The 57,671-nt window shown below is 40.0% G+C and carries 54 protein-coding genes (1 of these 54 running past the window's edge); 30 read left to right on the plus strand and 24 right to left on the minus strand.

Annotated features, from left to right (window positions below; genetic code table 11):
• Positions 1-733: 733 nt before the first annotated feature.
• Positions 734-3,994, plus strand: a complete 3,261-nt coding sequence (locus ACX0HA_RS10150) for a T9SS type B sorting domain-containing protein (RefSeq protein ID WP_458845167.1) — start codon at positions 734-736, stop codon at positions 3,992-3,994.
• A gap of 45 nt (positions 3,995-4,039) precedes the next feature.
• On the opposite strand, the gene ACX0HA_RS10155 is transcribed toward ACX0HA_RS10150, so the two are convergent.
• Complete coding sequence (locus ACX0HA_RS10155; protein ID WP_458845168.1) at positions 4,040-4,486, minus strand: DUF4268 domain-containing protein; 447 nt, start codon at positions 4,484-4,486, stop codon at positions 4,040-4,042.
• Between the two features lie 27 nt (positions 4,487-4,513).
• Here ACX0HA_RS10155 and ACX0HA_RS10160 point away from each other — a divergent pair, with 27 nt between their 5' ends.
• Together ACX0HA_RS10160 and ACX0HA_RS10165 are read left to right on the plus strand one after the other, a co-directional pair.
• On the plus strand, positions 4,514-5,188 hold the full coding sequence (locus ACX0HA_RS10160) for an NUDIX hydrolase (protein WP_458845169.1): 675 nt from the start codon (positions 4,514-4,516) through the stop codon (positions 5,186-5,188).
• Between the two features lie 44 nt (positions 5,189-5,232).
• The gene (locus tag ACX0HA_RS10165; protein WP_458845170.1) at positions 5,233-6,036 is read left to right on the plus strand and encodes a lysophospholipid acyltransferase family protein; all 804 of its coding nucleotides are present in this window, start codon (positions 5,233-5,235) and stop codon (positions 6,034-6,036) included.
• 37 nt (positions 6,037-6,073) lie between these two features.
• Here the strand turns inward: ACX0HA_RS10165 and ACX0HA_RS10170 are convergent, their stop codons facing one another.
• The 5 genes from ACX0HA_RS10170 to ACX0HA_RS10190 all read right to left on the minus strand — a co-directional run bounded on the left by ACX0HA_RS10170 (position 6,074) and on the right by ACX0HA_RS10190 (position 11,367).
• Positions 6,074-8,173 (minus strand): TonB-dependent receptor domain-containing protein, encoded by a 2,100-nt coding sequence (locus ACX0HA_RS10170; protein WP_458845171.1) that lies wholly within the window; start codon positions 8,171-8,173, stop codon positions 6,074-6,076.
• Between the two features lie 102 nt (positions 8,174-8,275).
• The gene (locus ACX0HA_RS10175) at positions 8,276-9,124 is read right to left on the minus strand and encodes a TraB/GumN family protein (protein ID WP_458845172.1); all 849 of its coding nucleotides are present in this window, start codon (positions 9,122-9,124) and stop codon (positions 8,276-8,278) included.
• A 1-nt stretch (position 9,125) separates the two neighbouring features.
• Entirely contained in the window at positions 9,126-9,761 is a 636-nt protein-coding gene (locus ACX0HA_RS10180) for a hypothetical protein (RefSeq protein WP_458845173.1), read from the minus strand.
• Positions 9,762-9,768: 7 nt separating this feature from the next.
• Entirely contained in the window at positions 9,769-10,263 is a 495-nt protein-coding gene (locus ACX0HA_RS10185) for an RNA polymerase sigma factor (protein ID WP_458845174.1), read from the minus strand.
• A 42-nt stretch (positions 10,264-10,305) separates the two neighbouring features.
• Positions 10,306-11,367: a DUF3810 domain-containing protein gene (locus tag ACX0HA_RS10190; protein ID WP_458845175.1), complete on the minus strand. Its 1,062-nt coding sequence runs from the start codon at positions 11,365-11,367 to the stop codon at positions 10,306-10,308.
• 72 nt (positions 11,368-11,439) lie between these two features.
• On the opposite strand from ACX0HA_RS10190, the gene ACX0HA_RS10195 reads away from it, so the two are divergent.
• Genes ACX0HA_RS10195 through ACX0HA_RS10210 form a run of 4 tightly spaced genes read left to right on the plus strand, consistent with a single transcriptional unit; the run spans position 11,440 to position 13,806 of the window.
• A complete protein-coding gene (locus ACX0HA_RS10195) occupies positions 11,440-11,700 on the plus strand; it encodes a (2Fe-2S) ferredoxin domain-containing protein (RefSeq protein WP_458845176.1) in 261 nt (86 codons plus the stop codon).
• A gap of 44 nt (positions 11,701-11,744) precedes the next feature.
• Positions 11,745-11,978 carry a DUF433 domain-containing protein gene (locus ACX0HA_RS10200; RefSeq protein ID WP_458845177.1) on the plus strand — a complete coding sequence of 78 codons (234 nt, stop codon included), beginning with the start codon at positions 11,745-11,747 and terminating at the stop codon, positions 11,976-11,978.
• 1 nt (position 11,979) lies between these two features.
• Entirely contained in the window at positions 11,980-12,321 is a 342-nt protein-coding gene (locus tag ACX0HA_RS10205) for a DUF5615 family PIN-like protein (protein WP_458845178.1), read from the plus strand.
• Between the two features lie 21 nt (positions 12,322-12,342).
• Positions 12,343-13,806, plus strand: coding sequence for an aminoacyl-histidine dipeptidase (locus ACX0HA_RS10210; RefSeq protein ID WP_458845179.1), 1,464 nt, complete (start codon positions 12,343-12,345; stop codon positions 13,804-13,806).
• Between the two features lie 50 nt (positions 13,807-13,856).
• On the opposite strand, the gene ACX0HA_RS10215 is transcribed toward ACX0HA_RS10210, so the two are convergent.
• From ACX0HA_RS10215 to ACX0HA_RS10235, 5 genes are all read right to left on the minus strand, one after another.
• Positions 13,857-14,423: a pentapeptide repeat-containing protein gene (locus tag ACX0HA_RS10215; RefSeq protein WP_458845180.1), complete on the minus strand. Its 567-nt coding sequence runs from the start codon at positions 14,421-14,423 to the stop codon at positions 13,857-13,859.
• A 1-nt stretch (position 14,424) separates the two neighbouring features.
• Positions 14,425-14,964 (minus strand): hypothetical protein, encoded by a 540-nt coding sequence (locus ACX0HA_RS10220; RefSeq protein ID WP_458845181.1) that lies wholly within the window; start codon positions 14,962-14,964, stop codon positions 14,425-14,427.
• Positions 14,965-15,092: 128 nt separating this feature from the next.
• The gene (locus tag ACX0HA_RS10225) at positions 15,093-15,557 is read right to left on the minus strand and encodes a DUF6265 family protein (RefSeq protein WP_458845182.1); all 465 of its coding nucleotides are present in this window, start codon (positions 15,555-15,557) and stop codon (positions 15,093-15,095) included.
• Between the two features lie 109 nt (positions 15,558-15,666).
• A complete protein-coding gene (locus ACX0HA_RS10230) occupies positions 15,667-16,086 on the minus strand; it encodes a lipocalin family protein (RefSeq protein WP_458845183.1) in 420 nt (139 codons plus the stop codon).
• Between the two features lie 94 nt (positions 16,087-16,180).
• On the minus strand, positions 16,181-17,098 hold the full coding sequence (locus ACX0HA_RS10235; RefSeq protein ID WP_458845184.1) for an NAD(P)/FAD-dependent oxidoreductase: 918 nt from the start codon (positions 17,096-17,098) through the stop codon (positions 16,181-16,183).
• Between the two features lie 172 nt (positions 17,099-17,270).
• Here ACX0HA_RS10235 and ACX0HA_RS10240 point away from each other — a divergent pair, with 172 nt between their 5' ends.
• From ACX0HA_RS10240 to ACX0HA_RS10260, 5 genes are all read left to right on the plus strand, one after another.
• Positions 17,271-17,645 carry a Fur family transcriptional regulator gene (locus tag ACX0HA_RS10240; RefSeq protein ID WP_458845185.1) on the plus strand — a complete coding sequence of 125 codons (375 nt, stop codon included), beginning with the start codon at positions 17,271-17,273 and terminating at the stop codon, positions 17,643-17,645.
• 85 nt (positions 17,646-17,730) lie between these two features.
• A complete protein-coding gene (gene prfA, locus ACX0HA_RS10245) occupies positions 17,731-18,801 on the plus strand; it encodes a peptide chain release factor 1 (protein ID WP_458845186.1) in 1,071 nt (356 codons plus the stop codon).
• Between the two features lie 103 nt (positions 18,802-18,904).
• A complete protein-coding gene (gene pyrF / locus ACX0HA_RS10250) occupies positions 18,905-19,729 on the plus strand; it encodes an orotidine-5'-phosphate decarboxylase (protein WP_458845187.1) in 825 nt (274 codons plus the stop codon).
• A 74-nt stretch (positions 19,730-19,803) separates the two neighbouring features.
• A complete protein-coding gene (locus ACX0HA_RS10255) occupies positions 19,804-20,655 on the plus strand; it encodes a helical backbone metal receptor (protein WP_458845188.1) in 852 nt (283 codons plus the stop codon).
• Between the two features lie 58 nt (positions 20,656-20,713).
• A complete protein-coding gene (locus ACX0HA_RS10260) occupies positions 20,714-21,442 on the plus strand; it encodes a hypothetical protein (protein ID WP_458845189.1) in 729 nt (242 codons plus the stop codon).
• Between the two features lie 6 nt (positions 21,443-21,448).
• Here the strand turns inward: ACX0HA_RS10260 and ACX0HA_RS10265 are convergent, their stop codons facing one another.
• From ACX0HA_RS10265 to ACX0HA_RS10285, 5 genes are all read right to left on the minus strand, one after another.
• A complete protein-coding gene (locus tag ACX0HA_RS10265; RefSeq protein WP_458845190.1) occupies positions 21,449-21,889 on the minus strand; it encodes a thioredoxin family protein in 441 nt (146 codons plus the stop codon).
• A gap of 121 nt (positions 21,890-22,010) precedes the next feature.
• Positions 22,011-22,424 (minus strand): hypothetical protein, encoded by a 414-nt coding sequence (locus tag ACX0HA_RS10270; protein WP_458845191.1) that lies wholly within the window; start codon positions 22,422-22,424, stop codon positions 22,011-22,013.
• 263 nt (positions 22,425-22,687) lie between these two features.
• Positions 22,688-23,404 (minus strand): DUF4197 domain-containing protein, encoded by a 717-nt coding sequence (locus ACX0HA_RS10275; protein WP_458845192.1) that lies wholly within the window; start codon positions 23,402-23,404, stop codon positions 22,688-22,690.
• Between the two features lie 13 nt (positions 23,405-23,417).
• Entirely contained in the window at positions 23,418-24,155 is a 738-nt protein-coding gene (locus ACX0HA_RS10280) for a DUF4197 domain-containing protein (protein WP_458845193.1), read from the minus strand.
• Positions 24,156-24,395: 240 nt separating this feature from the next.
• Positions 24,396-25,295 (minus strand): EamA family transporter, encoded by a 900-nt coding sequence (locus ACX0HA_RS10285; RefSeq protein ID WP_458845194.1) that lies wholly within the window; start codon positions 25,293-25,295, stop codon positions 24,396-24,398.
• A 360-nt stretch (positions 25,296-25,655) separates the two neighbouring features.
• On the opposite strand from ACX0HA_RS10285, the gene ACX0HA_RS10290 reads away from it, so the two are divergent.
• From ACX0HA_RS10290 to ACX0HA_RS10320, 7 genes are all read left to right on the plus strand, one after another.
• Positions 25,656-26,303: a VOC family protein gene (locus tag ACX0HA_RS10290; RefSeq protein ID WP_458845195.1), complete on the plus strand. Its 648-nt coding sequence runs from the start codon at positions 25,656-25,658 to the stop codon at positions 26,301-26,303.
• Between the two features lie 99 nt (positions 26,304-26,402).
• Complete coding sequence (locus ACX0HA_RS10295) at positions 26,403-29,831, plus strand: methylmalonyl-CoA mutase family protein (protein WP_458845196.1); 3,429 nt, start codon at positions 26,403-26,405, stop codon at positions 29,829-29,831.
• Positions 29,832-30,055: 224 nt separating this feature from the next.
• Positions 30,056-30,547, plus strand: a complete 492-nt coding sequence (locus tag ACX0HA_RS10300) for a hypothetical protein (RefSeq protein WP_458845197.1) — start codon at positions 30,056-30,058, stop codon at positions 30,545-30,547.
• Positions 30,548-30,563: 16 nt separating this feature from the next.
• Positions 30,564-31,064, plus strand: a complete 501-nt coding sequence (locus ACX0HA_RS10305; protein ID WP_458845198.1) for a hypothetical protein — start codon at positions 30,564-30,566, stop codon at positions 31,062-31,064.
• Positions 31,065-31,321: 257 nt separating this feature from the next.
• Positions 31,322-32,179, plus strand: coding sequence for a hypothetical protein (locus tag ACX0HA_RS10310; RefSeq protein WP_458845199.1), 858 nt, complete (start codon positions 31,322-31,324; stop codon positions 32,177-32,179).
• Positions 32,180-32,242: 63 nt separating this feature from the next.
• Entirely contained in the window at positions 32,243-33,481 is a 1,239-nt protein-coding gene (locus ACX0HA_RS10315; RefSeq protein WP_458845200.1) for a T9SS type A sorting domain-containing protein, read from the plus strand.
• A 317-nt stretch (positions 33,482-33,798) separates the two neighbouring features.
• Complete coding sequence (locus ACX0HA_RS10320; protein WP_458845201.1) at positions 33,799-35,556, plus strand: tetratricopeptide repeat protein; 1,758 nt, start codon at positions 33,799-33,801, stop codon at positions 35,554-35,556.
• On the opposite strand, the gene ACX0HA_RS10325 is transcribed toward ACX0HA_RS10320, so the two are convergent.
• The gene (locus tag ACX0HA_RS10325; RefSeq protein ID WP_458845202.1) at positions 35,553-36,110 is read right to left on the minus strand and encodes a DUF1543 domain-containing protein; all 558 of its coding nucleotides are present in this window, start codon (positions 36,108-36,110) and stop codon (positions 35,553-35,555) included. The two genes, ACX0HA_RS10320 and ACX0HA_RS10325, sit on opposite strands and share 4 nt — an antisense overlap.
• Positions 36,111-36,229: 119 nt before the next feature.
• Here ACX0HA_RS10325 and ACX0HA_RS10330 point away from each other — a divergent pair, with 119 nt between their 5' ends.
• Complete coding sequence (locus ACX0HA_RS10330) at positions 36,230-36,733, plus strand: hypothetical protein (RefSeq protein WP_458845203.1); 504 nt, start codon at positions 36,230-36,232, stop codon at positions 36,731-36,733.
• A 93-nt stretch (positions 36,734-36,826) separates the two neighbouring features.
• Here the strand turns inward: ACX0HA_RS10330 and ACX0HA_RS10335 are convergent, their stop codons facing one another.
• Both ACX0HA_RS10335 and ACX0HA_RS10340 read right to left on the minus strand, forming a co-directional pair.
• On the minus strand, positions 36,827-39,190 hold the full coding sequence (locus ACX0HA_RS10335) for a glycosyltransferase (RefSeq protein ID WP_458845204.1): 2,364 nt from the start codon (positions 39,188-39,190) through the stop codon (positions 36,827-36,829).
• A 119-nt stretch (positions 39,191-39,309) separates the two neighbouring features.
• On the minus strand, positions 39,310-39,570 hold the full coding sequence (locus ACX0HA_RS10340) for a hypothetical protein (protein ID WP_458845205.1): 261 nt from the start codon (positions 39,568-39,570) through the stop codon (positions 39,310-39,312).
• 349 nt (positions 39,571-39,919) lie between these two features.
• On the opposite strand from ACX0HA_RS10340, the gene ACX0HA_RS10345 reads away from it, so the two are divergent.
• The 9 genes from ACX0HA_RS10345 (at position 39,920) to ACX0HA_RS10385 (ending at position 49,791) form a co-directional block, all read left to right on the plus strand.
• Positions 39,920-42,109 (plus strand): glutamine synthetase III family protein, encoded by a 2,190-nt coding sequence (locus tag ACX0HA_RS10345; RefSeq protein WP_458845206.1) that lies wholly within the window; start codon positions 39,920-39,922, stop codon positions 42,107-42,109.
• Positions 42,110-42,261: 152 nt separating this feature from the next.
• On the plus strand, positions 42,262-43,029 hold the full coding sequence (locus ACX0HA_RS10350; RefSeq protein WP_458845207.1) for an OmpA family protein: 768 nt from the start codon (positions 42,262-42,264) through the stop codon (positions 43,027-43,029).
• 1 nt (position 43,030) lies between these two features.
• Positions 43,031-43,786, plus strand: a complete 756-nt coding sequence (locus tag ACX0HA_RS10355; protein ID WP_458845208.1) for an OmpA family protein — start codon at positions 43,031-43,033, stop codon at positions 43,784-43,786.
• 145 nt (positions 43,787-43,931) lie between these two features.
• Positions 43,932-44,669, plus strand: coding sequence for an OmpA family protein (locus ACX0HA_RS10360; RefSeq protein ID WP_458845209.1), 738 nt, complete (start codon positions 43,932-43,934; stop codon positions 44,667-44,669).
• Between the two features lie 35 nt (positions 44,670-44,704).
• On the plus strand, positions 44,705-45,187 hold the full coding sequence (locus tag ACX0HA_RS10365) for an OmpA family protein (protein WP_458845210.1): 483 nt from the start codon (positions 44,705-44,707) through the stop codon (positions 45,185-45,187).
• Positions 45,188-45,285: 98 nt separating this feature from the next.
• Positions 45,286-46,047, plus strand: a complete 762-nt coding sequence (locus tag ACX0HA_RS10370) for an OmpA family protein (protein WP_458845211.1) — start codon at positions 45,286-45,288, stop codon at positions 46,045-46,047.
• Between the two features lie 78 nt (positions 46,048-46,125).
• Positions 46,126-47,022, plus strand: coding sequence for an OmpA family protein (locus tag ACX0HA_RS10375; protein WP_458845212.1), 897 nt, complete (start codon positions 46,126-46,128; stop codon positions 47,020-47,022).
• 624 nt (positions 47,023-47,646) lie between these two features.
• Positions 47,647-48,825 carry an AIR synthase related protein gene (locus tag ACX0HA_RS10380; protein WP_458845213.1) on the plus strand — a complete coding sequence of 393 codons (1,179 nt, stop codon included), beginning with the start codon at positions 47,647-47,649 and terminating at the stop codon, positions 48,823-48,825.
• A 192-nt stretch (positions 48,826-49,017) separates the two neighbouring features.
• Complete coding sequence (locus ACX0HA_RS10385; protein WP_458845214.1) at positions 49,018-49,791, plus strand: YqjF family protein; 774 nt, start codon at positions 49,018-49,020, stop codon at positions 49,789-49,791.
• A gap of 95 nt (positions 49,792-49,886) precedes the next feature.
• Here the strand turns inward: ACX0HA_RS10385 and ACX0HA_RS10390 are convergent, their stop codons facing one another.
• The gene (locus ACX0HA_RS10390) at positions 49,887-52,541 is read right to left on the minus strand and encodes a T9SS type A sorting domain-containing protein (RefSeq protein ID WP_458845215.1); all 2,655 of its coding nucleotides are present in this window, start codon (positions 52,539-52,541) and stop codon (positions 49,887-49,889) included.
• A 177-nt stretch (positions 52,542-52,718) separates the two neighbouring features.
• Here ACX0HA_RS10390 and ACX0HA_RS10395 point away from each other — a divergent pair, with 177 nt between their 5' ends.
• Entirely contained in the window at positions 52,719-53,156 is a 438-nt protein-coding gene (locus ACX0HA_RS10395; protein WP_458845216.1) for a hypothetical protein, read from the plus strand.
• A gap of 108 nt (positions 53,157-53,264) precedes the next feature.
• Here the strand turns inward: ACX0HA_RS10395 and ACX0HA_RS10400 are convergent, their stop codons facing one another.
• The 4 genes from ACX0HA_RS10400 to ACX0HA_RS10415 all read right to left on the minus strand — a co-directional run.
• Positions 53,265-54,386 (minus strand): peptidylprolyl isomerase, encoded by a 1,122-nt coding sequence (locus ACX0HA_RS10400; RefSeq protein WP_458845217.1) that lies wholly within the window; start codon positions 54,384-54,386, stop codon positions 53,265-53,267.
• Positions 54,387-54,405: 19 nt separating this feature from the next.
• Positions 54,406-54,966, minus strand: a complete 561-nt coding sequence (gldI, locus tag ACX0HA_RS10405) for a gliding motility-associated peptidyl-prolyl isomerase GldI (protein ID WP_458845218.1) — start codon at positions 54,964-54,966, stop codon at positions 54,406-54,408.
• Between the two features lie 4 nt (positions 54,967-54,970).
• Positions 54,971-55,984 (minus strand): DHH family phosphoesterase, encoded by a 1,014-nt coding sequence (locus ACX0HA_RS10410; RefSeq protein WP_458845219.1) that lies wholly within the window; start codon positions 55,982-55,984, stop codon positions 54,971-54,973.
• 132 nt (positions 55,985-56,116) lie between these two features.
• On the minus strand, positions 56,117-57,671 hold the 3' portion of the coding sequence (locus tag ACX0HA_RS10415; RefSeq protein ID WP_458845220.1) for an ELWxxDGT repeat protein. Its footprint extends 53 nt past the window's final position; only the last 1,555 of its 1,608 coding nucleotides appear in the window; its start codon lies beyond the right edge, outside the window; it ends in the stop codon at positions 56,117-56,119.

The following is a 57,671-nucleotide window of genomic DNA, read 5'->3' on the forward strand; positions in this document are numbered from 1 at the left end:
TTTGTTTTTGTGCGACGCTGTTCGCCTTACGGCTCGGGTCGTCGCCTTTCTTTTGAAAACCCTTCATCTAACGATGAGGGGTTTTTTGTTGTATAACCTTTTACAAAACCTCTACATAATATAGAAGCTTTACATCGGCTCTCGTCCCATTTGCTGCGCCCGCTCGACCAAAGCCTCGGGCCTTTTGAAAAATACGTGTTAAAAATAGAGGCCTTATATTTGGTTCAATGTTGTTTCTTTTTATAAATTATCGCTTTTGAGCTCGTTTGGCTAGAAGCTTGTTTCATTACTAAAATGTTGATTTTAAGAGTATATTAACTGTGTTTAAGATTTTTTTTTATAATACTGAAAGAAAATACTTAATCTGCACAGTTTGTGATGATAGACTTAATTTTAATATTACTATTTTTTTAAGTTAAATTCTTGGAATTGTATAAAGAATATTGTAGTTTTAAGTAGCTATAATTAACATTTCATAAGATTTAACATTATTTACGTGTTGAATTTTATTTTCTCCCCCATTTGTAATTATATGATTATCAGTAGTTTGAGTATTTTTTAAATATTTAAAAAATGAATATTGCAGATTAAATCGATGAACTGTATTTTCATTTAACTGATTATCAATAAGTTATAGCTGTTATTGGTTAATATTGCAGAGATAATGAAGGTGATACCTTGATCTCGCAATTAATTGAGAAACAGGTTAAATGATTAAACAGGGAGAAGATTTATGAAAAGAATTTTAATGCTTGTGATAGTTCTGTTGTTTGCGTCAACAGCATATTGTCAACTATCCGATTTCAATTTAGCAGTTACTAAGACTGACGAAACTTGTCTAGGGAATGGGTCGCTTACATTTACTGTAACAAATATGACCCAAAATTCATCGATGCTTTATAAAGTATATATAATGCCAGATGAAGCTAATCCGTTTACAGTAACAACATCAAATTATTTGGGCAGCCTTTCGGCTGCTACATATAAAGTTATTGCTATTCAGTCTTTAGGTAATGAATCTAACAGAAAGGAACAAGTCATAACAATTGACAATAAGATTATTCCTTTCAATTTTGATGTAACCACATCAACTCAGCATTGCGATAGTGGCGGTGATATTATTGTAAATTCAATTTCGGGAACCGGAGTTTCTTTTGAGATAATATATGGCCCCGTAACAAGGCCGCTGCAAACATCAAATTCATTTGAGAATTTACCATCAGGAAGCTATAACATAAGGGCATTTGATAAGTGTGGGGTTGCGAAGGTAAAGACCTACTCATTAAGTGTTATAAACAGTGCGCTTACTATTTCTGCAATGAGTTATCCGGAAACAGCAAATGTAATTTGCGATTCTATTAAGGTTATGAATATCATTACACCAACTGCGGGAGCAATTGCATATCCTGTGTCTGTTGAGGCTACACTTGAGCCATTGAGTATTGGTGGGGATCCAATTGTAATTAATCAAAATTTTTCATCTGGAGAGTCAGGTATTCTACGGGTAACGATGATGGTACCCCGTTATCAGACGCAATCATATAATTACACGCTTAAAGTTACTGATAAATGTGCCAAGGTTTATGAAAAGACAGACAATACAGTAGACCCTAATATTACTGTAACATTAAGCCCTGGTAAAGTACCTTGTGCTGAAAAGTATCTTAAACTGAATGCTGCAAAATACACGACTAATTACACCGTTAATTTTTTAAGTGTACCCTCAGGATTTAATCCACAGGATTATCATGCTACTCCATATGGGCCATTTATACAGCCTAATGTCGATTACGGCAGCGCTACACAATCGGTTCCGTTTGGAGAATATATACTTGAAATAACAGATGTTTGTGGCAGAAAAGCTATCGATACACTTAACATAGTGTTTGAAAAACCTGAGCCATCTAAATATGCTGGGAATAATGGCTGTTTTTCTGAATTTGGTTACATAAGAGCAAGCCTTCCTGAATCTAAAATCGTATCAGCTTTCATTACTTCAGCACCACCAGCTTATACGGTATCTCTTCCGAGTAACGTTGCCTTAAACATAACTGAGACCGGTGGACTTGCATTAAATAACATGCCCTTGGGTGGTTATGTCATTACATTTACTGACGATTGTGGATTTACTTATGAAATCTTTATAAATGTACCACCTTATGTTGAGCAGCCTTTTACGATACAAGCACTTCCATCATGTACGCCTCAATTTGGTACCGTAAGTGTACGAAGCGGTAATGGCGTATTAACAGCGGTAGCTATAACGGCAGCTCCTGCCGGATTCAATCATCCACTACCTTCCAATGTTACCTCCAAAATTGCTCCTAATGGTGTTTTTTATATGGATGACCTGCTTCCCGGAACGTATACTTTCAGGGCGACTGACATCTGTGGTGTAGTAAAAGATCAGGAGGTTGATGTAACAGGCTATACCGGCCCGGGTAATGCTTTCTCTTTTGAGCCTAATTGCGGTACATTCTCGGTTACTATTGATGATAAAAGTAATGGTGAAGAAAATGCGATGTTCTGGATTCAACAATATAATGAAACGACACAGATGTGGATGAATCCTATTTATGGGAATCCATATGTAGAGGGTGCAGTTCCTGATACATATACAGGTATTGAATTGTACAATCAGGCGACCCGCAATAACTTCGAATACGGAGGAAAATTCAGGATCGTTAAAAAGTTTGAATGTTTTGGAGATGGCACGCCGCAAAATACCATGTGTGTAAATGTGCTTGGTGAGTTTACCTATACAGAGAATCTTGCTATTACAGCTGCCTATACATTGGCTTGTGCAGGACAACCAAATGATGTTATCCTTGAAATTAGGGGATATCCGGTGGTATACAAGATCAGGGCCAAAAACGGAGAGCCATTTTATGTAGATAATGGTCCTAATAATATATTTACGAATCTTGAGCCAGCTGAGTATCTTTTCCAGATCGAGGATGCCTGTGGTAACATAGACGTAAAAGGTTTTAATGTGCAGAGTCTGCCTTCGCTTACGGATGCGACTAAACCTGACGATATGATATTTTGTGCTGAACCGGGTGAAGAAGATAATTTTGAATTCCATCTTACTGAACAGAATCCGCAAATACTGGGTTCTCTTTATAGTGCGATGTATACCATTACATATCACTTAACTCAGGAGGATGCCGATAATGCTGCCAATCCTTTACCGGAGTACTACAATAATATATCTAACGGTCAAATAATCTATGCCAGGCTAATACATAATGAAATTGCGCTTTGTCACGGTACAACTTCATTTAAATTATTTGTTGGTGAAAAACCTGTTCCGGTTATTACTACTAAAGGTACCATTTGTAATGAAGGCACTGTTATGCTTACTGCCGAAGGAGGATATAAGAGCTATCTGTGGTCTACAGGACAAACCGGAAGGACAATAATAGTTGATAAACCTGGTACATATACTCTTACTGTAGAACGTGCTTATGGAAATGAAAGAGTTTGTTCCGGGACAAACCAAGTTGAAATAAAGACATCTGTGACCCCCACTATCGTTAAGATAGATACATCAGACTGGACAAGAGATCAAAATACCATTACGGTGCATGCCGAAGGTTCGGGCAATTATGAATATTCTTTGGATGGTGCCAACTACCAGACGGAGAATACCTTCAATGGCCTTGAAACAGGTGTGTACCAGGTATTCGTCCGGGATGCTTACGGCTGTGGAGAAGACATACAGGAATTAGTACTTATGAACTATCCGAACTTCTTTACACCAAATGGCGATGGATACAATGATCGTTGGAGAATTGAATATTCAATAAAAGAACCGAATTTTAATGTAGATATCTTAGACAGGTACGGCAAACTGATAACGTCGTTTAATTCTACAAGCGCCGGATGGGATGGAAGGCTTAATGGCATTGATTTACCTTCTACCGATTACTGGTTTGTGGTAACAAGAGAAGATGGCAGAATACTGAAGGGGCATTTTTCAATGCTACGTTAATCACTGTAAAAAGCAAAAGTCCCTCGCTTACGTGAGGGACTTTTTTTATGTGTTTATCTCAAGGTCTTTTATGTAATCCTGATACTCGTAGAAAAAACGCTCAAAGGCATCCATGTGAATATCAAAAAATCGGAATATCATTGCCCAGGATGCTTTATTGTAAAGACTGATACCTGTCTGCTCTACCCATATACGGCTTATTACTTTTCCTGTGTCCGGAAGATGAAAATTCCTTTCAAGGATTGCTTCGGGCAGGAATTCTTCATGTAGTATGTTCTTCAGCGATTCTATCTTCTCATAATAGATGGTACGTTTTTCATCTTCTTTAGGTTCGATATCCAGCAATACCTGCGCTTTTTTATTGTCTACATAAAATTTGAAGGATACATCCTTGATCTTTGTATCATACAATAACCATTTACGCGGATAGGCTTCGGCGAAGGCCGTCCAGAATTCTTTTTTTATGATTTGGGCTTCTGCTTTACTAAACATGGTAGTTACTTTTGTGGGTGCTTATAATTGAGTATCTTTATTGTAATTAAGATTGATGCCAAAATGCTCTTTACCGAATTCCTTAAATACATCCCAAAGATAGTAAATCAGCAGCTACCAGCCCTTACAGCCCATGCAAAAATGGCTCCGGCTTCCAGATTGCCTACACTCGACCCTGAATATTATAAAGCAAACACTCCACGTCGTTCGGCTGTGATGATGCTGTTTTACCCTAAAAATGAAACGCCCCATCTTATACTTATAAAACGAAATGCTTATGAAGGGGTACATTCTTCGCAGATATCATTTCCGGGAGGTAAAGCTGAACCTGAAGACAAAGATCTTGCCGCCACCGCTATCAGGGAAACATTTGAAGAAGTAGGTGTTAAGCCTTCGGATATTGATATTGTGATGCCCTTCAGCGAGATCTATATCCCGCCAAGCAATTTTCTGGTATTCCCTTTTTTGGGCATTTCGCTTACTGAACCTGAATTTAGTCCTAATCCTGACGAGGTTGTAGCGCTTATCCATCTTCCGCTGGATGTTTTTCTGGATGAGTCAATCGTGATTGAAACAGAGATACAGACTTCTTATTCGCAGAAGGTTACGGTTCCGGCCTTTAAAGTTGATGAACATATTGTATGGGGAGCTACTGCCATGATTCTCAGTGAACTTAAAGAAACGATAAAAAGCGTATTATAATGCTGTAGTTTTTGTAAGTTTGCGAGATTATTTGCAATAAAATCATGGGTTTATTAAAAAGAAATCCCTTTGGACATATACTATTCCTGAAAAAATGGCTGATACGCGTTTTCGGGGTTCTTACACACAGGCGTTACCGAGGCTTCAATGAACTTCAGGTTGATGGCTCTGAAATCATAAGAGCCCTGCCGGACAGGAATGTCCTGTTCATATCCAATCACCAGACTTATTTTGCCGACGTTGTTGCGATGTTCCATGTATTCAACGCGAGTCTCAAGGGGCGTGAGGACAATATTAAGAATGTAGGGTATATCTGGTATCCAAAATTAAATATTTATTACGTAGCAGCCAAGGAAACAATGAAAGAAGGGTTGTTGCCAAGAATATTATCTTATGCCGGGGCTATAACTGTAGAAAGAACATGGAGGGCTAAAGGGCAGGAAGTTCAGCGTGATGTTAATCCTAACGATACAGAGAATATCAGGATAGCATTGGAAGATGGCTGGGTAATTACTTTTCCGCAAGGAACAACCAAACCGTTCAAGCCTATCCGCAAAGGTACCGCGCATATTATCAAACAGCATAAACCGTTAGTTGTACCGATTGTTATAGATGGTTTCCGCCGTTCATTTGATAAAAAGGGATTGCGCCTTAAAAAGAAAGGTATCCTGCAGTCGTTTATCATTAAAGAACCACTTGATATTGATTATGAAAATGAAACGGTTGAGCAAATCGTAGAAAAAATAGAATTTGCCATTGAGCAGCACCCATCATTCTTAAAAGTAATACCTGCCGAAGTAATGGAAGCTCAGGAAGAACTCAACAAGCAAAGACAATGGAATTATTAAAAAAGAGAGGCAATTGCCTCTCTTTTTTTGGACTGTGCTAGTTTCCTATAACTGGCTGTTCCTGTTTCTTTTCGTTGCTTAAGATATCAGATTCTTCAGCTTGTTTATTTTTCGTAGGTAATTTGTAATTCAGTGAAAATCCTATCCTACGGGTGTCATTCTTTGTCTTATAATTCAAATCGTTCCCTATCGCGCCATATTCCTGCCTGTTGGTATTAAACAGATCATTCAGATACATGGAAACAGAAAGATTATTTGATAGGAATTTTTTTGACAGATTGATGTCAAACTGTTGGTAGAGCGGCTGCTTTACGGTATAGTAATAATAAGTCCCACCTGTATTAGAGGTATTGTAATTTGCAGTTAGCTTTATTTTTTGCGGCAGTAAGATTTGTGCCATAATGTTATAACTCCATACACTTTTGGTATCCAGTCCGGGTATCAGTTGTTTTTGATTGCCTAGATAGGCATACAGGAAATTGATCTCATCCGGATTAAAGTCCATCTTTAAGGTCTCAGTCAGGCCTTTGGTTAAAAGCATGAAAGGCAACGGTATACCGAAATTAAAATTTCTGGAGTTCATTTCTTTTAGGTTCTGAGAAATATTTGCAGCACCATCCGGTGTGGATATCATCCTGCTGATGATCTGGTTATTGGCATTTGTATAAGAATATCCGATTGTAAAATATTCAAATGCGCTTAGCTGTATCTCATAGTTATTGTATAAGGTAGGGTCAAGATACGGATTCCCATAGAAGCCAACATTCGGATTTTGATAGCTGGTATTGTTTGGATTTAGGGAAGAGGTATTTGGCAGGCGTATTTTTTTATTATAATTGGCATTGATAAAGACCTGCGGCATCAGGTTATACTGAATGGTTGCATTTGGGAAAAACTGTGTTTGCCTGAAAGGGATCAGGCTTGTAAGATTTGTAGTGCCATGTATGTCATAAGACTCAAGTCTTGCTCCTAAAATGAAATCAAACTTTTTGTAGGTTGCTTGCCCTTCGGAATAGGCTGCTAAAACGGTTCTGCTATAGTCAAGGTTTTCCAGCCCGAAGCTTACAGCTTCAAAATCCAGCCGTTCGGCCACAATACCTGCACTAAGTTTTGTCTTATCCATAAAATCCAGTTCCTGCGTATAGTCAGTTTTGAACTGATAGAATTTCTGGTCACTGCCATTGTCGAGCACCGGAGTTCCGTTTATTCTTGAATCCAGGTTTACATTGCTGTTGTTTTCATTGAAGTTTAATCGAAAATCCAGCTTTGTCATCGGATCTTCAAAACGTTTCTGGTAAGTGACCATTATATCATGATAATAACGCTTTGATTTGCTTTTATCGTCAGATACAAAACCTGCACCATTTGCTTCGACATAGGCACTGTAATTGTTCGTGTTGATGTCATAATTAAGCAAGAGGCGGTCTTTTTTTAAATCGAATTTAAGCCCTGTTTTAAGATAGTAAAACCTGTTGATGTTATCGGAATAGTTTTCTGAAAGCAGGAGGTCGTCATTGGTAAGCCTGCTTTTGGCGTAACTCTCGCCATAGCTTTGACCACCCTGTATTTGCCAACTAAACAATTTGTTTGCGGCACTCAGCATTATGCTGTTGTTAAAGCGGTTTCTTGATTTGGTGTATTTGGTGTAGCTATATCCGTTAGAGTAAGTGGCAGTGAGATATTTCTTTGCGTTTTTAGATGTCACTATATTAATGATAGCCCCTCCGGAAGTTGCAGGGAATTCTGCACCGGGCTGGGTTATGATCTCAACTTTTTCGATAGCGTTTGCAGGCATGCCTTCAAGATAAGCATTCAGTTCGTTCGAATAAATGTTTAATGGGCGGCCATCCATGTATACTTCAAGTTGCTTGCCCTGGTAAAGCATACCCACTACATCAGATATGATAAGCCCTGGAATTTTCTTAAGTCCCTCCATTAGGGATCCCGAATTCAAATGTGCCTGGTCTGCAAAATTGTAAATAGTCCTGTCGGCCTTTTTCTCTACTGCTTTTTTCTTTTTTTCGACTACCACTTCATCCAGTTCGGTTTCCATTTTTTTTATGGTATCGGTAGTCTTGTCCTGAGAGAACAGATTTAGGGAAGCTGTCAGTAAAATAACAGTAAAGATATGCTTCATTGGATGGCTGTTTTTTTAATTACAATTTCTGTTTCAATAGGAAATCGTGTATTAGAATGCAATTGTAAGAAAAGTAAACGTAATAGCAAGTAAAAAGTATCCTTATTTTACGGCTTCAACCTTATATCCTTTTTTTCGCAGCAGCATGATAACACCATCAGTACCCGGAAGATGGGCGGCCCCTACGCCAAAGAATGTAGGTGTTTCTTTAGCTATCTGTTCTATTTTAGCTATCCAGTTTTTATTGCGGTCTTTTAAGAATATATCGCTGTATTCTGTCATCATGCTGCCGGATTCTTTACCGGTCTCAAGCAGTTTATTCAGGTTCTTTTCGCTGTAATATTTTATAAGAAGTGCAAAGTCTTTTTTATAGGTCTTCATATCATCTTTTACAATTTTCACTAGCTCCTGTGCCTGTATCTTATAAGGAATAGCATCAAAAATAGCTATTTGTTCCTCAACAGTTTCAAGGCCGTATGCTTTTTCGTTTTGGGCTTTGGTAGCCCTTGCCAGTAGAGATTCTATAGAAACAGGCTCACAGTCTAATAATGATTCAGAAAGGAATACTTCAAGATAAGCCGGTTTTATTGTATTGATAAGCCTTGTAGGCAAGCCTGTTTTTTTTACCATAAAATCATTTACGGCAGTATAATCCTCAGGACTTAATAATGAGCTCAGTGTAACGCCATCTTTCATCAGCATGTCATCCATCATGTCCTGAAGCTGAACATTTTCAATATTGAGTTCAAGATATAACTGTTTAGTTACATCCAGTGCCAGTAGTGTATTTTCATCCAGTTTAGCATTGCAGGTCATGTGTACCGTTCCATATAGATAGGAAGGAGCAGAAAGCCCGTTTCCTGATATCTTCCATAAGAGGCTGTTGTCCAACTTTTGTGCATTAGCAAACAGGGAACAAAATCCTAGGATAACAAACAGTACCTTTTTCATATTAGAAATCTATTTTTTTCAGTTCTTCATAGTTCTTGTTAAGGCGTTTAAGCAGCAATCCGTAAATAAGCCTGTAGAACAGCCATATTACAGTTGCCAGAGCGGCTACGCTTACCAGTATGACTACAATAGTTGTGAGATACAGTTTTACGATTTCTCCTTTTTCTTCCGCAAGATGACGGGTATTAAGCATTGCAGGCTCATTATTGAAAAGGATAATGAACAGCATGATAGAGAACACAATGAAATAAGTGATCTTCACAAAGATATAGGTCGACACCGTCTTTCGGGTTTTCAGTATGCTAACCATTAGATTTTTAACCTTATCGGTAGTTGTGATCTTTTTATAATTTATGTAGAACTGTGCAAAGAAGTATACCATGATCATATAATCAAGTGCTGTTACCGCAATCATGGTAAAATCACTGATTTGCATAGTTGTAGTCGTTGCATTATCATTGATAAGCAATGTAAGAGCTAAGAAGAAAGCAAATTCCAGTATGCTTATCAAAAATATCCATTTTACTACCGAAGTGGAGTTTTTATGCAGCATGGCATAGATTTCCTTTTCCGATAGTTTCGGGAATTTATTTTCGTTCTTTTTCCAGTCCTTTTTTAATAAATCTAACTCTTCCATATGTCCACTACGGATTTAATATCGTTTTCAGTTTGCCTTTTATCCTGTTCATTTTTACGCGGGCATTTACCTCGCTAATGCCAAGGGTTTCGGCTATCTCACTATAATCTTTGTCTTCCAGGTACATGAATACCAATGCTTTTTCAATGTCGTTTAGCTGTTGGACAGCCTGGTAGAGCAGTTTTATATGTTCTTCCTCTTCATAATTGTATTCGTCCTGATCAAATCGGTGTACTTTGCTGTCAAATTCGATGGTGTTAATCGACTTTGTTTTTTTCCGGTAAAGGGTAATAGCAGTATTTAGTCCCACTCTGTAAGCCCATGTAGTAAATTTTGAGTCACCTCTAAATTGCGGATAGGCTTTCCATAGCTGTATGGTAATTTCCTGGAACAGATCTTTGTGGGCATCTTCACCATCGGTGTAGAGCCTGCATATTTTGTGGATCAGGTTTTGATTTTCCTGAAGCTGCTGCACAAAAGACTTTTCAAGTTCTGAACTCATATCTGCATAAGTAGCTAAAAGCTGCAAAATGTTACAGCCATTTTACAATTCTTTGTCTTTATAGTAGTTAACTAACAATCCTACAAACTTGCTGTAGGTCTCAAGACCGTCTTCCTGTTTGTTGAGCTTTAGGTAATTGTCATAGAAATATTCGAATATCGTTTCTACAAACGATTCGTATTTTTTATTGAAAGCTTCACTTTCTTTAAAGTTGGCTTTTACCCCCGGCAGGATAAGTGGTACGAGGCTTTTAGCTTTTTTTTCGTCTATCTTATTGATGTTGCGAATGCAGTATTTCAGCGCAAGCGTATAACCGGCATATTTAAAATAAAGGTCTTTGTTGTGTATGGATGCCATGTAACCAATAAAATTTGCTTCACTCTCACTGGCATAACCTATCTGGTGAGACATCTCGTGGCAGGCAGTTGCCGGTAATCCGTATAAAGGCAGTTTTTTATTCACCTGAGCTTCGTTTGTAAACGGATTAAGATAACCTCCAAATCCCATATAAGACAGCGGTGTACTGATAAGCGATGACTTCATGCTCTCGTGCTTAAAGGCAAAATAAGGGAATTGCTTTTCCATACTAGTGTATCCGTTTATGGACTGGCCGTAGATTTCGCTTACGGTATAAGGAACGGTTACTTTAAGGCTGTCATTTTTCTCGATAAGGCGGTGCATATCATTTGTTTTGGCAATCATCTTTTTGGTAAAGGCGATAAGTTCATCGGTAGTATATTCTTTTTCTATACTCATTTTTTCATGAAGAGGAACACGATGGTAGTTCACGGCCCATAGCAAGTGAAACAGAAAATAAAATACCGAAAATGCACTCAGCACTTTTAAGATGTTATCCTTGTAATTTTTGCGCCATGTTTTTCGGGTTATCCAAAGCCAGCGTACTGCTAAAACTATGACAATTCCATAAATGATATCGCCTATGGAAAACCCAAACAGTCCGAAGAAAAATCGCGAAGCCTTAGAAAGATATGGGAACAGCCCATTGCTGTAATAACGCTCTACAAATTCAGGAAAAAACGATAAAATGTTTATAATGATAATTTGCAAAAGCAACAGCAGCGGGAGGATATATTTTTTCTTCATTGGCGCAGATAAAATCGATAGTGATTGTAAATATAAGTAGTATTTTTGTATAGATAAACTAAAATTAACCCCATGAAAAAGTTAGATGCTCCGGAAAAGGTTATTTTTATATGCGATGGCAAGAAGTGTGGCCATTACAGTAAAGAACTCCGCAAAGGCTTCAGGATAGAACTAAAGGAATGCGGATTAAAAAAAGATGTTGATGTAGTGCGAATGACCTGCACCGATAACTGCAAGCATGCACCTGTTATATGCATACAGCCATCGAATGTATGGATAGGGGAAGTTGAGGAGAAAGAGATACCAAAGATGTTGAAGCAGTATTTTTTATAAGATTACGTACTTTATTTTCATTAAATTTGTATAGATATTTAGTTATGGAATATATTTTTGACAGAATAACCATTGATGATAAGCTTTGCAACGGAAAACCTACTATTCGCGGCAAACGTATTACTGTACAAACAATTTTGGAGTTTTTAGGTGCCGGAGAATCAAAAGAAGAGATACTAAAGCAATACCCATCTTTAGTTATTGAAGATATTGATGCCTGCCTACGATTTGCATCAGATTTGATGAATAGAAATTTTACCATAAAAACAGTCGCATAGAATGGCTGATTTTTTAATTGATGTAAATCTTCCTTATTACTTCTCACTTTGGAATAATGATGCTTATATTCATCAGAAGGATATAAATGATGAATGGACTGACGAGCAAATCTGGAAGTATGCTCAGGAGAATAATATGACGATAATAACTAAAGACAGCGACTTTTCAAATAAAATTTTATTACATACACCCCCACCTAAAATTATTCATATACGTTTTGGAAATATGAAGATGAAAGACTTTTTCGAAACTACATCCAGACTTTGGGAGGATACGCTGATCCTAAATAAAGATCATAAATTAGTAAATGTATTTAAAGACAGAATTGAAGCTTTTCAATAATAAAACAACAAACACATATAAATGAGCCAGGAAATAAGAAATCTGGAGCCAAAAGCGCTTTGGAATAAATTTGCCGACCTGAATGCAGTGCCTCGTCCTTCTAAAAAAGAAGAGAGGGTAATTGCTTTCATGAAAGACTTCGGGAAACAATTAGGCCTTGAAACCATTGAGGACGAAGTAGGTAATGTTATCATTAAAAAACCTGCCACTAAAGGCCTTGAGGACCGCAAAACTATCGTGATGCAGTCACACCTCGACATGGTACACCAAAAGAATGCTGCTACGGTATTCGATTTTGATACGCAAGGAATCGAGATGTATGTTGACGGTGACTGGGTTCGTGCTAAAGGAACAACCCTTGGTGCCGACAATGGTCTTGGTGTAGCGACTATAATGGCAATACTTGAAAGTACAGATATTCCACACCCGGCTATCGAGGCTTTGTTCACTATTGATGAAGAAACAGGAATGACAGGTGCAATGGGTCTTAAAGGCGGCCTTCTGCAAGGTGAAATACTACTTAACCTGGATACGGAAGAGGATGATGAGATTGATATCGGTTGTGCAGGTGGGGTAGATGTTACCGCTACACGCGATTACCACGAAGAAGAAGTTCCTGAGAATTCTGTAGGTTATACAATAACTGTGAATGGCCTTAATGGAGGTCACTCCGGTATGGATATCGACAAAGGTTTAGGTAATGCCAACAAGATCATGAACCGCCTGTTATTTGACGGTTTTGAAAACTTTGGCCTTCAGATCGCTGAAATAAACGGAGGAAGCCTTCGTAACGCGATCCCAAGGGAAAGTGTTGCTACGGTAATCATCTCTGAAATCTTTGACGAGGCTTTCGTATTCGATATGCAGGAAGTAATCAACGATATAAAAGCTGAATATAAAACTACTGAGCCAAACCTTAACATAACGATCGAGAAAGGCGAACTGCCTGCTAAAGTTATGGAGCTTGGCGTTCAGGAAGGTCTTATACGTGCTATATATGCTGCACTTAACGGTGTATACCGTATGAGTGCCGATATGGAAAACCTTGTAGAGACTTCTAACAACATCGCAAGGGTTATCGTAAAAGACGGTAACATCCATATTGGATGCCTGACGCGTTCATCGGTAGAGAGCTCTAAGTTTGACCTTGCCAATTCTCTTCGCTCTACATTTGAGCTTATTGGCTGTGAGGTTACTATTAGCGGTTCGTACCCTGGATGGACACCAAACGTTAGCTCTCCAATACTTGAAGTACTGAAAGAGATCTACGAAAAACAGAATGGTAACCAGCCGCACGTTGTTGCGTGCCATGCCGGACTTGAGTGTGGTATCCTTGGAACCAACTACCCGGATATGGATATGATCTCATTTGGCCCTACGATCAAAGGAGCGCATAGCCCGGATGAAAGAGCAAGCATTAAATCGGCTCAAAAATACTGGAAATTCGTTCTTGAGATATTAGAGAATATTCCCGTAAAGTCATAAAGACTAAAGTCTCAAAGTGATAAAATAAAACCCCGCATTAGCGGGGTTTTCTATTCTATACTGATCTTATACCTGTCCAGTAATCCCGGCAGTCCCTGTAGTGAGAACTTCGCACCTTTGATGCGGTTCTGTTCAGGGTCGAGAGTGTAGTTTATTGCCGACCTGAAATCGGCTTTCTCTAAAATGGTATTTTCAAATATTGCGCCGCGCAGGTCGCATTCGCTAAATGACGCATTGGTGAAATCAGTCTGAACCATGTCCGCTTCATGGAGAATACATTTTTTAAAGCGTGTGCCTTTTAGTTTCAGGTTATAAAATGAAGCAAGGTTCAGCTGGCAGTCGGTAAAGTTCATGGCAAGCAGGAACGGTTCGCAGATGCTGAAGTTTATCCCTGTCATCTTACAGTTATAGAATTCAACTTCTTTAAATGCAGTACCCTTAGTATTGGCCATGCTGAGGTTGCATTCGGTAAATCTACATTCGGTAAAAACGATGCCTACAATATCTGCTGAAGAAAAATTGCAGCCGGTAAAACTGCAATTTTCATATTCTCCTTTTGGTAAAGGGCTTATTGTATAATCCTGCCTTTCAAAGGCGGTATCCAGTATCAGTTGCATACTAATGTTGTAATGGAATATACGGACCAACATACGATCCATAAATCAATTTACCATCCATACGCTTAAAGGTATAGGTAAGGTCAATTTCTGAAGCGCTTACATAATTGATTGTGACATTTTTTTCAACAGCAGTAAGGTTAGAATTACTGCTGTATTGCCATAGCATCGTTATGGCATCCTGCGGAGTTCCTCCATTGTTGTATGCATCTACTCCTACATAATAGTTGGCTAAGGGTATATTTGGTACAGCCTGAAGATCGGTCATTTTCAGTTTGAGCATTACATAGTCAAGAGGGTCAATTACGGCTCCGTTCAAATGATAATCTGCTGTGGCAAGAGTAATGCTTATAGCATCTTCAACACTTCCGTCAGGGTTTTCGTGAACGTCAAGGGCATCAATATAAACAACAGCTGTAGGATGAAAAGTGCTGTCAATAGTAAAACCGTTGGTGTCTGCATATTCTTCATCATCAACAGAGCAGCCTGCAAAAATAAGTGTTAGCGCTAGTAACGCCGATCGAAGTAAATGTAATTTCATATGGGGTGATTATAGTTTCGGCAAAAATAGAAAAAACCCTGTTGTAAGGCAGGGTTTTATAAAATATTGGTGATAGTATTTTTATATCGTATGCAATAGTTTTTATCGATGGCATTTGCTCCGGAAAATTATCTTTTTTTCATCCTGAATTTTTCCGATGCAGGCTTGCCTTTCTGTATGCCTGATATTTCGGCTACAAGCGAGTCAGTGCCAACTTTGTTATAAATGATCTTACTCGGATAATCATGTTCAGGATTCTCAAAAATAATCTGATTCTCATTTGATGAGGTCATTTCAAAGCGTACGGACTGCTCATTATTTTGTCCGGGAACGGTAACAATATAAGCAAGTTTGCCATTCGCGTCTTCCAGTTTTATATGTTCAGCAAAAACAGTGTCTTTACCACTTACTACAAAATAAGACTCACCGTGATATACCGAGTCGTTCTCTTTTTTCCAGCGCTCGGTAAGCTCTCCTTCCGATGATTTATTACCCCATTCGCCAAGGAACCAGTTGGCTGAGGTAATTTCTTTTTTGCACGATGCGAGCAGTAGTAGGGCGGCTGCAGATAATAAGGTAATGTTTAGTTTCATGATTAATTGTTTTGATTGTACACAAAGATGCAAAATGTTGTCTTATAATGCTATAGACCTAAAATAAAACAGCAGGCATAAAGCCTGCTGTAGTTATAATTAGTTGGATTTAATCTTCAGGATTAGCAACTCTTTCATAAACATCAGCTTCTACTTCATCGTAGAATATCTTCATTTTATTTTCTTCAAACTTAACGACAAGCGATTCAGGTTCAGTGCCATTTTCATTGGTAACAGTGTAAATGCTTTCAGCGGCTTCCTTTTTCCATTTGAAGTTATTAGTTTCGTTTCCTTCTTCACAATCAATTAGAAGAGCTACACCTGTTCTGTTTTTGTTGAATGTTATCCTTTCGTCATAACATTCTGTTTCTTCATTGTCTGGGAAATATTCTCCGTCCGGCTCAATGTAGCCCACATATCTCCAGGTTCCTACAATAATGTCGTTGCTATCGGTGCTTTGGGTGTCATCATCGCCACAGCTTAATAAGGTGAGCGCAGCAAGGGTAAGTAATGCAAATGCTTTTTTCATGATTAGATTGGTTTTAGGTTGATTACAAATATGAGATTTATTTCATTACTGTATATTACGTTTTTGTAAGCATTTTATTGTGCCTTCCTAATTCTTACCAATGTATATTCTCAAAAGCTTCGGTACACAGTTCATTATTAATGCTTACTGCGGCTTTTGTACCGGCTTCTGCTGCCATGATCACAGCGCGTCCCATACTGGTGCAGTCACCTGAGGCATAGACTCCCGGGATATTAGTTCTTTTAAATTCATCAACTTCAATCAGTCCGTTGTCATTTATAGTAATACCCAGGTCTTCGGGAATAAATGTGTGCTGAACAGCAGGGATTTTGGCATACATCACTTTTAACTCATGCACACTACCATCTTTTAGGGTTATGCTTTCCATATATCCGTTTGTATGCTGAATACTGGCAATTTCGGTTTCAACGATGTCGATATTATGCTTTTTGAATTTTAAGGCAACCTCTTTGCTTACTGTTGATTTTCCATTGGTAAACAATGTCAGATCTTTTGTCCATTGTAACAGCAGTGGAAGAAAATGTTCTGCCATCGGGCCATTAGCCATAAGAGCAGTTTTTTGGCCTTTTACTTCATAGCCGTGGCAGTAAGGACAATGAATTACCGATATGCCCCAGCATGCTGCGAAGCCATCAATATCCGGCATCACGTCTTTTACGCCGGTTGCCAGCAATAGTTTTTTTGCCTTGTATGTATTTCCGGCTTCGGTTACAATTTCAAATCTGTCTTTTGTTTTTGTAGCTTTTATAGCTTTATTGTTCACGAAAGTAACAGTAGGGTATTCTAGCGCCTCTTCTTTGGCTTTCGCCGAAATGGATGCCGGCGTTGCACCATCATGCGTAATAAAATTATGAGAGTGCGGTGTCTGCCTGTTGCAGGGTTCACCGGCATCGATAATTAATACATTACGCGATGCCCTGCCCAGCGCCATAGCTGCCGAAAGCCCTGAATAGCTCCCGCCTATTATAATTACTTCGTAGTCTGATTGCATATAATTGAAATTTAAAAGTTGTAAAGGAAATTTAAGTGCTGCGGCTGCTAATGTGCTAACAGATATAAACTTCCTTCTCGAAAGGCTCTTCTTCATTTGGCAAAGCTAAATAAATTTCGTATTATTGCAATGTAATTGCATTAAATTAATGCAATAAATTTGCATTAGAAAAATGAAACGTAGAAACACACCGGCAAAAGCGATGATATTATCCTTACTGAAGGATGCTAAAGCGGCATTGAGCCAGGAAATGATAGAGAGTGAGATTAAAGGCGAAATGGATCGTGTGACCATTTACCGTGTGCTGAACAGCTTTTGCGAAGACGGCATTACTCATAAGGTACTCGCAGATGACGGCAAATATTATTTTGCACTTTGCCATACCTGCGGAGAGCATGATCACGATCATGACCATTTTCATTTCAGATGTATCAGCTGTCAGAAGGTAGAATGCCTTGAAGAGCAGGTGACAGTGACATTGCCTGAAGGTTATGTGCAGAAAAGCATTACGAGCTGGGTGACAGGACACTGTAAAAACTGTTCGTAAACGAAACGGTTTTTGTATTCAAGATACTGCGTTGAGAATCAAAAAAAATGCGTAATTTTGCACCTCCAAATAAGGAATTAAAGATATGTTAGACAGGTTACAGATAATAAAGCAGAAGTTTGACGAGATTTCGGATCTGATCATCCAGCCGGATGTAATTTCCGACCAGAAGCGTTATGTACAGCTTAATAAAGAATATAAAGACCTTAAAGGGCTTGTAGAAAAACGTGATGAGTACTTAAAAGTTACGGCCAATATGGCTGAAGCTCAGGAAATTCTTGCCGATGGCAGCGATGCCGAAATGGTAGAGATGGCTAAAATGGAACTTGATGAGGCGAAGCAAAGGCTTCCGCAGCTTGAAGAAGAAATCAAATTCTTATTGATACCTAAAGACCCTGAAGACGCCAAGAACGTAATGGTTGAGATCCGTGCCGGTACCGGTGGCGACGAGGCCAGTATATTTGCGGGCGACCTTTTCAGGATGTATACAAAATACTGTGAAGACAAAGGCTGGAGAACCAGCGTTGTAGATATGAACGAAGGTACTTCGGGTGGTTTCAAAGAGGTCATCTTTGAGGTTACAGGAGAAGACGTTTATGGTATCCTTAAGTTTGAAGCAGGTGTACACCGTGTACAACGTGTTCCGCAAACGGAGACACAAGGACGCGTACACACCTCTGCTGCAACCGTTATGGTACTTCCTGAAGCCGAAGAGTTTGATGTACAGATCGACATGAACGATGTACGTATCGATTTCTTCTGTTCATCAGGTCCGGGCGGGCAGTCGGTTAACACGACCAAATCGGCTGTGCGTATGACACACGTTCCTACAGGACTTGTGGCTCAGTGTCAGGATGAGAAATCACAGCACAAGAATAAAGACAAAGCATTGCAGGTACTGCGTTCACGTCTCTACGAAATGGAGCTTGCCAAAAAACAGGAGATTGATGCTGCTAAGCGTACCTCTCAGGTAAGCAGTGGTGACCGTTCGGCTAAGATCCGTACGTACAACTACTCTCAGGGGCGTATCACTGATCACAGAATTGGACTGAGCATGTTCGACCTTGATGGCTTCATGAACGGAAACATTCATAAAATGATCGATGAGCTTCAGTTGGTAAACAATACAGAAAAGCTGAAAGAAAGCGAATATTAATATCGAATCCCGCCAACCGGCGGGATTTTTTATGTCTTGATTTTCCATTCGCCAATACCAAAACAAAATCGTATTTTTGCACCCGAAACAAAAACATACTTTCATGACGACAGAACAGCTTTATGCCCAGATTCAAAAGAAGAAATCGTTCTTATGTATAGGATTAGATGTAGATTTGAATAAAATCCCGCAACATCTTTTAGCAACCGAAGACCCGATCTTTGAATTCAATAAAGCTATTATAGATGCCACACACGACCTTGCTGTTTCGTATAAGCCCAACACGGCTTTTTATGAGGCTTACGGACTTAAAGGCTGGATGTCGCTTGAAAAAACCATAAAATACCTTAACGAAAAACATCCTGAAGTATTTACCATTGCCGATGCCAAGCGTGGCGATATAGGTAATACATCAACAATGTATGCAAAAGCATTCCTGGAAGACCTGAACTTTGATTCGGTTACCGTGGCGCCTTACATGGGAAAAGACAGCGTTGAGCCTTTCCTCGCTTTTAAAGATAAATTCACGATACTGCTTGCGCTTACATCTAACGAAGGCGCTTTCGACTTCCAGACTAAAACTGCTGAAGGCGAAGAATTGTACAAGATGGTGCTGAAAACTTCTAAAACATGGAAGAATAGTGAAAACCTGATGTATGTGGTAGGTGCTACAAAGGCTGAATACTTTACAGGCATCCGTCAAATCGTGCCGGACAGTTTCCTGCTTGTCCCGGGAGTTGGCGCACAGGGAGGCAGCCTTCAGGAAGTATGCAAATACGGAATGAATGATAAAGTAGGCTTGCTGATCAACTCGTCTAGGGGAATCATCTATGCATCTAACGAAGAAGGCTTTGCCCAAAAAGCAAGGGAAGAAGCACTGAAGATGCAACAGGAAATGGAGCAACTGCTTAACCACAAGGCTCACTAAGAATGCACAAGGTTCACAAAGCTTTATATCCACAGTGAAAAAGCTTCGTGCCCTTTGTGGTAAAAAACATAACATTGGAATCTAAAGTTAAAACTTTTACCGACCAAATAGGTAACACCCATACTTTTACCGAAACGCCTAAGCGTATCGTATCACTTGTTCCATCGCAAACCGAATTATTGTTCGATTTGGGACTGGAGGATAAGATCGTGGGGATTACCAAATTCTGCGTACATCCTTACCATTTAAAGTCGACCAAAAAGATCATTGGCGGTACTAAAAAAGTGCATGTAGAAAAGATCAGGCTGCTTCGGCCGGATATTATCATCGCCAATAAAGAAGAGAATACCCTTGAAATCGTTGAGGCGCTCAAGGATATAGCACCGGTTTGGGTAAGTGATATCGTTACGATAGATGATAACATAGCCATGATAGAAGAGCTGGGTAAGATATTCTCCGTACGTACCCAGGCGCGTTTCTGGATTGACAAGATTAACTATGGTCTTGCTGATTTTAAAGAGTATATAAAAGATAAATCGGTTAAAAGGGCAGCTTACTTTATCTGGAAAAACCCATACATGGCAGCCGGTAACGGTACGTTTATCAATGAGCTGATGAAGCTTAACAGAATGGATAACATCTATGAGAAGAATGAAGGTCGATATCCTGAAGTTATTGTTCAGAAAATGAGGATACAGGGTGACCCGCATTTGGTTTTATTGTCTTCTGAACCCTATCCGTTTAAGGATGAGGACGCTTTTGAACTTGGAAGGCATACCCATCACGCACAAACCATTTTTGTTGATGGCGAAATGTTTTCCTGGTATGGCAGCAGGCTTGTAAAAGCTTTTCCTTACTTTAAGCAATTAAGGGAACGTATGGTGAACGATGACGATCATGACCACGGCCACGGTCATCATCACTAAGCAGCGAGCATTTTTATAGAAATAGTTTTATATTTGGCTATTAAACTAAACTACAGCAATGAAAAATATAATAGCCTTATTGTTCACCTTTGCCTTTTTATCGCTCCATGCCCAGACCTCTTTGATTCCGGGGGATACTATTTTTGCAGCCAAATATATTAAGCCTGAAACATACCAGATGAAATGGTCTATAGTGCAGGCAGGACAAAGTCATCAGGTGGCGTTAATAAACACATCAATACAGCCGGGTAAAAAAAGAATTACAATTGTTTCGGATATTAAAGTCAACAATGCTAAAACTACCTGGATAGATTCTACCATTACAAACAAGGTAAACTTTTTGCCTGTTCGCCATTATTCTGATAATCTTGAGAGGGTTGTAAAACTTAAGTTTGGAGCATCGGTAACGGGAAGTTATATTGATAAGGCGAAAAATCTAAAAACCAATATAAACGATGTTATACCGCAAGGCAACTATTTCGATAGCAATTTTTATCCTTATCTGGTTCGTCTCCTTCCGCTAAAAGAAGGCTATACCTGTGATGTGGCTACTTACGATTACAGTCCTGCAAAGCGAGGCATTATAACACAAAAGGTTACCGATGTTAAGACAGGAACCTACAAGGATAAAAAAGGTCAAAACGAAGTATGGATCGTGACTTCAAAAGAAACCATTAAGGGACAGACTACCGAAGTTAAATACTACATTGCTAAATCTGACAGGAAATTATTCAAACAGGAAATTTTCGACGGGATGATGCATACGCTTATAGAGCGTTCGGAATAGTTTGTACTATCGGGACATCTTTTTAAACATTGCCACATAATCTGAAACCTCTTCTAAATCTTCATACCCTGATTTAGAGAGTACCTTTCCGTTTTTATCCAGCATTACAAAATAGGGGAAGAAACCGTCACGATTGTACTTTTCGGTTAATATCATTTTCATGTCGTTGACATTCACTGGTTCCGGGTCGCCTTTTTTCTGTAAAAAGTCGGCTCGCAATAATACCCAGTTCTTTTCGGCAGCAGCCTTAAATTCTTCGCTTGGCCATACAGCCTTATCCAGGTACATGCATGGCATGCACCAGTCTGATCCTGAAAACACCAGTAAAATGTTCTTATTGGTGGCTAAGGCCTTCTTTTTAGCCACTGTAAGATCGGTATTCCATTCCTGTGCCATTGCGGCAGCGCTTATCATCATAAGGCATAATACAACTACGCTCTTTTTCACTTCTGCTGTTTTTGGCAAAAATAGAAAACTAATGCTACTAACAAGGACAGGTAGTGAAAATTTAAGATTTTATAATAAAAAAACCGCTGTCGGGGACGCAGCGGTTTCTTAAGAATAAAGTTTAATATCTTTTTCCATGGAGCATAAACCTCCAGTCTTTGTAATGGTACAGCAGCATTAATACCGCAGCAGCTAAAGGCACGCCTGTCTCGATAAGCTCGTCAGGCCTGTTGTCTATAAGCAGGTGAAAAAGAAAAATTGTAGAGATCACAGGAAGTAAAATAATATTGCCCAGTAGCCTTGTCCTTGGAAACACGAGCAAAATTCCTGCAAACACTTCTAAAGAACCCACCACTTTTGTAAAGCCGGAACTGCATAAAACAGTCATCAGGTTGATATAATCCTGGGGCAGAGTGCTTTCAGGGCCATAAACTTTACAGGGGGATATAAAGTGTTTATCTACGCCTTTGTAGACAAAAAAGACACCCAATGCAGCACCCAAAAGCGCCATGAGTATCGGGTAAAGTGGTTTCATAATTTTTTGGTTTTGGTGTTTTTGTAAGGTTTTAAATTATAAAAATGTTAAAAATAGGATTTATTTCTTTTAAACTTATTAATTCAGTGTAAATATTTTCCTGATAAAAACAAAAATGCCGGTAGTTGTATACCGGCATTTTTTTAACTAACCCTAACCAAATGTGAGAAAACCATTTATTTGCACATGCAAATTACATAAATTATTCCCGCAAGTATGTTAAGAATATGTTATATCTATCTATTTGATAACTAAAAAATTAGCTATTTATTATCCTGTGCTGCGAACACTTTTTTAAGCAGTGGAGTGGTGCGTGCGGCGATGTTATTCCTGATGTCTTTTTCTTCAACAGCGATCATTTTAAAGACTCCATTGAGTGCTTCGTTGGTCACGTAGTCTGTTAAGTCAGGGTTAACTTTTCTGACCAGAGGAACCTGATTGTATTTTGTTATGATGTTATTCCACACTTTATCGGCGCCAACTTTAGTAAAAGACGACTTAATAACCGGGTTGAACTTAGTATACAGTTGTGAAGTGGTCTTTGTCTTTAGGTAATTAGTAGCCGACTCATCATTGCCCATCAATATATTTTTGGCATCGGTAAAGGTGATTTCCTTAACTGCGCCTACAAATATAGGTGTCGCTTCTTTTACGGCATCTTCGGCAGCACGGTTCATCACTTTTAGGCCTTCATCGGCAAGGCTCCCAAGCCCAATGTCACGAAGGGTTTTGTCTACCTTCTGTAATTCTTCCGGCAGGAGTATCTTTACCAGTTGGTTCTTGTAAAAACCATCGGTCTGCGTAAGTTTAGTAACCTGTTTGTCGATACCATTGTCTAAAGCTTCACGAAGCCCGGCTGCGATATCGGCGTTAGAAAGTATGCCGCCGGCCTGAGGCAGCTGGTTAGCGACCTGCTGTAATTCGGCACAGCCTGAAAGCGTAAGGCAAACTGCGATAAGTGGTATGAATAATCGTTTCATAGTTGCTTAGGTGTTATTTCTTATCCTGTAAAGCAAATACTTTTTTCAGCAAATCTGAAGTTCGTGATGATAAATTTGTCCTAATATTTTTCTCCTCAACGGTAATCATCTTGAATACACCTTCAAGGGCTTTGTCGGTAACATAATCGGTAAGATCAGGGTTTACTTTGGTAACAAGCGGAATGCCGTTGTACTTATCGATAATGTTTTTCCAAACCACATCGGCACCCACGTTGCTTAGGGATGTCTGCACTACAGGGCTGAACTTAGTGTACAACGGAGTAGTAGTCGTTTTTTGCAGATATGATGTAGCCGAGTTATCAGCACCCATCAATATGTTCTTAGCATCGGTAAAGCTCATGCTGGTAATAGCATTTACGAATATAGGAGTAGCTTCTTTAACGGCATCCTCGGCAGCACGGTTTAGTACTAAAAGGCCCTGATCAGCCAATTTGCTCATTCCCATCTGGCGAAGTTTCTTGTCTACTTTCTGAAGTTCTTCAGGCAGAAGTATCTTAACAGCCTCGTTTTTATAGAATCCGTCTTCGGCAGTAAGTTTGGTAACCTGTTTTGTAACGCCTTCCTGAAGCGCGGCTTTTAATCCGTTGCCTATTTCGGTATTGCTTAATGTTGATTTTCCGGTAGCGCTGCTAACTGTGTTCTTGGCTTTGTCAAGCAGACCGCCTAATTGTGCATTTGCCGCAGCAGGCACCAGTGCCGCTACCATAAGAGAAAGAAGTATTTTTTTCATAGTGTTCTATTGAGTTTAAAAAGGGTAAACAAAAAGTGTTCCGTTTTTTGAATTGGTTGCCGGTTGATGGTTGTCAGTTGTTGGTAATAATACCTACAAGGTTTTGGAAACCATGCAGGAGATCAGCGCTGTACTTTACCAACGTGCAAGGTCTTTGCGACCTTGTAGGTTTTAATTATAGCGTAACTATTTATGATTGGTAGAAAATAATGCAAGCGTGTAGTTATTTCCCGTAGGGAATTAATCTTTTTCAATCGCTTTCATCTTCAAATAACTCCCGATATTAAATACCACAATAGATACCAGTATCAGCGAGTAGGCCAATATCTGCTCGAGGGTAATGTCTTCCTTGTAATATAGTATTGCCAGTGCAAAAGCAATAAGCGGATTCAGGTAGATCAATATCCCAACTGTTGAAGAGTTTATGCCTTTCATTGCAAATAGGTTCAGGAACATCGGGATGATGGTAAACAGCACCGCGATAAGCAATATGAAAAGATAGAAAGTGGTTTCGACTGGAGGAGTACTACTGTAAACAGGATAGAACGGAAGCAGCATTAGTGCTACGATGCCTATCTGTAACGTAAGCAATATGAATCTGTCCGGCATGGTGATGCGCTTCTGCAATACCAGATAAAGCGCATAGGTAGCCGCTACCACAATACTGAACAGAGCATCATGCAAATCGTTATACGATAATATTGCACAGCTGGTAAAGCTGATGGCTACCGCGAGCCATTGTACTTTAGTCAGTTTTTCTTTTAAGATAATAAAGGCAAAAACTGTTGTAAGGATAGGACATACCAGGTAGGCAAACGATGCCGCCTTAACGCTTATCTGGTTCATTACATAAATGAACAGTCCCCAGTTACCGGTAAGCAGTACCGAACTTCCTGCAATTAGCAGCCATTGGTTACGCCTTTCTTTTGGAGTAAGCTCTTTTAAGTAAACACGTGTTTCTTTTATCTTGTGCCTGCGTACGCCAAGATTGATGAGTACCATTAATGTTATGCAGGTAAAAACACGGTAAAAAAGTATGTCTTGTGAAGGATAATCGTGGATGGGTTTTAGCCCGAAACTGAAGAAACCCCAGATAACAAAAGCGGTTACTGCAGCAAGGTAGTATTTTGGAAATTTCATTAGATGTTTTTTAATAATCAGCATTGTGTACATTAACCACAAGGTTCACAAAGACATTCGCCAAGAGCATAATGCTTAGTGTACTTAGTGGTTTCATAGTGTTCCTTGTGGTTAAATTCATTTCTGAATAATGTGTACACAAAGTTGTGTGCAAAAGTAACAAATTATGAAGCGATTGGCTTGCGTTTTGATGTATTTGTTAGGAAGTCAATTGTACGATTTTTTTATGGTATTGATAATTATTTTCAGTTAAAAATATCGATAACGGAAGAATGCAATATTTAAGAAATTATTACCGTTGTCTTTAGGTAGTAAGGTTTTATTTATCATTAAATTAGCTGTCTTGCACACACACTGAAAATGAATATTATTGAAGTTGAATTATTGAGCGATGACCTCACGGCTACCGAAAAATTTTATAAAAAGGTTTTGGGGCTTAAGGCTTTTTTTTCCGAAAAGGATGCCCTGTTCTTTCAGGTAGGGTTTACCAAACTTATTTTCAGGAAATCGGAAAACCTGAAACCGGTATACCATTTTGCTATTGATGTACCGAGCAACCGTTTTTTTGACTCCCATCATTCCATAAAGCAGCAGGTGGATATTATTCCGGTAGAAGGAGAAGATATCGCCAACTTCATTAATTGGGATGCCAAGTCGTTTTATTTTTATGACAACAACGGTAATATTGTTGAATTAATAACCCGTTATCCCAACCATGCCTATGACGATGAACCCTACAGCAGTAAGTCGTTTGTTTCCATCAGCGAGATAGGCCTCGTGACCAATAACGTAAAAGAACTTGCTGATACTTTTGCCAAAGAAGAAGGCGTGCCTGTGTTTAAACGCCAACCCCGTAGTGATACGTTTACCGCGTCGGGTGACGATGAAGGCCTGTTCATTATAGCACTCAAAGGGCGCGACTGGTATCCTACCAAAGTTAAGTCGCAGTCGTTCCGTACACGGGTCATCTTTATGCAGGATGGCGAGCTGGAGCATATTGTAAGGTAGTTCTTTAATAATTAACTACAACGTTTTTATTAGGTTGTTTTGCTTTGAAATTTTTAATTATTACGTAAATTGCGGGCTTAAAATTGAATATAATTCAGAATGGAACAAGCACAACCTTATATTCCTAAAAATAAAGTAAGAATTGTAACCGCAGCCTCTCTTTTTGACGGGCACGATGCGGCTATCAACATCATGCGCCGAATCATTCAGGCTACCGGTGTTGAGGTAATTCACCTGGGCCATGACCGTAGTGTGGAAGAAGTGGTGAATACTGCAATTCAGGAAGATGCCAACGCAATTGCCATGACCTCTTACCAGGGCGGGCACAACGAATATTTTAAATACATGTACGACCTGCTTAAAGAAAAAGGAGCAGGCCACATCAGGATCTTCGGTGGTGGCGGAGGTGTAATCCTTCCTGAGGAAATTAAGGAACTTCACGAGTATGGAATCACGCGTATCTATGCGCCGGATGACGGACGTGAGCTTGGCCTTCAGGGTATGATCAACGACCTTGTGCAGAAAGCGGATTATGCTATCGGTGATAAGCTAAATGGCGAAATCAACCATCTGGCAGAAAAGAACCCTACTGCAATTGCAAGGGTGATTTCTTCGGCTGAGAACTTCCCTGAAGTAGCAAAGGAAACACTTGATAAAATTCACGAACAAAACAAGACTACTAATATTCCGGTATTGGGTATCACAGGTACGGGTGGTGCAGGTAAATCATCTCTTGTAGATGAGCTTGTTCGCCGTTTCCTTATCGATTTCCCTGAGAAGACTATCGGTCTTATTTCTGTTGACCCATCTAAACGTAAAACAGGCGGTGCACTTTTGGGCGACCGTATCCGTATGAATGCCATCAATAACCCAAGGGTTTACATGCGTTCATTGGCTACAAGGCAGTCTAACCTTGCGCTTTCTAAATATGTTGCCGAAGCCATCCAGGTTATAAAGGCGGCTAAATATGACCTTATCATCCTTGAGACATCGGGTATCGGGCAGTCTGATACCGAGATCATGGAGCACTCAGATGTTTCGCTTTATGTGATGACACCTGAGTTTGGTGCTGCTACACAGCTGGAGAAAATCGACATGCTTGATTTTGCCGACCTGGTAGCCATCAATAAATTTGATAAACGCGGTTCGCTTGATGCGCTTCGTGATGTTAAGAAACAATACCAACGCAACCACAACCTGTGGGATGCCAATCCTGACGACCTTCCTGTATTTGGTACGATCGCTTCGCAGTTTAACGACCCGGGTATGAATACTCTTTACAAAAAGATTATGGACAGGGTAGAAGAGAGAACAGGGGCGGGACTTAAGTCTACTTTTGAAATTACCCGTGAAATGAGTGAGAAGATATTCGTTATCCCTCCGCACAGGACACGTTACCTTTCTGAGATTGCAGAGAATAACCGCAAATATGATGAGGTGGCACTTAGCCAGCAGGATGTAGCGCAGAAACTATACGGTATCTTCAAAACTATTGAGACAGTTTCAGGAAATGTACCGGCAATTGATAAGTCGGGTATTGTTGAAACATCTGTTGAGGTTAAAGAAGAAGACAAAAAACAATTCATGTCGCTGCTCCTTAAAGAGTTTGACCGTGTGAAAATGAACCTTGACCCATACAATTGGGAAATCATCCTTACATGGGACGACAAGGTAAACAAATACAAGAACCCTGTTTATTCTTTCAAAGTAAGGGATAAAGAGATCAAGATACAAACGCATACCGAATCACTTTCGCATTCGCAGATACCAAAGGTTGCCCTGCCTAAATACCAGGCTTGGGGAGATATCCTTAGATGGTGCCTGCAGGAGAATGTACCGGGCGAATTCCCATTCACGTCAGGATTATATCCGTTTAAGCGTGAAGGCGAAGACCCGTCAAGGATGTTTGCCGGAGAAGGCGGACCGGAGCGTACTAACAAACGTTTCCATTATGTGAGTGACGGATTACCTGCAAAACGACTTTCTACAGCGTTTGACAGTGTTACCCTTTATGGTAACGACCCGGATTTACGTCCGGATATTTATGGAAAGATCGGTAATGCCGGTGTATCTATCTGCTGTCTTGACGATGCCAAGAAACTGTATTCAGGTTTTAACCTTGCCCACCCGATGACATCGGTGAGTATGACCATTAATGGACCTGCGCCAATGCTGTTAGGTTTCTTTATGAATGCGGCTATCGACCAGCAGTGTGAGATCTACATTAAAGAAAACGGTCTTGAAAAAGAAGTTGAGAAAAAGATAAACGATATATTCAAGGCTAAAGGTGCTGAGCGTCCTTTCTACAATGGTGAATTGCCGAAGAACAACGACGGCCTTGGGCTTATGCTTCTTGGTGTGACCGGAGATCAGGTGCTACCTGCGGATATATATAATGAAATAAAAGTGCGTACCCTTACACAGGTGCGTGGTACTGTTCAGGCAGATATCCTTAAAGAAGACCAGGCACAAAATACCTGTATCTTCTCTACAGAGTTTGCTTTGAGACTAATGGGTGACGTTCAGGAGTATTTCATCAACAGAAATGTGAGGAACTTCTATTCGGTGTCCATTTCAGGTTACCACATTGCCGAGGCAGGTGCGAACCCTATCACACAGCTTGCGTTTACCCTTGCTAATGGATTTACTTACGTAGAGTACTATTTGAGCCGTGGCATGAGCATTAACGATTTTGGTCCAAACCTGTCGTTCTTCTTCAGTAACGGTATCGACCCTGAGTATGCGGTTATAGGCCGCGTGGCACGTAAGATATGGGCCAAAGCACTTAAGAACAAATATGGCGCCAACGAGCGTGCTCAGATGCTGAAATACCACATCCAGACATCAGGGCGTTCGCTTCACGCACAGGAAATTGACTTTAATGATATCCGTACTACGCTTCAGGCATTGTATGCGATCTATGATAACTGTAATTCGCTGCACACAAATGCTTATGATGAGGCGATCACTACGCCAACAGAAGAAAGCGTACGCCGTGCAATGGCTATCCAGCTTATCATCAACAAAGAGCTTGGATTGGCAAAGAATGAGAACCCTATCCAGGGATCGTTCATCATCGAAGAGCTTACCGACCTTGTTGAAGAGGCTGTATTGGCAGAGTTTGACCGTATCACTGAGCGTGGCGGTGTACTTGGTGCAATGGAAACCATGTACCAGCGTTCTAAGATACAGGAAGAGTCACTATACTACGAAACCCTTAAGCATACAGGTGAGTTCCCTATCATTGGGGTAAATACGTTCCTGAGCTCTAAAGGTTCGCCAACGGTGGTTCCTGCTGAGGTTATCCGTGCAACGGAAGAAGAGAAGATGTTCCAGATCAAAACGCTTGAGGCACTTCACGCTGCCAATGCACATGAGGTAGAAGAAAGGCTGAACATTATTCAGGAGGCTGCGATAAGCAACAAGAACATATTTGAAGAGCTGATGGAAGCTTCTAAAGTGTGTACTCTTGGCCAGATCACTGCTGCCCTGTTTGAAGTAGGTGGGCAGTATCGCCGTAACATGTAATTTTAGATTATCCGATTTTGGATTATAGATATAAAGCCCTTGCGAAAGCGGGGGCTTTTTTTTGTAACAAGACCGCCTACATCTGTAATATGATTTTTGGCGGCAGCCTGGACTATTACGTAATTAGCTTTATCAAATTCAATACAATTATCTAAATGATTTTTGTTGGATTTATGTAACGATAACGTATTTTGATTACTTACAGGATAATAATTGGATAGCTTATGAAAACAATTGATATTATCGGACAAAGAAGTAACAGGGCTTTTACAGCTGTTTTTGACGATGGTGTAACCGCGTCGCTTACCTATCCTAAATGGTATTCATTATTAGCTGTAGTTACTATTGGCGAAAGCAGATATGGTATTGTACCAAAAGGATTTTGGAAATCAAGGTATGAGATCATTAAAGATGAAAAATTACTGTTTACGATTACCCATACATGGAACGGCTGTGAAATTGTCAGAACATATGATACTGAACGTCCTTTGGTGATAAAGCCACGAGGTTTCCTTAAAGGTGGTTATGTGCTGCTAAACCACAGAAATGAGGTGCTGTTAGAGGTACAGTCTGATTTTAGCTGGAAGAAATTTCATCAGGATTACAGGATAATGTGTAATGATGATTTTGGTAATGATGAATTGGATAAGGTACTGGCATTATTCTCTGTATATTACCTTATTGCAATACAGACGGCCGCAGCGGGTGCTGCCTAAATAAAAGTTGATGCTTATGAAAAGAATAGAAATTCATCCGGAAAATCCGATGCTTTACATTGCCGTTCTTGATGGTAAAGAACTGGGCAGGATGGAATATACCAATTGGTATTCGGCAAGTGCTGCTATCATTACTATAAACAATACAGAATATAAGCTGGGGCCGAAAGGTTTCTGGCACCCAAGCACAGATATATTTAAAGATGATGCCGTGGTGCTGAATGTTACGTCACGCTGGCAGGGCGGTTTTGTAATAACCAATCCGGCTGAACCGTCAAAGCCTTACACATTCAGGGGGCAGGGATGGTTTAAAACCGGCTATGAAGTGGTAGATTATCAAAACGAAATAGTTCTTGATATACAGGGGAATTTCATCTGGAAGAAATTTAATTCGGGCTATACCATTACATGTACCAAAGATTTTGGGAATAGCGAATTCGATAGTATACTGCTGCTGCTTTCAGTGCATTTATATAAAGCAATGCAAACAGCAGCAGTAATAGGGGCTACTGCTTAAAACAGTTGCCCCAGGATGTAATACAGTATTACAAATACGATAATGGTACCGATGCATCCGAAGCCCATTTTCTTGGCGCCCCAGCCTGCTAATATTGTTTTGAAAAATCCGTTCATGGTGTGTTTGTTTTTAATGTTAATTAAAGATAGGCACATTATAATGGCTGCTGAAATCATTTAACTTTTGGTAAAGATTTTCGTTTCCTGCATGAGTTTGTAGCTTTTTATTTAAATTAGCCGAATAAATAGTCCCCCACTATGAAACTCAGATTATTATTCGCATTTATTGCGCTCTCGCTTGTGTCTTGTTCCAGCGATGACAGTTCTACCGGTAAAGATCCTTCTGAAAATCCCGGAGAGAAAAAACTACGTGAAATCATCCAGACCGAATTTAACGATAACGGGTCGGTAAAGCAGACGGTAAAGATTCAGTTTGATGATAAAGATCGCGCTCTAGCCCAGTTTGGTTATAACGGAACGGGAATACTCATTTCCAAAAAAGAATATGCCTACAATACGGCAGGGCTGTTAGAAACCATGACGGCTTTTACCGTACAGAACGATGTTGCATCTCCTGATTATAGCTATGCGCTTACCTATGATTCTAACGGGAGGGTAATAACCCGAACTGATAGTGGTGCGATGGCTTCGTCTACTACCTATGCCTATAATGCGAACAATACTATTGGCGTGATACGTACCGCAGGTGCTGTTACAGATTTTGCGACCTACTACCTAAATACCGGAGGACAGTTATTTAAAAAAACTACTGAAACCGAAACCGAGCAGCTTACTTACACGGGTGCGAATATCCTTCAATACACGAATAGCAGCCTTACTTCAGTTTTTGCTTATGATAGTGAAAATGCACCAAAGGGTCAGCAGCATAATGCCGTTATAAACCTTTTTAAGGGTAACATGGTTAACGCCATGTTAATTGAAGGACTTAATGCTATTGATCTAGGTAGTACGCAATACACCATTAAACGAACTGACAATACCAATGTTTATGATTACGAGTACCAATTTGATGATGACAAGTACCCTGTAAAGGTGCGATGTTTTAAGAATAAAAGTTCCATACCTTTCTCTATAAGGGAAGTGTATTATAGATAAAATAAAAGCCATTCATAACGAGTGGCTTTTTGTTTTACTTTTACTTGTGCTAAATTGCAGGCCATGAAAAAATCGGTATTCATATTATTTTTGCTGCTTACGGGCTGCTTTGTTCACGCACAGGTTTCCGGTTGTACCGATCCGCTTAGCACTAACTATAACTCTTTGGCTACCAAAAATGATGGAAGTTGTAGGTATGTATCAGCATCAGTGCATCCTGTATCTACAATTCAGTTGCCTGATGAGGTTAAAGAGACTTCAGGGCTTATTGTTTACAACAATACGCTATACACTCATAATGATGATTCCGATATTAATCTTTATGCGCTGGATAGCATAAGCGGAACAGTCATACATACTTTGCCGGTGACGGGTGCTGCAAATCAGGATTGGGAAGAGATTGCACAAGACGAGGATTACTTTTATATTGGTGATTTTGGAAATAATGTGAGCGGAAACAGGACAAACCTGAATATTCTAAAAGTTGGAAAACAATCATTACTACAAGGGGATCCGCAGGTAGAACATATTAGTTTTAGTTATTCGGGACAAACCGATTTCTCACAAAAAAACAATAACAGTACCGATTTTGACTGTGAGGCAATGGTGGTGTCACAAGACAGTATCTACCTATTTACAAAACAGTGGATAAGCAAAAAAACAAGCCTGTATGTACTGCCTAAAACGTCAGGGAATTACGTGGCAAATTTAAAAGCTACTTATGATGTAAGCGGCCTTATTACCGGAGCGACTTATCTTGAAGATAAAAAGCTTGTTGTTTTAAGTGGTTATAACAGTTTTGTAAGTCCATTTTTTTATCTGCTATATGATTTTCAAGGGCATGATTTTTTTTCAGGCAATAAGCGAAAAGTGGCTATGAGCGGTATGTCTTTTCATCAGACAGAAGGTATTGCTACTCAAAATGGGTTTTCTTATTTTGTTTCTAATGAGCACCTTGCCCGACAACCGTTTGTAAATGTGGTGCAAAAGCTTCATCACTTTGACCTGTCGCAATTTTTAGGAAATTATCTTGAAAATTTCACATTAACTGCTATTCAGAATGAGATTAGGAGCCTTATCAGGATTTACCCTAATCCTGCACGGGATATTGTGTATATTGACACAGATCCCTCACTGAAAGGTTTACAGTATACATTTCTAGATATTAGTGGGAAGGTAGTATTAAAAGGTATGGTAACTGCGAATACTTACCGCATCGATACCTCAAAATTGGCCACCGGAATTTATACCATCCAACTCGAAAATTATCCTGGATATTCGTATAAGCTGATTAAAAAATAACTTTTTTTTTAAGACGAAAAATCCTGTCAAAAAAACATGCATTTTATCGATTAAATATGCATTTTATCTTTAATCAAACGTTGCTTTAACAGCTTTTTACTTGTGAAAAATGATAATTATTAAATTTTTGACAAATTCTCTGTTTAAATTATTTCTTAATATTGTATAAAATATCTAATATTTTTCTTATATTGCGTTTGTATGTGGAATAAATGCGTTGTTTTAACGATTAAAGATAGAAAAATTCATAAATTAATATTTGCTTTATTTTATGAAAGCTTTTTAGTATTTTTGTTATGCCCCCTAAATAGATATTAATGAAAAAAAACTTACTTTTTTTCGCCCTCCTGGTAAGTTTAGCCTGCTTCGGTCAGGATAATTCGCCAAAATCCCTTCTGGAGAACGGGATTGAAGAGATTTCTAAAAATAATTACAGCAGTGCAATATCACTGCTGAAGGAAAGTGCTTCCCTCGCTCGTGAAAAAGGCGACAATAAGGTAATGGGTAAAGCATATACCTCGCTGGGTAATGTGTACCTGAAATCTGAAAACACAGCTGAAGCCTTAAAAAACTTCCTCCTTTCGTTACCTCCGTTAAAGAAAACCAGAGATAATCTAGCTATTGCAACTGCATCAAAAGAGGTGGGCCTTTTGTATGCAAAACAAAACAGGGATGATCTTGCAGTGCAATATTTTACCGAAGCTGTAAAACTGGGCAAGCAGCTAAATAACGAAATGCTGACAGCCGATGCACTGACAGGTATTGGCCCGGTATATGAAGATCTTCATAAAATTGACAAATCACTTGAATCATATAGCCAGGCACTGGCCATTTACAGGGCACGTGGCATGGAAATTCAGGCGGGGCAAACATTAAGCCGTATGGGTAATGCCTATAAAATGCTTGGTGATTATCCGCAATCGATATTAAATTATAAAGAAGCGCTGGGGTATTTCAACAGTGCTAATGATCGTTTTAAAGTAGCTGATGTACTGTGCAGTCTTGGTAATGTTCTTGCCATGATGGAAGATTATAACGAGTCTTTGCGTTTATATGAACAGGCTTATCTTGATGCGGCAGCGATAAAATATGATGAGGTTATCATGAATGCGAGCCTGGGTATGGCTAATGCTTATGAAAATCTTAGACAATACCCCGAGTCGGTTCGTTACCATAAAATTCATGAGCAAAAAAGAGAGGCTTTTATTAATGCCAAACATAGCAAGGAAATTGCCGAACTAAAAGCGAAGGCTTCTAAAACCAGAGTTATAAGTAGCAAGTCTGATGAAGTAGAAAGCGCTGGTAGCGGCACTTCAGGAGTTAATTATTATCTGTATATGCTTATAGGTATAGGGGTAATTATAGCGCTTCTTATCTTTGGTTTTATGTGGAGAAGGAGCCTGCTTAAGAAAAATAAAGAAGACAATATGTTCAGCGAAGCTGAGGGGCAGGAACGCCTGAGGATGGTGCAGAATCTACATAATGATCTTGATTCTAAACTTGAGGAGATTAACTCCCTGAGCGAATCTATTGTTGAAAGGGCAAACGGTATGCCTGCAATCAGGAGTCAGGGCGAGGCGATGCAGGAAACCACCAAAAAAATTGAAGAGAATATCCGTGATATCGTTTGGCTACTTACTCCAAAAACAACCACACTAACAAACTATTCCGGTAGTATTAAGGAATATGTTATGGATTACTTTAAAGACAGCCCGGTAGAGGTACTTGTATCTGAACCCGACGGCATATCTAATACAGTAATCTCTAAAGAGAGCCAGGTAGGTTTATTGTCGGTTATTAAAGATAGTCTTACGTTTGTAAAGGATGATCCACAAGTATCCAAGGTATTCTTTGGGATTACTTATACAGGTACCCGTTTGATGATATCTATTAAAGATAACGGTCAGGGTATCGAGAAAACCGAAATTGAGAAAAAACGACTTGACAGCTACCTGAATTCAACCGGTGGCATCATGAGAATAGATAGTGATCCGGGATGGGGTAGTGTGGTAAAGATCATTATACCTGTAGAGAAACAGCCAAGAGGACGTAAAACCGTTATGCTGAATTTCTAAACCTTTAGTTTTAGATATCCTATATGAAGTTCATCATCAGTGCCCTCATTTTTTGAGATGCTGATGCTGAACTTTTCTTTTAGATGCGGGGCAAGAATATCATCTACCCTGTGCATATCATCTACATCAAGGCCATATTTCTCATCAATGTGAGAGGCACCTGTTCCCGGCATATTGTAATGTTTAAAAAAGGTTGATTTTTTGGCCTTTCTTACTGCCAGAGCCATAGATTTGGCAACAATCAGGGTTTTGTAATGGTATTCTTCAAATTCGCCCGGGCGGTAGCCCCCAAGGTTCACGAAGAATAGTTTTTCTTCTGAAACGGATGCGTCATCTTTTGGAATTATGGTAATAGCATGCCCATCAATTTGAGTGACTTCACGCCATGAGTCGGCGTGCAGGCGGCCACCGTCGGGCCAAAAGGCATACATGTCTTTTACTAATGCTTCTACCGAGGTGCCGATACCAAAGAATACATCGTGTTGTTCTGTTAGTCTGCCTTTAGGGGTGCAGCCCAGCAGGACCATATATAATTTCAAGTTATTATCCATCATATACAAAGGTATTTAAAAGTTTTTTTAGTAAAATTTTACCAAATTAAATTTTTGGTTCAGTTTTTGGATGACTAACTTTAAAGATTAAAAGATAATCAACAACTAACACATTTTAAATCATGAAAAAGATATTTTTACTATTAAGCATTGTGAGCGTTTTTGGCTTGGCCAGTTGTAGCAATGACGATGACAGACCGGATAATGATACCTTCCCTGAAGTGTTTGAAGTAAATAATGTGAATTTTATTGCCAGTGGTAACTTTCAGGCATTAGTACCACTTAGTCCAAAGATTTTTTCTTCAGATGTTGTTTTAGTATACAGGCTAGCTGGAGCAAATCAGTTAGGTAATGATATTTGGGAACCTATCCCAACTACTTATAACCTGACTGAGGGACAACTGAATTATAATTTTGATTTTTCGCAGGATGAGGTGGTACTTTATCTTGATACTACCTTTGATCCTATGCTGAGACAGGATTTTTCGCTTAATCAGGTTTTCAGGATTGTACTTGTTCCTGGCTACGTAGCGCAAAACTTAGATTCTAAAAATTATGATGTTGTAATGAGTGCCCTTAAAGCAAATAACGGTTCTAAAGAAATCGAGATTCAATCGCTTAAATAAGAGTTTTTTCTCAATCGCTCTGCTATATAACTCAAGAGGCCCCGCAATTGCGGGGCCTCTCTATTTGGGGACACATCAAGGTGTGGTTATTTCCTAAAAATTAATTGTGCGCAAAGCCGCTATTTTAGCAGCCCTTTGCTTTCTCCTGAAATAAACGGTATCGGCGTTACCAAAGTATTTGGTAATGGTAAGCCTCGCCATTAAATAACTTACAGTACTTTCGGCACCCTGGTTTAGGTTTACATTATGTTCTTCGAGCCCGTCAAAACATCCTCCTGTACACGGATTATAAATAATTTGCTGAAGGTGGTTGTTACCCAGGAACCAGTTAAATGCGATTTCCATTTTATTAAGGTACTCTTCCTCTTTAAATATATCATGGAATTTACGCAGCGCCAGTATAGTGTAAGCAACATCTATAGGCTGTTCACCAAAGTTTTCCCTTTTACCACCTCGTTTCAGCCAGCTCCTGTTAGAAATGATCCTGATGGATTGATCGTCAAATGTTTGTGATAACAGGAAGTCAAAGGCTTCTTTGGCGATGTCTTTATAATTTTGATCATTGGTAATAGCATAGCAAAGGAGCAACGCTTCAGGGAGCACACTGTTGGCATAAGTAAGATAGCCTTCAAACCATTTCCATTCTGCATCGGATTCGTGACGATACATTTGTACCATACGATCAGCAAACAGTTTTATGTATATGATGGTGTCTGCATCTTTAACCCTGCGGTTGTAATAGTAGAGGCCTTTTATCACAAATGCCATTGCTCTTGTAGAGTAGATGTTCTTGGTGAGCGACAATGATTTCTGAAAGATAGAGGCTGCTTTAGCCGAAATTTCTAAGGGCAGGATGTTACCCAGCGACACGATGTATCCTAAAGCCCACATGGCACGGCCAGAGCTGTCTTCAAGATTTTCGTTATTGTTTTGGGCTGTTATCTTTTTGTTAACGTCTACATAATTGATGAACCTGCCGTCTTCAAACTGGCAGAACTCAATATAGTTAAGGTAAATGCTGATGTATTTTAAGACAGAAGGGTCTTTGTATCTCTTGTAATATTGCCCCATGGCAATCATGGCTCTTGCATTATCGTCTATGGTGTATCCCGATTCAAAATCAGGCCTGTTTAATTTGCTGAACTGCAGCATGCCAAAATCGGTGGTCATTTCTTTGATATGGCTCAAATTAACAGCAGGATTACGGTACTGCAATTTGATAGCACCCATCTGGGCAAGGAGTTTAGCATGGTTCACCGCAGAATTTTCCCATGCGGTATGTATTATTTTGTGCAGGCCGTTAAGCACCATTGTTCTTCTTAATTCTTCATCAGATAATAAGGTATTGATGGCATTAGCAAGCTGTTCTGAATTTCCAAAGTCAAAGGTAATGCCTGTTTCTCCGGCCAGTACCTCTTTGGCGTGAGGAATGGGGGTGGAGATGATAGGACAGCCACAGCTAAGTGCATACGAGAATGTACCGCTCACCGCCTGATTTGGATCTTTTGATGTGAACAGGTAAATGTCTGTCAGCTGAAGGTATTCCAACAGCTCGTCAAGGTCTACATATTTATTGATGAATTTCACATTCTCCTCAATACCCAGTGCTGCAATCTTTGCGATAAGCGAATCACGATATACTTCACCTTCGTTAAGGGCTACAGTAGGGTGTGTTTTGCCTATGATAAGGAAAAGTGCATCAGGGGTGTTTTTTACTACTGCTGGCAGGGCATCAAGAGAGGTCTCAATGCTTTTACCGGCACTAAGCAGTCCGAAAGTAGAAAGCACAGTCCTGCCTTCAAATCCGTATTTGCGCTTCAGTTCGTTCTTATCGGTATGGGCTACCAGGTGGGTTCCGTGAGGAATCACGGTTATTTTTTCACGGTTAACGATATAATCGCGCACCAGTATATCGGCAGCGTTATTGGTCATTACTATTAAAGAGTCGGCACGGTCAAGTATATGTTGAACATTAGCTCTTAACTCATCATTAGGGCCCGGAAGCACGGTGTGGAATACAATAGCCAATGGTTTTTGAATATCATTAATAAAAAAGTTGAAGTTGGTTACGCTTTCGTTTACCAGTCCAAACTCGTGCTGCATAAGCACTACTTTAATATTGTCGTCTTCGTTTATGGCTTGTGCCAGCTGGTTATATGATTCCGGTTCAGATACATCAAGAATATATTTTACTGATGGGTCTGTATAGGTGTGTTTTTCATTTTTGTTCTCCAGTGCGCACACTTTGATAGAAAACGAATCTACATAATGATCATTAAGCGCTTTTATAAGATCCTGGGAATAGGTCGCAATACCGCATTGCCTCGGAGGAAAAGTAGTTATTACTAAAATCTCGGGCAGTTCGGTTCTTTCGGCTTCTATTGCCTGTGAGGCAAGCTGTTCTATCAGGCTGTTATAAGGCTGGAATTTTTTTCCGGCATTCTTTCTTATTTTCATGGCGCATTAAGGTATTTAGTAGTTTTGGTCTTCATTAAGTCAATTTCATTATAAGTATTGAAAAAACCGGTCATATAAGGAGAGCCGGTTTTTTGATGGTAAGCAGATGTGTTGGTAGATTAACCTTTTATATTGTTAACCCATTCATTCGCTCTGTCTTTAGCTGTGTTCACGGCTTCTTTGACATCATCACCTGCGTTTCTGTATTCTTTCTGTGCTTTGCGTTGCAATTCGTTTAGTTTGCCTCTAAAGTGGTCTTTGGCATCCTGAATGTCAAGCTGGTGGTTTCTTTTAGCTCTTCTGCGTGCAATTACTACTGCTGCCCCTGCCAGTATTGCTGCTCCTGCAGCGATACCTAGTATAAGTTTCTTGTTTTTCATTTTGGATTATGTTTTTAGGTCTAAGAATTATCTTTTACTAAATTATATAATCCTCATTTTGAAGGCAATATGCTTAGGATTTATTTAACTCAATTAACAAAGCTTTGGGGATTTTAGATTTTTGTTAACTGTTAAAGGGCGTTTATTGAAAATAATGCAATTTTTGAAAAGTAGCTACGGTAAATGTAATAAAAATAACCTTTGCTTTTGAAAACAGGGGTGTTAATACATATTCGGCAAAATATTTAATTTTCAACCCCTAAAAAAATAGGGGTCTTTAAAATTTAAAACATTTTTTTGTACATTTGCGCAGAATTTAATTCATCATTAACATTTAAAATTAAGTTTCATGTCAACATTTCGTTTTCAGGCACTACAGCAAACAGCGAACCGCAAGCCGGTAAAAGTAGAAGAGCTGGACAGAAAGTCAATCATTTTTGGTAGTAATGTGTTCAATGACAAGGCAATGCGCCAGTTCCTTACTCCTGATGCTTATCAGGCAGTTAGAAATGCAATGCAGCATGGAACAAAAATCGACAGGAAGATTGCTGATTATGTAGCGATGGGTATGAAAGAGTGGGCTCTTTCTAAAGGTGTAACTCACTACACTCACTGGTTCCAGCCGCTAACAGGTACAACTGCAGAGAAGCACGATGCTTTCTTTGAAACATCATACGATGGAAGCGACCCGGTTGAAAAATTCGGCGGAAGCCAATTGGTACAGCAAGAGCCGGATGCATCATCTTTCCCTAACGGTGGTATCCGTAATACATTTGAAGCTCGCGGATATACAGCATGGGATCCTACATCGCCTGCATTCATTTATGGTACTACACTATGTATCCCTACTGTATTTATTTCATACACAGGTGAGGCATTAGATTATAAAACACCTCTATTAAGAGCGCTTAACGCAATTGACGAAGCTGCAACAGATGTTTGCCGTTATTTTGATAAAAACGTTAAGAAAGTAACTGCAACCCTAGGATGGGAGCAGGAATATTTCCTTGTTGATGCTGCCCTTGCTAACTCAAGGCCTGACATCACACTAACAGGACGTACGCTACTTGGACACACTTCGGCTAAAGGCCAGCAGTTAGAAGACCACTATTTTGGATCTATTCCTACACGTGCCCTTAACTATATGCGTGATCTTGAAAACGAATGTATGCTACTTGGTATACCGGTTAAGACGCGCCATAATGAGGTAGCGCCTAACCAGTTTGAGCTTGCTCCAATATTTGAAGAGACAAACCTTGCGGTTGACCATAACTCACTGCTAATGGATATCATGCAGAAAGTTGCAGAGCGTCATGACTTTAAAGTGCTTTTCCACGAGAAGCCATTTAAAGGTGTAAACGGTTCTGGTAAGCACAACAACTGGTCACTTGCTACAGATACAGGAGTTAACCTTCTTGGGCCTGGCAAAACGCCAATGAGCAACCTGCAATTTCTTACGTTCTTCATAAACACTATCAAAGCGGTTTATACTCACGAAGAACTAATGAGGGCTTCTATCGCCACAGCGACAAACGACCACAGGCTGGGTGCTAACGAGGCTCCTCCTGCAATCATATCAGTATTTATCGGTCAGCAATTGACTAAAGTTCTTGAAGAGCTTGAAGGCGTATCTGCAGGAAAACTTTCTCCTGAAGAGAAAACCGACCTTAAACTTAATGTTGTAGGTAAGCTTCCGGACGTTCTTCTTGATAATACAGACAGAAACAGAACTTCTCCGTTTGCCTTTACAGGTAACAAATTTGAGTTCCGTGCTGTAGGTTCAAGCGCTAACTGTGCTAACGCGATGACTATCGTTAACTCTATCGTTGCTAAGCAGCTGAAAGACTTTAAAGCTTCAGTAGATGCACTTATCGAAGAGAAAGACATGAAGAAAGACGATGCTATCTTTAATGTACTTAGAGAGTATATCAAAGAAACCAAAGCTATCCTTTTTGAAGGTGACGGTTATAGCGATGCATGGGAGCAGGAAGCTGCTAAACGTGGCCTGAGTAACTTTAAGACTACACCGGCAGCACTTAAAGCTAAAGTATCTAAACAATCTCTTGATCTTTTTGCAGGTCTTGGTGTAATGAACCATGTTGAAGCTGAAGCACGTTACGAGATCGAGCTTGAGGAGTACACTAAAAAAATCCAGATTGAAGGCCGTGTTCTTGGCGATATCGCAAGAAATCACGTAGTGCCAACGGCTATCCGTTACCAAAACATACTTATCGAAAACGTAAAAGGTCTTAAAGAGATCTTTGGAAGCGAGTTCGAGACTGTAGGTAAAGAGCAAATTGTTCTTATCAGGGAAATTTCAGGCCACATCGCCGAAATCAACTCTCAGGTTGAAGCAATGACCGAAGCTCGTAAAAAAGCTAACGCACTTACAAGCGCTGAAGAAATGGCTCACGCTTACTGCGATACAGTAAAACCATACTTTGATACTATCAGGGAACACGCTGACAAGCTTGAGCTTCTTGTGGACGATGAAATATGGACACTTGCAAAATACAGGGAATTATTGTTTACACGATAATATTTCATATATCTTATTTGAGTTTAAAGCCCCTCTTGCGAAAGCAAGGGGGGCTTTTTTGTATGAGTGAGGAATTGTTACATTGAATGATCGATATGTTAAAATAAAACTATCTTAGCTTCCGTTATATTAAAAAACCTACAACCTACTATATGAAGCAACTTCTACTTTTATTTTGCCTGTTTTGCCTTTCGGCGAATGCCCAGGAAAAATTTACTGTTTATTTTGATTTTGATATAGCAGAAGCGAATGATGCTTCAACTCAAAATTTATCAAAATGGATAGTAAATAATCCCAAGGCCATTATACAAAAGATATACGGTTATGCCGATAAAACGGGAGATCCCGCATATAATCAGGATTTGTCGGAAAGGCGTGCCGGCTATATATATGAACAATTAAAGATTGCGAACATAAGCCTGGGAGGTGCTGAAGAGAAAGGTTTTGGAGAAAGTAAATCTACAGCAAACAATAATCCTAAAGACCGTAAGGTTGTTATTCAGTATGCAAGTCCACAGATACAGCCTGCCGTTAAACAAAGCGAGCTGGATATGAAAGTAAGCAAAGCAAAAAAAGGTGACAGGATACGACTGGATAACATGAATTTTTACGAAAATTCTACTACATTGCTTCCCTCATCTGTGCCAGTGCTTAACGACTTGCTTACTGTACTTAGAAATCGTCCATCACTAAAGGTTGAAATTCAGGGCCATGTATGCTGTCAGGTGGAGAACGAAGAAAGATTGTCTCACAGGAGGGCAAAGTTAGTATATGAATATCTTGTAGATAAGGGTATTGATGACGGTAGATTGTCGCACAATGGTTTTGGCAGCACTAGGCCAGTTTATCCATTACCGGAAAAAAACGAAGAAGAACGCGTAGTAAACAGAAGAGTGGAAATAGAAATTATTGAAATATAATATGAAGAAACTACTATTTATGTTTTGCCTGTCCTGCCTTTCGGCGAATGCCCAGGAAAAATTCACGGTCTATTTTGATACCGGCGGTGCCGAAGCTACAGCAGCCTCGGTTCAAAAACTACAAGAATGGATTGCAGTCAACCGCGACATTGCGATCGAAACAGTAGACGGCTATACCGATAAGACAGGAAATGCTGATTTTAATCTGGAACTATCTAAAAAGAGGGCTTCTTATGTAATGGGATTGCTTAAAAGTCAGAATATCAATCTTGAGTATGCTGTAAAAAATGCATTCGGAGAAAATCAGGCGGCAGGTTACAACAGTCCTTCCGATCGTAAGGTTGAAATAACCTACTTTAAAGCCGGATATGCTACACCAAAACCCTTAGGATCCGAACTTACCCAACAGCTCAGCAATGCTAAAGTGGGCGACATCATCAGGCTTAAAAATGTGTATTTCAGAGGAGGTACTACTTATGTATTGAAAGAATCAAAGAATGCCCTTGAAGAATTGCTGAATGTTATGCTGGCGAATCCCAAACTTAAGATTGAGATTCAGGGGCATATTTGTTGTGAGGTTGAAGATGTTGATAATCTTTCGGGGAGAAGGGCAGAAGAGATATTCCTGTACCTTACCAATAATGGCATCGACAAAAGCAGAGTAACGACCAAAGGCTATGGCGGACACAGGCCATTACAGAATAACATCCAGATGATACAGAACCGCCGTGTTGAGATTGAGATTTTAGAGAATTAGTATTCAGTGTTCAGTCGCAGTTTGCAGCAGCTTCACTCATAGGTATAAGCGTAGCACAAGTTTGAGTGAAGATGTTCCCCTCTTGAGAGGGGCCAGGGGTGTGTCATTGCTACATCGTTACATTAAAAATTACTACATTAAATTTATGAAACCAACTTTACTACTACTTTTATTCTTCTGCCTTTCGGCGAATGCCCAGGAGAAATTTACCGTTTATTTTAATTTGGATATTGCCGAAACGAATGATCCTTCGGGAGAAAAGCTGTCAGTCTGGATATCTAAAAATCCCGATGCAAAAATCCTGAAAATTTATGGCTATACCGACCAGCAGGGTGGTGAGGCCTACAATCAGGACTTATCTGAAAAACGGGTAAAATATGTTCTTGAACAGCTGAAAGCAGCTAATATAAACGTTGAGTCTGCCGAAGAGAAAGGTTTTGGCGAAAGCGAGTCCACTGCGGCAAACAATGCGCGCGACAGGAAAGTCGTAATCTACTTTTCAAATGATCTGGCTAAACAGGTAAGCATTGCCAAAGTAGGTGATAAGATACGGCTTGATAATGTAAATTTCCACATGAATTCTGATGTCGTGCTGGATTCTTCGAAACCGGTGTTGGACGAACTTCTTAAGATCATGAAAGCGAATCCTAAACTTAAGATACAGATTCAGGGCCACGTATGCTGCATGACCGAAACCACAGCAAAAATATCAGAAAAGCGAGCCATAACGGTTTATAAGTTCTTAATAGGTAAAGGTATCAACAAGAACAGGCTTTCATATACCAGCTTTGGGAGTACAAGGCCTATTTATGCTCTACCCGAAAAAACAGAAGAAGAACGTATTGCCAATCGACGTGTAGAGATTGAGATCGTAGCTAATTAAAGGATTGCTTAATGTGAGAATGTACCAATTTGCCCATGAAAAAATATTTACTATTTGTGTTTCTGACATCATGCATTTCGGTTTTTGCACAGATTGAGGCCGAAATGGATTCGATAGCGCAACGATATGAACTGAGCAACCTTACGATTGAAGGTAAAAAGAGCCTGAAGAGAGGCGACAGGATTTTGCTTGATAACCTGAATTTTAAAGGAGGCACGGCAGAACTTCTAAAAGAATCAAAACCCTCACTGGAAAAACTTCTTAAAATCATGCAGGACAATCCTAGATTAAAAATACAAATTCAGGGACATATCTGCTGCGTAACAGATATGCATAATGAAGTGTCTGAAGAGCGGGCACGTGTTGTATGGATTTATCTGCTGCTTAACGAGATCGAAAATGATCGACTAACGTTTAAAGATTATGGTGCATCACGGCCTATTTACCCTGTTCCCGAAAGAAGTGAGATGCAGCGCAGAGCCAATCGCAGGGTAGAGATTGAGGTAATCTCTAATTAATTGTAAGTTTACAGTTATCTGCTTTTAGAGCAAGAGTGAGGCTGTTCCCCTCTTGAGAGGGGTTAGGGGTGTGTTTTACAAGTAATATAATCGAATTAATGCAAAAATATTTCCTATTCATCTTTACTTTATTCCTGATGGTGAGGGTTAATGCCCAGGAAAAATATGCGGTATATTTTGAGACCGGTAAAGACACGCTGAACAAAATGTACAGGCAGGAACTTCAAAGCTGGATGGACTGGCATAAGTCGGTTAATGTGGTAAAGATACAGGGCTTTGCCGACGGTGTTGGCAAGAATGGCGCGAATGATAGCTTATCGGTACGAAGGGCAAATTTTATTAGGGACTTATTAGAAAAGAATGGTGTTACTCTCGATGAAAAAACTGTGATACAAGGTTTAGGCGAAATAGGCAAAGATCAAAGTGAAGCAGAAAATCGTAAAGTGGTCATCTATTTTGAAAAAACGAAACCCAAAGCAAATCCGTTGGCAAAGCAAATAAAAAAGGCAAAAGTGGGCAGTAAGATACCTTTAAGCAAGTTGGCCTTTGAAATGAATTCGGGCAGGGCATTGCCGGGTTCTTCAACAATGCTCAATAATCTGGTGGCAATTATGGAAGCAAATCCTAATCTGAAAATCGACATACAGGGACACATCTGCTGTAATGACGATGATCCTAAAAAACTGGGACTGCTAAGGGCTAAAACTGTTTATACTTACTTGGTTAATGCAGGTATAGATAAAAGCCGCGTGACTTACCAAAGCTTTGGCGCAACACGGCCGCTATATCCCATCCCGGAACATAATGCCGTTGAAGCCGAAGCCAACCGCCGTGTAGAGATTGAGATTATAGCAAACTAGTGTTCAGTCGCAGTTTGCAGTAAGCTTCACTAATAATAAATAATTACCTATTTTCGTTATCTAAACAAACCCACTCTCATGAAAAAGCTGTTTACAGTTCTTATATTCTCTTTGTTCTTTAGTATTGCTGCAAAAGCACAGGAGCAGTTCTCATTGTATTTTGATACCAACAAATATGAACTTAAAAATGGCGAAGACAAAAGACTGGAAAGCTGGCTTGCCGCCAATAAAACATCCAAAATACTTGCCATAAATGGCTATACCGATGAGGACGGAACCATTGGCATGAATGACACCCTTGCGCAGCGCAGGGTAAGCCATGTTTTTGCGCTTATCAAAGACAAAGTAAAAATCCGTGAGGACTTCAAGACAAGAAGCTTCGGGAAGCTGCACAAACAATCGCCGGTAAAAGCTGAGAACCGTAAGGTGACCATTTATTACCTGCTGCAAAAAGACCTTGCCCGTGAGAACGAGATACTCGGTATTACGGAAACGGCACCTAAACCGACTGTAAAGAAAGGACCTGTAGTATATCCGTCAACCGTAAAGGTAATGGGGCCGGGAGGTAAGGAAGAAGAACTGAAACTTGATGTTGAGTTTATGAAAAAGCTAGGAGAAGCCAGGGCAGGCGAAAAACTACGTATTGACAATCTTAATTTTCATGAAAACACCTTTGGCGTCATGGCTGATTCAAGGCCTAAGTTATTTGAACTTTTAGAGACTATGAAGCTTAATCCGGGACTGAAAATAAAGCTTGAAGGGCACGTGTGCTGCATGAAAGCCGACCGTAACAATCTTTCCCGTGAAAGGGCAAAAGCAGTAATGAAGTTCCTGAACATTAACGGCATCGAGAAAAGCCGCCTTTCGTTTGAAGGTTTCGGCGTAAGCCAGCCGATGTACCCCATCCCTGAAAAATCTCCCGAAGAACGCGAAGCCAATCGCAGGGTTGAGGTACTTATCGTGGAGAATAATTAGTTTTTAGGGGTCGGTTGATGGTTGCCAGTTGTTGGTAAACTTCACTGATAACTTACAGCAAGGTTCTGTCATTCTGAGCGCAGCGCAGCGTAGTCGAAGAATCTCTTTTGGAATAGAAGAGATTTGCTCTGCCAGTCGGCTAAAGCCTCGTGCCTCCTATCGTCGAAATGACAAAACGCAGCGGCCTTGGGTGTGCCTGTACAAGAGTGCACCTTTTTCCATTCTAACTAAACCTCCCAAAAGAGAAGAGAGGAAGGAAGAGAATCAAACTCAAAAAATCTCTCTCCTTGCTTTTATAACTTTAGATATTTATAGTTTTATAATGATATCTTTTTAAGGGATGTTTATAGTATATCTTTATATATAATATTTATATAGGTCGTGATAGTTTTGGAAAGTAGTATAAAACTAATAGAAGACTAGTAAAACTCATGTCTTTGTTACTGCTCGTGATGATGGGTATAACAATGGTCGTGATATGGTCGTGTTTATGAATACCAATCGTTACCGATTAGGTCAGGAAGCAAAAAAAAGTAATTATCACATTGCTACATTAAATAATCGTTACATTGTATAATTACTACATTAACCCTATCTTTGCGCCTTAATTACAAACCCATATCCATGAGTTCTGATAACAGCAAACGTTACAGCCAGAGGGGTGTTTCGGCCTCTAAGGAAGACGTGCACAACGCCATTAAAAACATTGATAAAGGTCTATTTCCTAAGGCTTTCTGTAAGATCGTACCTGATTACCTTACAGGTGATGAGGATTACTGCCTTATAATGCATGCCGATGGTGCAGGGACAAAATCATCCCTTGCCTATATGTACTGGAAAGAAACAGGCGATATCTCTGTATGGAAAGGCATTGCTCAGGATGCGCTTATCATGAACATTGACGACCTACTTTGTGTAGGTGCGGTGGATAACATAATGCTGTCATCAACTATCGGGCGTAACAAAAATGTTATTCCGGGTGAGGTGCTTTCGGCTATCATCAACGGTACTGAAGAGCTTATCGACGAACTGAAATCATTTGGCGTTACCATCCGCTCTACCGGTGGTGAAACTGCCGATGTGGGCGACCTTGTGCGTACCATTATCGTTGACTCTACCGTTACCGCACGCATGAAACGTTCTGATGTTATTGATAATGCGAATATTCAGCCGGGTGATGTTATCGTAGGCCTTGCGTCGTATGGCGAAGCGTCTTATGAAAAAGGATACAATGGCGGTATGGGCAGTAACGGACTGACGTCTGCACGTCACGATGTGTTTGATAACTATCTTGCAAAAGCATATCCTGAAAGCTACGATGCAGCAGTTCCTGCTGAGCTTGTTTACTCAGGAAAAACCAAACTTACCGATGCGGTTGAAGGTAGCCCTATCGATGCAGGTAAACTGGTACTTTCGCCAACGCGTACATACGCGCCTATCATCAAGAAGATACTGGAGAAATACTCTCCAAACGAAATACACGGAATGGTTCATTGCTCTGGTGGTGCACAAACTAAAGTGCTTCACTTTGTAGACAACGTTCACGTGATAAAAGATAACCTGTTCCCTGTGCCCCCGCTATTTAAGCTTATCCAGGAGAACTCAGGTACCGACTGGAAAGAAATGTACCAGGTATTCAATTGTGGTCACCGTATGGAGGTGTATGTTCCTGAGAACATAGCACAGGATATTATCGCTATCTCTAAATCATTCAATGTAGATGCGCAGATAGTAGGAAGGGTAGAGGCTTCGGATAAAAAAGAGCTTACCATTACCAGTGAGTACGGTACTTTTAACTACTAAGATTCATATTTGAGTTTATACGGAATCCACTTTCGGGTGGATTTTTTGTTTTCTGTCATTTCGACCGAAGCGCAGCGTAGTGGAGAAATCTCTAATAAATATTGAACGCGGATGACACTGATTCGCGTGGTTTATGATTAAAATTTATTTCCCTCAAGTCTAAAGGATTAAGTTTTTTCCTATCTTAGGCTTATGCAACAATCCATCCCAATTAAAAAAAGAACCTTTCTTGACGCCCAGTGGCGCAAGCTGATCATGATGAACTATGCGGTCGATCCCGAAGTGCTGAAACCGTACCTTCCTTTCGAAACGGAACTCGACCTTTGGAACGATACCTGCTATGTGAGCCTTGTTGGTTTTATGTTTCAGGAAACGAAGATGCTAAAGATGCGAATTCCTTTCCACGTAAATTTTGAGGAGATCAACCTGCGTTTTTATGTTAAGTATAAAGATACAGAGGGCTACAAGCGTGGTGTTGTTTTCATTAAGGAGATAGTGCCCATGCCATCGCTGACGCTGGTCGCGAACGCACTGTATAAGGAGAATTATGAAACGCTGACTACGAGTCATGCCTGGATAGAAGGTGATGATTCCCTTACCGTAAAATATGGCTGGAAGAAAGACGGCAGATGGAATGTTATCAGGACGACTTCTGAAAAAGAACCTGTAGATATTGCCGAAGGCAGTGAAGAAGAATTCATTACCGAACATTTTTGGGGATATACTAAGATAAGCGATACGCTTACATCTGAATATGAGGTGGTACATCCGCGCTGGCAGGTATATCCGATAAAAGATCACGCCCTAAGGGTCAATTTTGAAAAGACTTACGAGCCGGAGTTTGCGTTTATGCAAAATCTCAAACCGGTATCGGTTTACCTGGCTGAAGGCTCTGAAATTGTCGTGAAGCAGGGGAGGAAGATAAAGAGTGAATTAGTTGTCGGAAGTCTGATGTCCGAAGTGTAGTAAATTGCTGTGGCAGTTTTCTGACATAGGATTTATATGAAAAAAGCCCTTCGCATTGCGAAGGGCTCTTACAACCAAATCAATCCTTATTATCACTAATTTACCACGAGTTTATGTGTTTCAGATGTATTGTCTGAAACGATTTGCATAACATAGGTACCTGTCGCAATACCGGTCATGCCTATCTCTATATTCATAACATCAGCTTTTACTTCTTTAACCAGTTTGCCTGTAGCAATCTCATAAATTGAAATGTTTACTGCGCTACTATAGTTAGATGCCAGGGCTACATTGAATACCCCGTTTGAAGGGTTAGGGTATACAATGCTCCTGTTTATTGCAAATTCTTCAACACCGGCAGTAGTACAGTCTTCCTGTGCTTCGTAGGCACCAATGTCACGAATATCACCAAATACTGCAAAACCATTCTGGTCAGCAAAAGTATCTGTTGGGTCACCCTGATTAGCAGCCGGGCTTGGGCAGCTTAGTATGTGTACAGGTGTTCCGTCTTCGATTTCTGTCAAAGCAGAAAGTGATATTTCTATTGGCAACGAAATGCTACCTATAATATCGTCTTCAGTTTCTACAAAAGCTTCACCGTCTACAATTGCAACAAGGTTGAATCCTCCTGATGTTATTGTACCATCGTTACCAAACAGGTCAGCTCCAATTAATGCAGTATTGCCTGTTACAAGTGTGTTTTTTATATTGATAGTATTAGTGCCTTCATTGGCAATACCACCGCCGTTTACTAATGAACCATTTAAGGTAAGTGTATTGGCATTCAGTGTAAGCGTACCATTATTGTATATACCTCCACCGTTAGTAAGTGATGTATTGCCTGATAGTGTAGAAGTAGTTACTACTGCTGTACCACCTTTAACGTGTATTCCGCCACCTTGTCCAAGCAATCCTGTTGCTGTATTGGCCGAAAGGGTAGAAGTGCTTACGTTAAGCGTACCGCCATTGTTATAGATGCCTCCGCCACCGTCGGTAACGTTTAATCCTGTTGCTGTATTAGCCATTAAATGCACACCTGCAATTGCCATTGAACCTGTACCATTCCAAAGTCCGCCACCCTGTACAGCAGTGTTACCGCTTACAATGCTGTTGGTAAGTGTTACATTACCTAGTCCTGTCATGTGCACACCACCACCATTACCGGGAGAAGAACCAGCGTTGTTCAATGTAAGGGTTACGTTGTTCATGGTTACAAAACCTGCTGCAAGGCCATTGTCTTCTACACCACCACCGGCACGTGTAGCTATGTTGGCTGTAATTTCAGTATCTTCAATAGTTACTTTACCGCCTACGTCGTTAAGTATACCACCACCACTACCGGCTGCTCCGTTGGCAGTATTGCCTGAAATCGTTGTATCTCCGCTGATGTTCAGCATACCGCTAAGGTTGTAGATTCCGCCACCACCCTGATCGGCACCTGCACCACTTGCAGTATTGTTGCTGATTACGGTACCTTCAATAGTCATAGTTCCTGTGCCATTCCAAAGTCCGCCACCTTCAGCACCGGCTTCATTATCACTTACTGTTCCGCCGGAAATAGATACTGTTCCTGCACCAGTTACATGAAGTCCTCCGCCATTACCGGGTGAGTTGTTTGTTGTGTTAGAATTAAGAGTAACATCAGTCATGGTAACAAAACCTGTAGCTCCTGAGTTATCTTCTATACCACCACCGGCACGGTTAGATACATTTAGTGTTATTTCTGCGCCGTTTATTGTAAGCTTGCCGCCCACATCGTTAAGTATACCACCACCGCTACCGGCTGTTCCATTTGCAGTATTGCCAGTAATCTCAGTTTCAGAATTTATGTTCAGCATACCGCTAAGGTTGTAGATTCCGCCACCACCCTGATCGGCAGCTGCACCGCTTGCGGTATTGTTTGAAATGATAGTGCCTTCAATAGTCATGGTTCCTGAACCATTCCAAAGTCCGCCGCCTTCAGATGTTGCGTTGTTATTACTTACGATACCACCTGTAATTGTAGCGTTGCTTGCTCCTGTAATATGAAGTCCGCCTCCGTTACCCGGATTAGAACCCGCCATATTCTCGTCAAGAGTAGTGTCGTTAAGCGAAATACTTACAGCAGAAGCTGCATTAACCTCAATACCACCACCGGCTCTGTTGGCCATGTTTTCAGCAATGGTAGAGCCATTCACTGTAAGCGACCCTCCTGTACCAACCAATATACCACCGCCGCTACCGGATGTTCCCATAGCTGAGTTGTTAGTCACGGTAGATACATTTAGCGTAAGGGAGCCATTGGTTACATAAATACCGCCACCGCCTTGTGTTGCAAGCATACCCATGGCCTGGCTATCAGAAATTGTACAATTATTCATCATTGTGGTACCTCCGGAAATAGAAACGGCTCCGCCACTATCAAGTGTTGAGCCATTCGTCACGGTCATGTTGTTTATTATAACATTGCCTGTAGTAATAAGCAGTACTCTTGTTGTACCGTTACCGCTGATAATGGTGTTTTCGTTGCCATTACCATTAATTACAATGTTTTTGTCAATAGTTACTTCGGTTAAAAGTGTAATTGTAGTTCCGTCCAGTGATGCGTCAAAAAGTATTGCACCATCGGCGGCTACATCAAGTACTGCCTGCCTGAACGAACCAGCTCCGGCATTGTTAGCATTAGTTACGGTAATTTGGGCGCTCGCCGAAAAGGTAAACAGCAAACACAATCCCGTAATCATTTTTAGATAGGTAAAAGTTCTTTCCATAATATATAATTGGTGTTAATTGTTATTATAAAGCTACGATGTAAGACCCTTAATGGATTTTTAATGAGTGAGTTAAATATATCTTAACGTAATTGCTGATGCTTAAAAAGGATAGTGATAGTATAGCTTCACACAAAATTGACTACTTTTGTGTTAACAAAAATTTACCACCTAAATATGAAAATAAACTTAAAATCGGGTGTTGATAAATTGCTTTTCGGAATGAAAGAGAAGGATGTAAAGGATCTTTATGGTACTCCTTCAAAGCAATTTAAAGATGATGACGACAATATCATTTACCTGTATAACGACAAAAAAATAAGGCTTACCTTTTACCAGGATGAAGAATTCAAATTGGGGTACCTTATCATTTCGCATCCCTCGGCTGAGATCTTTGGCTCAAAAGTGATAGGGGAATCATGGAAATCTATTGAGGCTGCTGCAAAAGCAAATGGCCTTAAAGATTTTGAACTTGAAACGTTTGATACTGTTGACAATCAATTTAACGAAGCCAACTGGGTTATCTTCCAGACTGAATTTGATACGGTTATTAAAATTGAGCTTGGAGCGACAATCAATAAAGATGATGAGTTCGACTGGAAATTTAAGGCTTAAATGTTTTTTATAGCGACATAGCGGTGCTACGTCTGTTATAATTAAAATGACAACAATAAAAAAGGGATTCCATATTGGAATCCCTTTTTGTTTTATATCGAAACAGAATTATTTTCCTGCAGCCGGAGCCGGAGGCGTTTCTGTCATTTCAAGTTCGAATATAAGGTCCGCGTTAGGCCCGATGCCAGCACGTGGGTTACCTCTTTCTCCATAACCAATGTGGCCCGGAATGAATACCAAAATTTTGTCACCAAGAGACATTGCTTCTACACCTTCAATAAAACCTGCGATAAGGCCTGTTTTAGTACCGATTGTGAAAGGAATAGGTGAATAAGCTCCGGCAGCATCTTTTTGAGGGATATAGTTACCGAAAGCCTTAGCTACAGGAACCAGGCTTGAATCAAATAGTGTTGCAGTCCCATTATCAAGGAAACCCGAGTAAGAAAGGAATACCTGTGAACCGTCAGCCGGTTTTTTACCTGAACCCTTTTTAGTGATCATATATTGCAGTCCTGAAGCCGTTTTTGTAGCGCTTTTTTTGATGTCAGCAAAGTAAGCTACTTTATCTGCTTTTGTTTTAGCGATGGCATCTGCTTCTTTTTTCTGTTGTGCTGCTATTTTTTCGTAGTATTCTTTAAATACTTTTGGAGCATTAAAGCTTTTAGCATCTTTACCATTACGGATTATCTTTACAGATATGATCTGGTCGTTTTGCTCGATAGCGTTTACAACATCCTGTCCTTCTACCACATGTCCGAAAACTGTGTGAAGCCCGTCAAGGTGCGGGGTAGGAACGTGAGTGATGAAAAACTGGCTGCCGTTAGTACCTTTTCCTGCATTTGCCATAGAAAGGATACCCGGTTTGTCGTGTTTAAGATCAGGAGTCGTTTCGTCGGCAAATTTATAGCCCGGTCCACCTGAACCATCACCTTTAGGATCGCCACCCTGAATCATGAAATCTTTAATTACACGGTGCCATTTAAGTCCGTCATAAAACTTTTTGCCTTTGTACTCAGCACTTACAAAATCCTGTTGTCCTTCGGCAAGTGCCACAAAGTTAGCAACAGTAAGTGGGGTTTTCTGATACTCCAGCTGTAAAACAATCTTTCCTTTATTAGTTTCGATTTCGGCATAAAGGCCATCACCCAGTTTTACAGGTGCTGGTGAAGCTGTAGGGGTAGTGTTACATGAAAAAAATAAAGCCACGAGGCTTACAAAAAAACTTGTCATTGGTTTCATTTATATTAGATTAATTCTCTTTTATCTGGCCCTCAGGCTTAATGTCGTTAAGGGTAACGGTACATATAAGCGGCTGGTTAGTGCCAATTCTGTTATTATCGCCATGATAGCCATATCCCATGTGTGAAGGGAATAAAAAGGTAACTTTTTCGCCTTCGTTCATAAGTTTGATGCCATCACGCAATCCCATCATTATATTTTGCTTGTCTACATAATACACCTGCGGCTTTAATTCTGCCTTTGTATATATTACGTTTCCTTTAAGGTCTTTTATCTCATAATCAAAAAAGGCAACATCGCCACGTTTTGGGCGTATGCTGTCTGTAGTGACTTCCATATCATAATGGTACCAGTACCCTTTGTCAGACGCAATGTATTTTATCTCCGGATTGCTTTTGATGATAGAGTCTATCTCCGATTCTTCATTGGCAACCAGCTTTTTGTTCCTCTCTACAGATTCTTTCATGAATGTACCCGATGAGTGGGAAACAGGCCTCCTTGCCTGCTGTTGTGAGCAGGAAGTTATCATAATCCCCAGAAGCATAAACGGTACTATAAATATCTTCTTCATTGTATCAGTCAATTTTCGTGTGTGCTAAAGTAGCAATAAATTTTTGTATGGTAGCCTCTAAACTTTCGGTAGATTTTCCACCGGCAGCATTTATGTGGCCGCCACCGCTAAAATGCTCACGGGCATACTGGTTAACATCAAAATCGCCTTTGGAGCGGAACGATATTTTTATGATGCCCTCATCTTTATTTTCGGTAAAGAATGCAGTAAACACGATATCTTTCATTCCAAGGCCATAATTTACGATGCCCTCTGTGTCTCCTTTACTATGGCCAAAGCTGTTTAGTTCGTCCTGGCTCAGGGAGGTATATGAGGTTTTATAGGCAGGCAACACTTTCATGTTCTGCAAAGCCCTTGCCAAAATTAATATCCTATTGTGCGAGTGATTGTCAAACAGCAAGCTGTGTATGGCAGTATTGTCTATTCCAAGGTCTATGAAATCTGCAACTACTCTATGTGTAGTGCCTGTTGTAGAAGGATAACGGAAAGATCCTGAGTCGGTTACAATACCTGTGTAAAGGCAGGTTGCGATGGTTTTATCGATAAGCGATTTTTCGCCCATACCAACAATAAAATGATATACCATTTCGCAGGTAGAGCCAAATGAAGTGTCAGAGAACGTGTACAGTGCGTAATCCCCGGGTTTCTGATGGTGGTCTATCATTATGAAGGTAGTATCCAGTTTTTCAAGGGCAGCACCCATTTGATCGCCCGTACGGCTTAGTACGTTAAAGTCAAGCGTAAAAACAATATCCGAAGCTTCAAGGATTTTGGTAACTGTTTCGGTTTCCTTTTCAAATACTCTAACGGTATCTGACGATGGCAACCATGCCAGAAAATCAGGAAATTCGTTAGGAGTTATCACTACTGGGTCGTGGCCTTTCAGTTTAAGGAAATGGTATAATCCCAGTGTAGATCCCATGGCATCGCCATCGGGGTTGCGGTGAGGGATGATTGCAATTTTTTTTGGTGAAGCCAACAGTTGCTTCACGCCATCAATATCTTCGGGTTTCATCATGATGCGAATTTACATTTTTTTCTCCTATAGTAAAACTATTAACAACTGCTTAATAAACAAAACTCCGTAAAGCCAGATGCCTTACGGAGTAGATATGTTTACTATAAATATAAACAAAACTAATTATAGTTATTACCTGTTCAGTATTATTTTTCTTGTAGAACTAGTATTCCCGGATTTAAAATTCAGGTAATATATTCCGTTTGACAAATGAGATATGTCTATGTTTTCACCTTTTTTTATTTTTTTGGTATAGAGCAATTGTCCAGTAGTATTGTAAAGTGTTAAATCTGCTTCTGTCAATTCATCAAAGTCAACAGTGATAATTCCGGTTGTAGGATTAGGATAGGCTTTTATCGCTGAAGTTTTTTCGACACTGTCTAAGCCTGCAGTTGCACCACTAAATTTATAAAGTTCCCTGCCAATACCACTACCTGAAACTGAAGCAAAATACCAGGTATTGTCTACAATTGCTACATTAGGACTTTCCCCTCCGCCGGTTAGCGTTCTTATGCCATATAATGGAGTTTCCCACGCTACTGTTGTGCCTGCATCTGTTCCATCACTTTTCCATATCTTATCGGTATCACCATTATTTCCTCTAAAATAGAGGGTATTGTTAAAATTAAATAAGTCACTTACTGTAGATGAACCATCCGGTGTAAGGTTTTTTACCATAACAGTTCCGGCAGCTGTACTGTTGCTTTTCCATAATTCATTTTGAACTCCGTCATAAGCTGAAAAATACAATATGTTATTTATGGCTACAAAATTGCTAAAGTAAGAGCTTGCAGCTCCCGGATTTATATCTTTAACTATTACAGTACCCGCAGCGGTGCCGTCACTCTTCCATAATTCTTTGCCGCTTACACCATCATTTGCTGTGAAATATAGATGGCCATTCATTGCATTTAAATTCTCGATCATACCATCAGTAACTGTTCCACCAAAATCTTTTAGCATCACAGTTCCTCCTTCTGTACCATCACTTGTCCACAGCTGATTATCAGTAGAACTGCCTCCCTGACCACCACTAAAAAACAATTTGCCTTCTACGTTAGTTAAAAATCGTACAGGGTTCGAACCTGGATGTATGTTTTTAATTAGCACAGTGCCGCTGGTTGTACCATCGCTTTTCCATAGTTCATCGCCTTTTGCGAAAAAATATAACGTTCCGTTTGCGATTGTGAGCGAATTGGGGTCAGCATCTGAAGATAGATCGTAGATATCTTTTACCATAACTGTTCCGGCAGCTGTTCCGTCGCTTTTCCATAATTCCCAGCCATGAACTCCATCATTGGCGGTGAAAAATAAAGCGCCGTTAAAGCTTATGAAATTCTTAGGATAAGAATCATATTGGTCCGCACGAATTTCTTTTACCATAACTGTGCCTGCTGCAGTACCATCGCTTTTCCATAGTTCTTTTCCATAAGTGGCATCAGTAGCACTAAAAAATAAAGTACCATTTACATCGGTAAGGGAACTTGGGTTAGATCCAAAATTGTTACCGGTGTAAATATCTTTCAGCATCACGGTTCCTTCTGCTGTACCGTCGCTTTTCCATAATTCTGTTCCGCTTGTTCCTGCCGAAGCCGAAAAAAACAGATTGCCATTACAAGGTGTAAGCCATGTAGGACTGCTTGAATTTGATGGGTCAATGTCTTTAACCAGTTGCTGTGCAGATGCG

The organism is Flavobacterium hauense, from assembly GCF_054457175.1.

Coding starts and splice junctions, on each gene's coding strand:
- ACX0HA_RS10150 (WP_458845167.1), top strand. CDS start 734: ATGAAAAGAATTTTAATGCTTGTGATAGTTCTGTTGTTTGCGTCAACA.
- ACX0HA_RS10155 (WP_458845168.1), bottom strand. CDS start 4,486: ATGTTTAGTAAAGCAGAAGCCCAAATCATAAAAAAAGAATTCTGGACG.
- ACX0HA_RS10165 (WP_458845170.1), top strand. CDS start 5,233: ATGGGTTTATTAAAAAGAAATCCCTTTGGACATATACTATTCCTGAAA.
- ACX0HA_RS10170 (WP_458845171.1), bottom strand. CDS start 8,173: ATGAAGCATATCTTTACTGTTATTTTACTGACAGCTTCCCTAAATCTG.
- ACX0HA_RS10175 (WP_458845172.1), bottom strand. CDS start 9,124: ATGAAAAAGGTACTGTTTGTTATCCTAGGATTTTGTTCCCTGTTTGCT.
- ACX0HA_RS10180 (WP_458845173.1), bottom strand. CDS start 9,761: ATGGAAGAGTTAGATTTATTAAAAAAGGACTGGAAAAAGAACGAAAAT.
- ACX0HA_RS10185 (WP_458845174.1), bottom strand. CDS start 10,263: ATGAGTTCAGAACTTGAAAAGTCTTTTGTGCAGCAGCTTCAGGAAAAT.
- ACX0HA_RS10190 (WP_458845175.1), bottom strand. CDS start 11,367: ATGAAGAAAAAATATATCCTCCCGCTGCTGTTGCTTTTGCAAATTATC.
- ACX0HA_RS10195 (WP_458845176.1), top strand. CDS start 11,440: ATGAAAAAGTTAGATGCTCCGGAAAAGGTTATTTTTATATGCGATGGC.
- ACX0HA_RS10200 (WP_458845177.1), top strand. CDS start 11,745: ATGGAATATATTTTTGACAGAATAACCATTGATGATAAGCTTTGCAAC.
- ACX0HA_RS10205 (WP_458845178.1), top strand. CDS start 11,980: ATGGCTGATTTTTTAATTGATGTAAATCTTCCTTATTACTTCTCACTT.
- ACX0HA_RS10210 (WP_458845179.1), top strand. CDS start 12,343: ATGAGCCAGGAAATAAGAAATCTGGAGCCAAAAGCGCTTTGGAATAAA.
- ACX0HA_RS10215 (WP_458845180.1), bottom strand. CDS start 14,423: ATGCAACTGATACTGGATACCGCCTTTGAAAGGCAGGATTATACAATA.
- ACX0HA_RS10220 (WP_458845181.1), bottom strand. CDS start 14,964: ATGAAATTACATTTACTTCGATCGGCGTTACTAGCGCTAACACTTATT.
- ACX0HA_RS10225 (WP_458845182.1), bottom strand. CDS start 15,557: ATGAAACTAAACATTACCTTATTATCTGCAGCCGCCCTACTACTGCTC.
- ACX0HA_RS10230 (WP_458845183.1), bottom strand. CDS start 16,086: ATGAAAAAAGCATTTGCATTACTTACCCTTGCTGCGCTCACCTTATTA.
- ACX0HA_RS10235 (WP_458845184.1), bottom strand. CDS start 17,098: ATGCAATCAGACTACGAAGTAATTATAATAGGCGGGAGCTATTCAGGG.
- ACX0HA_RS10240 (WP_458845185.1), top strand. CDS start 17,271: ATGAAACGTAGAAACACACCGGCAAAAGCGATGATATTATCCTTACTG.
- prfA (WP_458845186.1), top strand. CDS start 17,731: ATGTTAGACAGGTTACAGATAATAAAGCAGAAGTTTGACGAGATTTCG.
- pyrF (WP_458845187.1), top strand. CDS start 18,905: ATGACGACAGAACAGCTTTATGCCCAGATTCAAAAGAAGAAATCGTTC.
- ACX0HA_RS10260 (WP_458845189.1), top strand. CDS start 20,714: ATGAAAAATATAATAGCCTTATTGTTCACCTTTGCCTTTTTATCGCTC.
- ACX0HA_RS10270 (WP_458845191.1), bottom strand. CDS start 22,424: ATGAAACCACTTTACCCGATACTCATGGCGCTTTTGGGTGCTGCATTG.
- ACX0HA_RS10275 (WP_458845192.1), bottom strand. CDS start 23,404: ATGAAACGATTATTCATACCACTTATCGCAGTTTGCCTTACGCTTTCA.
- ACX0HA_RS10280 (WP_458845193.1), bottom strand. CDS start 24,155: ATGAAAAAAATACTTCTTTCTCTTATGGTAGCGGCACTGGTGCCTGCT.
- ACX0HA_RS10285 (WP_458845194.1), bottom strand. CDS start 25,295: ATGAAATTTCCAAAATACTACCTTGCTGCAGTAACCGCTTTTGTTATC.
- ACX0HA_RS10290 (WP_458845195.1), top strand. CDS start 25,656: ATGAATATTATTGAAGTTGAATTATTGAGCGATGACCTCACGGCTACC.
- ACX0HA_RS10295 (WP_458845196.1), top strand. CDS start 26,403: ATGGAACAAGCACAACCTTATATTCCTAAAAATAAAGTAAGAATTGTA.
- ACX0HA_RS10300 (WP_458845197.1), top strand. CDS start 30,056: ATGAAAACAATTGATATTATCGGACAAAGAAGTAACAGGGCTTTTACA.
- ACX0HA_RS10305 (WP_458845198.1), top strand. CDS start 30,564: ATGAAAAGAATAGAAATTCATCCGGAAAATCCGATGCTTTACATTGCC.
- ACX0HA_RS10310 (WP_458845199.1), top strand. CDS start 31,322: ATGAAACTCAGATTATTATTCGCATTTATTGCGCTCTCGCTTGTGTCT.
- ACX0HA_RS10315 (WP_458845200.1), top strand. CDS start 32,243: ATGAAAAAATCGGTATTCATATTATTTTTGCTGCTTACGGGCTGCTTT.
- ACX0HA_RS10320 (WP_458845201.1), top strand. CDS start 33,799: ATGAAAAAAAACTTACTTTTTTTCGCCCTCCTGGTAAGTTTAGCCTGC.
- ACX0HA_RS10325 (WP_458845202.1), bottom strand. CDS start 36,110: ATGATGGATAATAACTTGAAATTATATATGGTCCTGCTGGGCTGCACC.
- ACX0HA_RS10330 (WP_458845203.1), top strand. CDS start 36,230: ATGAAAAAGATATTTTTACTATTAAGCATTGTGAGCGTTTTTGGCTTG.
- ACX0HA_RS10335 (WP_458845204.1), bottom strand. CDS start 39,190: ATGAAAATAAGAAAGAATGCCGGAAAAAAATTCCAGCCTTATAACAGC.
- ACX0HA_RS10340 (WP_458845205.1), bottom strand. CDS start 39,570: ATGAAAAACAAGAAACTTATACTAGGTATCGCTGCAGGAGCAGCAATA.
- ACX0HA_RS10345 (WP_458845206.1), top strand. CDS start 39,920: ATGTCAACATTTCGTTTTCAGGCACTACAGCAAACAGCGAACCGCAAG.
- ACX0HA_RS10350 (WP_458845207.1), top strand. CDS start 42,262: ATGAAGCAACTTCTACTTTTATTTTGCCTGTTTTGCCTTTCGGCGAAT.
- ACX0HA_RS10355 (WP_458845208.1), top strand. CDS start 43,031: ATGAAGAAACTACTATTTATGTTTTGCCTGTCCTGCCTTTCGGCGAAT.
- ACX0HA_RS10360 (WP_458845209.1), top strand. CDS start 43,932: ATGAAACCAACTTTACTACTACTTTTATTCTTCTGCCTTTCGGCGAAT.
- ACX0HA_RS10365 (WP_458845210.1), top strand. CDS start 44,705: ATGAAAAAATATTTACTATTTGTGTTTCTGACATCATGCATTTCGGTT.
- ACX0HA_RS10370 (WP_458845211.1), top strand. CDS start 45,286: ATGCAAAAATATTTCCTATTCATCTTTACTTTATTCCTGATGGTGAGG.
- ACX0HA_RS10375 (WP_458845212.1), top strand. CDS start 46,126: ATGAAAAAGCTGTTTACAGTTCTTATATTCTCTTTGTTCTTTAGTATT.
- ACX0HA_RS10380 (WP_458845213.1), top strand. CDS start 47,647: ATGAGTTCTGATAACAGCAAACGTTACAGCCAGAGGGGTGTTTCGGCC.
- ACX0HA_RS10385 (WP_458845214.1), top strand. CDS start 49,018: ATGCAACAATCCATCCCAATTAAAAAAAGAACCTTTCTTGACGCCCAG.
- ACX0HA_RS10390 (WP_458845215.1), bottom strand. CDS start 52,541: ATGGAAAGAACTTTTACCTATCTAAAAATGATTACGGGATTGTGTTTG.
- ACX0HA_RS10395 (WP_458845216.1), top strand. CDS start 52,719: ATGAAAATAAACTTAAAATCGGGTGTTGATAAATTGCTTTTCGGAATG.
- ACX0HA_RS10400 (WP_458845217.1), bottom strand. CDS start 54,386: ATGACAAGTTTTTTTGTAAGCCTCGTGGCTTTATTTTTTTCATGTAAC.
- gldI (WP_458845218.1), bottom strand. CDS start 54,966: ATGAAGAAGATATTTATAGTACCGTTTATGCTTCTGGGGATTATGATA.
- ACX0HA_RS10410 (WP_458845219.1), bottom strand. CDS start 55,984: ATGATGAAACCCGAAGATATTGATGGCGTGAAGCAACTGTTGGCTTCA.